The following is a 57,097-nucleotide window of genomic DNA, read 5'->3' on the forward strand; positions in this document are numbered from 1 at the left end:
CGGACGACGACCGGCGGCGTTGCGGTTTCGTCCGGATACGACACCGGTATCCGGACGAAACCGCGCCTTGCCGGATCGCCGCCCGGACTCCGCCTCGGCTCGGCCGCCCTTATGAAACAGGCCCTAGTTGACGTCGGCGAGCCAGCGCAGCAGCGACCGAACGCCCCAGCCGGTGGCGCCGCGGCTGACCTCGGCCTGGTCGCCGTCGGCCCAGGACGGGGCCGACATGTCCAGGTGCAGCCAGCGGTCGCGGAGCTCGCCGGTGAACTCGCGCAGGTAGAGCGCGGCCAGCACCGAGCCGGCACCCTGTGCCGGTGCGCTGTACAGGTCGGCGATCTCGCTGCCGAGGTACTCGACGTAGTCGGTGTGCAGCGGCATCCGCCACGCCGATTCGCCGGCCGCCTCGGCCGCCGCCAGCACGCCGGCAGCCAGCTCGTCGTTCTCGCTGTACAGGGCGGCGGTGCGCTTGCCCAGCGCCACCGAGTTAGCGCCGGTGAGCGTGGCCAGGTCGAGCAGCAGGTCCGGTTTGAGCTGCTGCACCGCGTACGCCAGCGCGTCGGCGAGGACCAGTCGACCCTCGGCGTCGGAGTTGGTCGTCTCGCTGGTCGTGCCGCCGTAGTGCCGGATGACGTCCCCCGGGCGGAACGCCGAGCCGCTGACCATGTTCTCGGCGAGCGGGGCCAACGTGGTGACCCGGACCGGCAGTCGCAGCGCGGCGGCACCCAGGGTGGCGGCGACGACAGCGGCCGCGCCGGCCATGTCCTTGCGCATCAGCTTCATCGACGCGACCGGCTTGATCGAGATGCCGCCGGTGTCGAAGGTGATGCCCTTGCCGATCAGCACCACGTGCGTACGCGCGTTGGCGGGGTGCCAGTCCAGTTCGACGAGCCGGGGTCCGCTGGCGGAGCCACCGCCGACGGCGAGGATCCCGCCGAAGCCCTCGGTGGTCAGCTCGGCCGGGCCACGGACCCGCAACCGCAGATCCGGAAGATCGGCCGCGGCGGAGGCCACCTGGTCGGTGAACCACTGCGGGGTCTTCACCGAGGAGGGGGTGTTGGTCAGGTCCCGGGCGAGATGGGTCATCGCGGCGGTGGTCCGGGCCGTGGCGACGCTGTCCTCGTACCGGGTCGGATCGCTGAGCAGCAGGTCGACGCCGGTGAGCGCCGGCCGGTCGCCGGCCTCGGTGAGCCGGAACCGGTACGCGGCGAGCAGCAGACCCTCGGCCAGTCCGCGCACGGCGGCCTGGGTCACCTCGGCCGGCAGCGCGATGGTGATATGCGTCTCAGCCGAGGCAGCGCGGGCCACTGTCGCGCCGGCCGTCCGCCAGGCCGCCTCGTCCCCACCACCGATGCCGAGCAGCACCAGCCGGCCGGGGGTACGCCCGGGGCGCAGCTGAGTGTGGATCTCGCCGGCTCGGCCCGTCAGTCGGGCCGCTGGCGCCAGCGCGGCGGCCTCCTCGGCAGCGCCGTCCGGGGGTGCCACGGCGGTCGACAGAGGCGCGGCCGAGGTGTCACCGCCCGCCGTCGAGTCGGCGGGTCGGACAGGCAGGACGAGAGCGTCGAGCCGGTCCGGCTCGGCGATCAGACGGATGGCGAGCACGCGGAACCGAACCTCCAGGAAAATGTCGCGGACCGGAAGCGAACCCACCTGCCCGCAGCGTTGAAGACCCTGAGCCACCGGCGATTCCGGTGGCTCAGGGTCCGAAGAACGGTCCGGGCGGCTCACGCCGCCCGGAGCACTCCTTACTCAGCCGGCCGCTGCCTTCAGTGCGTCACCGAGCGCGTTGGCCTCGTCGGGAGTCATCTCGACGACGAGCCGGCCACCGCCCTCCAGCGGGACCCGCATGACGATGCCCCGCCCCTCCTTGGTGACTTCCAGCGGACCGTCGCCCGTCCGCGGCTTCATCGCCGCCATGTTGTCTCCCCTCAGACCTACACCAGGGTCGGTGGGTTGCCCCACAGCCACTTCGTCACGACCACCCGCAACGGTCACGGGGGTGTCGACAAACGATTTTCCCTGATGAACACCGCCGGACCCAAACCGGAGCAGCATTGATGTAACAGCATCTAGCTTATCTTGAGAAGGCCTGTCACAATGTGCGGTCATGCAGGCACGGTCGGCACTCTTCGACCTGTACGGCGACCACCTCCGTCCCAGGGGTGGCCGGGCACCGGTTGCTGCCCTGGTCAAGCTGCTGGCGCCGCTGGGAATCGCGCCGCCGGCAGTTCGCACCGCCGTGTCCCGGATGGTGCGCCAGGGTTGGCTCGAGCCACTCCGGTTGGTCTCCGGTCCGGGATATTCGATCACACCGAAAGCCGCCCGGCGACTCGACGAGGCAGCCGCCCGGATCTACCGGACCGGCCGGGTCACCTGGGACGGCCGGTTCGATCTGCTGGTGTTGGAGGCCCCGGGCTCCCGACGTGACCGCCAGCGGCTCGCCGCCAACCTGAGCTTCCTCGGCTACGGGACGCTCGACGAGCAGACCTGGGTCGCCACCCGCCCCGGCGAGGATGTCGACCTGCTCCTCGCCGAGACGGGCATCCGGTTCGAGCGGTTCACCGCCTCGCACTTCTCCGGCACCCCCGGTGCGATGGGCGTGGTCCGACGAGCGTGGAACCTGACCGAGATCGGCCACGCGTACGAACGGTTCGTCGCGGACCAGCGCCCGCTGCTCGCCCAGATCACCGTGCGCAGCACCGACGAGGAGGCGTACGCGGCGCGGTTCCGCCTCGTGCACGCGTGGCGTACGTTCCTCTTCCAGGATCCGCAGCTGCCCCCGGCGCTGCTGCCCGAGCGGTGGCCTGGCACCGCCGCGGCCAGTTTCTTCGACCGGCACGCGGCCCGCCTGCGGCCGGCCGCCGACCGGTACGTCGAGCAGTGCCTCGACGCCGGCAACCGCATCGTCCGACAGAAGGGTCGTTAGACACGTGACCGAGCCGCTGCTGGTCGACCGGACCGACTCCGTCGTCACCCTCACGCTGAACCGGCCGAACGCGATGAACGCGCTCGACGTGGCGCTCAAGGAGGCGCTGCGGGACACGCTGGCGCAGTTGGAGACCGACAGGTCCTGCCGGGCGGTCGTCCTGGCCGGGGCGGGCGGGTCGTTCAGCGCCGGCCAGGACCTGCGCGAGCACGTGTCGACGCTGGAGAACAGCTCCGCCGACCCGCTGGGCACCGTTCGGGCGCACTACAACCCGATCGCCGCCCGGCTCGCCAACCTGCCCAAGCCGGTGATCGCCGCGGTCCGTGGGATGGCCGCCGGAGCGGGCGCGTCGCTGGCGTTCCTGGCCGACATCCGCATCGGTGGTCCGACCACCAGTTTCCTGATGGCCTTCGCCAAGGTCGGTCTGGCCGCCGACACCGGCGCGTCCTGGACGTTGCCCCGGCTGGTCGGGCACGCCAAGGCGGTGGAGCTGCTGATGCTGGCCGAACCGGTCCGCGCCGAGGAGGCCTGCCGGTTGGGTCTGCTCAACCGGTTGACCGACGACGACGAGCAGGTGCTGCCCGTCGCCCAGGAACTGGCCGCCCGCCTCGCCGCCGGCCCGACCGTCGCGTACGGGGCGATCAAGCGGCAACTCTCCATCGCCGATGCCGGCACTCTCGCCGACGCCCTCGCCGCCGAGGCGCAGGCCCAGTCGATCTGCGGTGCCACGGCCGACCACCGAGCGGCCACGCTCGCGTTCGTCGCCAAGCAGAAGCCGGTCTTCGAGGGACGCTGACCCGCCCCGCTAGTCGTCCTCCTCCGGGTCCTGGTTGGCCTGCTCGCCCAGCACGAACGCCTGCATGGCCAGCTCGTCACCGGCCGGCGAGACGAAGGCGGGCAGCTCACGCGGCCCCAGCTCCTGCACGTAGGACCAGAACAGTCGGACCGCCTCGGCGGGCGTGTCGGCCTCGATCGGCAGGTCGAGGCTGACCAGCCAGGTGCGCCGCGCCGGGGGCGGGCCGAGCTGGTCGGTCAGCGCCCGGAAGGCCGCCGGCTCCAGTGCGGTGACCGGCCCATCGAGGGTCAGCAGGTCGGCCGGCACCGGCTCGTCGAAGGCCCGTCGGGTGTACGCGACGACGAGCGTCCCCGGCTCGCTCGGCGACTGCGGGTCGTCCGGGTCCTCGCGGTGGCGCTGACCCGGCGCGGTGACCCGACCGAGGGCCACCAGCCGGGGCGGCGCGTCGACAAGCACCGCCACCTGGTCTCCCGGCCCCGGCCGGACGGCGTCGGTCAGCCCGGTCAACTCCAGCGTGTCGTGGTGCACGAGCCGCTCGGCGTCGTACCGCTCGGCGGGCAGCAGCACGGCCCAGGTGCCCACCCCGTCGGCGTTGCCGGCCGCACCGGCCCGATACGCGGTCTCGGTCGTCATGTCTGCCATCTCATCACGCCGTCGGTGCGACGGTGACGTGACAGCCGACGATGTGATCGTCGACCATTCCGGTGGCCTGCATCAGTGCGTACGCGGTGGTGGGGCCGACGAACCGGAAGCCGCGCTTCTTGAGCGCCTTGGCCATCGCCGTCGACTCCGGGGTGATCGGTGCGAGCTCGGCGAACGAGGCCGGGCGGGCCGGGCGGGGCTCCGGCGCGAAGGACCAGAGCAGCGCGGACAAGCCCTCGGGCAGCTCCAGGGCGGCGCGGGCGTTGGCGATCGCCGCCTCGATCTTGGCTCGGTTGCGGACGATGCCGGCGTCGGCGAGCAGCCGGGTCACGTCGGCGTCGCCGTAGCCGGCGACGCTCGGGAGGTGGAACTCGTCGAAGGCCAGCCGGAACGCCGGACGCTTGCGCAGGATGGTCAGCCAGGACAACCCGGACTGGAACGCCTCCAGCGTCATCCGCTCGTAGAGCGCGTCGTCGCCGTGCAGCGGTCGCCCCCACTCGGTGTCGTGGTAGACGGCGTAGTCGGGGGTGCTCGACCCCCAGGCACAGCGGGCCAGCCCATCAGCGCCGATCACCAGGTCAGTCACCTCGTACACGCTAGGGCATCGGTCCGACACCCCATTGCCACCGGCCGTCCGGCTGCCTATCGTGCTTGTTACCGACCGGTAGGTCGAGGTCACCCGACGGTGCGCCCCCGACCGGTGACGGCGAGCGGAGGCCACGGTGAAGGAATTCCCGGACATCATCGCCTGGTCGATCCCGGCCTTCGTGCTGCTCATCGTGCTGGAACGGGTCTCCTACCTGCTGCACCGCGACGACGACGAGGTCGGCTACGGCGGCGCCGACACCGCCACCAGCCTGACGATGGGGCTGGGCAGCCTCGTCGCCGACCTGCTCTGGAAGGTGCCGATCGCCGCCGCGTACGCGCTGCTCTACGCCCTCACCCCGCTGCGGGTCGCCGAACTCTGGTGGACCTGGCCGCTGGTTCTGCTCGCGCAGGACTTCTGCTACTACTGGTCGCACCGCAGCCACCACGTGATCCGCATCCTCTGGGCCTCCCACGTGGTGCACCACTCGTCGCAGCGGTTCAACCTCTCCACCGCACTGCGCCAGCCGTGGACCGGCCTCACCAGCTGGGTGTTCTACCTGCCGCTGATCGTGGTCGGCGTCCACCCGGCCGTGGTCGCGTTCTGCGGCTCGGTCAACCTGCTCTACCAGTTCTGGATCCACACCGAACGGATCGACAAGATGCCGCGCTGGTACGAGGCGGTGTTCAACACCCCGTCGCACCACCGGGTGCACCACGCGTCACAGGGCAGCTACCTGGACCGCAACTTCGGCGGCATCCTCATCGTCTGGGACCGGCTCTTCGGGTCGTTCGCCCCGGAACGGGAGCGCTGCGTGTACGGCCTGACCAAGAACGTCGGCAGCTACAACCCGGTCCGGGTGGCCTTCCACGAGTACGCCTCGATCGCCCGCGACCTGCGCGCCGCGGCGAGCTGGCGGCAGCGCGCCGGGTATCTCTTCCGGGCACCGGGCTGGCAACCGGCACCGGGCCGCACAGTCAGGGCAGCCGGCCCTGCTCGACCAGACGGGCAAACCTCTTCAGTGCCTGGGTGAGGCCGAGCTTGGAGCCGGGCCAGAGCACCGGCCAGGCCAGTCGACCGGCCCGCCCGCCCGGCAGGTGGAACCACTCGTGCCAGACGACCTGGGTGCGGTCCCGGCCCAGCTGGGTGCAGCGCAGCACCCCCGGGCCACGCAGCAGCTGGCCGTGGTGCACCACGCCGATCTCGTACGGCTCGTCGACCCGGATCACCCGCATCTCGTCGCGCAACGTCGCCCGGCCGAGCGCGGTCACCGCCTCGATCCGGCTGCCCTCACGCCCGTCGCCCTCGACCACCCGGACCCGGGTGAACGGGATCCAGTCCGACTGCCGTTCCCAGGCGAGCAACGCGGCGAAGACCCGCTCCGCCGGGGCGTCCACGATCACCGTGGCGGTCACCTCGCCGGCACCCGGCTGGGCCGCCTCCCGAAGATCGTCAGCGCCCGCCGGGTCGGTCACGCCGACTCCGACCGAACCACCGCGTCGCGCTGCTCGGTGCCGTCGGCGGACGCGGCGGCGGTCTGCCCACGATCGGCCGACTCGTCGACGGCGGGCGCCACCCCGTCGGAGTCCGTCGCGGACGAGGTGGCGGCGGGCACCGGGCCGGGGGCCGTCGAGCCGACCGGGGCCGAGCCGGCCTCGGCGGTCAGCGGCGCGTCCTTACCCGGCTCGGCGGTCTCACCGGGCTCGGCAGCCTCGGTCGGCTCTGCCGCGTCGGCGGTCGCCACCTTGCTGGTGGACTGTTCGCGGGCCTGGCGCAGCGCGTCCGCGTCGTCGGTGCGTCCCTCACGCAACGCGATGACCTCCGACTCCAGTACGCCGATCAGCTCGGACTTGTAACCGATGTCGTAGGCGGCACGGCGCATCGCCTGATCGACCTGGTCCATCCGGTACCCGCGCAGCCCGGTGTCGAAACGGACCGCCCCCACGTCGGATTCGCGTAACGGGCGAGTGCCGGGCAGCGCCACGGCCTGCGAATCCGGCTCGGCCGGCACCAGGCCGGGATCACGGCCGCTGACCAGCACCGTCACGCCGAAAATCACCGCCGCGACGGTCAACGCCACGACCAGGAGGAGCAGAAGCTGACCCATGTACTGATCGTGGCATGGCAGCCGGCCCGGAGCGACCCCGCCACCCGCCTCGATCACGATCGACGCCGCCGCCCGCCCGGAATCGCGCACGGGCGACCGACTAGCGTCGGGACCGGCCGACGCGGCGGCGACGGCGCGAACTTCCAGGAGGCGGGCATGGCCGGGGCGCTTCGGCTCGGTGGGCACACGTTCGCCCCCGGCGAGCTGGTGGTGATGGCGATCATCAACCGCACGCCGGACTCGTTCTTCGATCGAGGGGCCACCTACGCCGCCGACAGCGCGCTCCGCGCCGTGGAGCGGGCGGTGGACGAGGGCGCGGCCATCATCGACATCGGCGGGGTCAAGGCCGGCCCCGGCGCGGAGGTGGGCGTCGCCGAGGAGATCCGGCGCACGGTGGACACCATCGCCGCCGTCCGGGCCGCGTTTCCGCAGGTGGTCATCTCCATCGACACCTGGCGTGCCGAGGTGGCGACGGAGGCCGTGGCGGCCGGCGCCGACCTGCTCAACGACACCTGGTCGGGCGCCGACCCGGCCCTGGTGCGGGTGGCCGCGCAGACCGGCGCCGGCCTGGTCTGTTCGCACGCCGGCGGCCTGACGCCGCGGACCAGGCCGCACCGGGCCGCCTTCACCGACGTGGTCGCCGACGTGGTCGCGACGGTGACCGGGCTCGCCGAGCGCGCGGTGGCGGCAGGGGTACGCCCCGACGGCATTCTCATCGACCCGGCGCACGACTTCGGCAAGAACACCCGGCACTCGTTGGAGATCACCCGTCGGCTGGACGAGCTGACCGGGACCGACTGGCCGGTGCTGGTGGCGCTCTCCAACAAGGACTTCATCGGCGAGACGTTGGGGCTGCCGGTGGCCGAACGGCTGGAGGGGACGCTCGCCGCGACGGCGGTCTCGGCCTGGCTGGGCGCCCGGGTCTTCCGGGCCCACCAGGTCGGCCCGACCCGCCGGGTGCTGGACATGGTGGCCTCGATCCGGGGCGACCGGCCGCCCACCGCGACCCGCCGAGGGCTCGCCTGACCGGTTGTCGCCGTAACCGACCTCGTTCGGGCGGACGGGCCGACACGATCGCCGGAGGCCGGTGCGCTCAGGTCCAGCGCAGGATGTTCCTACGCCAGGCGTAGAGGATGCCGAGCGCGAGCACCGCCACGAACACCGCCATCTCGACCACCGTCACCAGACCGAAGCCCGGCCGGTCGAAGACCACCGCCCAGGGGAAGAGGAACACCGCCTCGACCGCGAACAGCACGTACAGGTAGGCGTACACGTAGTAGCGGATCTGCATCTGCGCCCAGTCGGCGCCGACCGGATCGAGCCCGCACTCGTAGCTGGCCCGCTTGCCCGGCGGGTCGGCCGGACGCGTCGGGCGTAACACCCGGTTGGCGGAGAACGCCGTAACGAAGAAGAGGACGCTGGCGAGCAACAGCAGCCCGAGCGTCGCGTACGAGCCCAGGTATCCGGTCACAGTCGGCAGCCTACCGCCCGCCCCGGACGCGCTGTCCCCAACACGTTACGGATTTGTTTCCGGATGGGACTAGTGCACTGTGGCAACTGTTACCGAATATTGGACACCCCACCCACGGCACCGGAGGACAGATGGCCCGCGTGAAGGCACCGCCCGGCAAGCGGGCGGAGGGGCGGCGCCGCACGCCAGTGCTGGCGCTCGCGCTCGGCCTGTTCGCGGCGCTCGCCCTGGGACCTGCCGGCGCCAGTGCGGCCACACCGGACACGGAACCGGTCCTCAGCTCGGCCGGCCCGGTCAACGAGCCGGGAGACGGGCCCCCGACCACGCCGGCGCAGGAGCCCACCCCGACCGAGGATCCGGGCGGTGAACCGGGGCCGACCGAGCCGGCCCCGGAGACCACCGCGCCACCACCGGAGACGACGCCACCAGCACCGGTGACCACCCCACCGGAGGTCCCGCCGGTGCCGACCACCGTCGCACCCGCGCCGGGCGGCACCACCCGACCGCCCAGCCCGGCTCCCCCGGTGCCACCGACACCTGTGGCCCCGCCAACGCCGCCGGCTCCCGCGACACCCCCGGCTCCGCCGGTCCACCCGTCCGCGCCGGGTTCGGCGGCACCACCGCGGAGCCCGCTGGGCGTGCAGGTCACCACCGGTGACGTCACCCTCGGCGAGGCGTACTGGAACGCGGCGCGCACGGCGGCCACCCTGCAGGTCACCGTGCGGAACACGGGTACCACCACGCAACGGATCCGGCTCTCGTACACGCTGCCCGTCGGGCTGAGCGACGCCGGCACCAAGGGCTGCGTCGCCGCCGGTGGTGGCGCGTACCGCTGCGGGGCCTGGACGGCGGAGGCGGGCGTCCGGTTCAGCACGGTGCTGCGCCTGCGGGTCGCCGGCACGGCGTGGAAGCAGATGCCGCTCAGCGGCTCCGTCCGGGTCATCGCGGACGCACCGGGAGTCGCCGGCGAGGCGACCGACGACCAGGGCTTCGCGGTGCTCTTCCCACCCGGTCCGCCGGTGCCCGGGATCGCGCTCGCCGCCGACGAGGTGGCCTTCGACATCAGCGGCAGCCCCGGCACCCTCACGCTCCGGCTGGGCAACACCGGCACGGTGGACGCCGCCGGCCGGGTCGAGGTCGTCCTGCCGGCCGGGGTGACGGTGCCGACCCCGCCGTCCGGTTGTGTGGCGGTCGACCCGTCGCGTACCCGCTGTGACGCCGGGATGGTGCTGGCCGGCACGACCGCCGAGGTGCGGCTGCCGGTGGAGGCGACACCGCAGGCCCAGCGGGAGGCTCCGCTGTCCGGTGCCGTGATCGGTCAACTCGATCCCCGCAGCGGCCCGACCCGTCGGGTGCAGATGAGCTTCCGGATCACCGCGGCGGCCGCCCTGGCCACGCCGGTGGTCTCCCCTCCCGCACCGACCGGCTCGCAGGGCGTCCTGCCGGCCGGCGCCGCGAGCGGAGACGGCGGGTTGACCTCGGTGCAGCGCACCGCTGTCATCCTGATCGTGGTCTCCACGCTGTTGGTGGTGCTGGCCCTCACGCTGGCCATGACCTCGCTGCGCCGCCGGTTCGGCGGCCCGCCGCCCGAGCCCGCCACCAACCCCGCCGACTGATCGACGGACGACCCCGGCCCCGCCCGGCCGGGGTCATCGACGTGTCCGGGGGTGATCTGAATTACGGCGGGCGGGGCGTAATACCGCAAAGGCGGGCATTTTTCACCACCGTCTGGTCCCAGTCGGCGGACCTCCGGCGATAGTTAGGGCTCCCTTAGACGTAGGCTCTCAGGTGAGGAACGACAGCGGCCGGACCAGCCTGGGGCGGTGCGGTGAAGCGTTGCGTCAAGGAGGTTCCGTGGCCGGGCAAGCCCCGCAGTCGCGAACGAAGGTGGCACAGTGACCAAGCAGATCCGTCAACTCGACCGGGTCGTCATCCGGTTCGCCGGGGACTCCGGCGACGGCATGCAGCTGACCGGCGACCGGTTCACCTCGGAGACGGCGCAGCTCGGCAACGACATCTCCACGCTGCCAAACTTCCCCGCCGAGATCCGGGCTCCCGCCGGGACCCTGCCGGGTGTGTCGAGCTTCCAGGTGCACTTCGCCGACTACGACATCCTCACGCCGGGTGACGCGCCCAACGTGCTGGTGGCGATGAACCCGGCGGCGCTCAAGGCCAACCTGGCCGACCTGCCGCGCGGCGCGGACATCATCGTCAACACCGACGAGTTCACCAAGCGCAACCTCGCCAAGGTCGGCTACCAGACCAGCCCGCTGGACGACGACTCGCTGGCCGGCTACGTCGTGCACCCGGTGGCGCTGACCTCGATGACTGTCGGCGCGCTCGCCGCCCACCAGGTGTCCAAGAAGGACGCCGAGCGGTCGAAGAACATGTTCGCGCTCGGCCTGCTCTCGTGGATGTACTCCCGGCCCTTCGAGTCGACCCTGCGCTTCCTGGAGCGCAAGTTCGCGGCCCGTCCGGAGCTGGTCGCCGCGAACGTCGCCGCCTTCAAGGCCGGCTGGAACTTCGGCGAGACCACCGAGGACTTCGCGGTCCGCTACGAGGTCAAGCCGGCGAAGATGCAGCCGGGCACGTACCGCAACATCACCGGCAACGCGGCCCTCTCGCTGGGGCTGGTCGCCGCCGGGGTCCGCTCCGGGCTGCCGGTCTTCCTGGGCGCGTACCCGATCACGCCCGCGTCGGACATCCTGCACGAGCTGAGCAAGCACAAGCGCTTCGGTGTCCTCACCATGCAGGCCGAGGACGAGATCGCCGCGGTCGGCGCCGCACTGGGCGCCTCCTACGGCGGATCGCTCGGCGTGACCACCACCAGCGGCCCCGGTGTGGCGCTCAAGAGCGAGACGATCTCGCTCGCGGTGGCGCTGGAGCTGCCGCTGGTGATCGTCGACGTGCAGCGCGCCGGCCCGTCGACAGGCATGCCGACCAAGACCGAGCAGGCCGACCTCAACATGGCGCTCTACGGTCGGCATGGTGAGGCGCCGATCGCGGTGATCGCGCCCCGCTCACCGTCGGACTGCTTCTTCGCGGCGCTGGAAGCGGCCCGGATCGCGCTCACCTACCGCACCCCGGTGATCCTGCTGTCCGACAACTACGTCGCCAACGGCTCCGAGCCCTGGCTGCTGCCCGACGTGGAGTCGCTGCCCGACCTGCGGGTCGAGTTCGCCACCAAGCCCAACGGCGAGGACGGCACCACCTTCCTGCCCTACCTGCGTGACCCGGAGACCCTGGCCCGGCCGTGGGCGATCCCCGGCACGGCGGGCCTGGAGCACCGGATCGGCGGTCTGGAGAAGGCCGACAAGACCGGGGACATCTCCTACGACCCGGCCAACCACGACTTCATGGTGCGCACCCGGGCCGCCCGGATCGAGACGATCCCGGTGCCGGACATCGAGGTGGAGGACCCGGACGGCGACGCCCGGGTGCTGGTCCTCGGCTGGGGCTCGACGTACGGGCCGATCGGCGCGGCGTGCCGCGGCGTGCGCCAGCGCGGTCTCTCCATCGCCCAGGCGCACCTGCGGCACCTGGCACCGATGCCGGCCAACCTCGGCGAGGTGCTGCGCTCGTACGACAAGGTGGTCATCCCGGAGATGAACCTGGGCCAGCTCGCCCACGTCATCCGGGCCCGCTACCTGGTCGACGCGATCAGCTACAACCAGGTCCGCGGCCTTCCGTTCACGGCCGCCGAGCTGGAGACGACGCTGGAAGAGGTGCTGAAGAATGTCTGAGCCCGTCGCCGTCAAGCTCACCGCGAAGGACTTCAAGTCCGACCAGGAGGTGCGCTGGTGCCCCGGCTGCGGTGACTACGCGATCCTGGCGGCCATCCAGCAGTTCATGCCGGAGCTGAACATCCCCCGGGAACGCACCGTCTTCGTCTCCGGGATCGGCTGCTCGTCGCGCTTCCCGTACTACATGAACACGTACGGGATGCACTCGATCCACGGTCGGGCCCCGGCGATCGCGACCGGCCTGTCGGTGTCCCGGCCGGACCTGTCGGTCTGGGTGGTCACCGGCGACGGCGACGCGCTCTCCATCGGCGGCAACCACCTGATCCACGCGCTGCGGCGCAACGTCAACCTCAAGATCCTGCTGTTCAACAACCGGATCTACGGTCTGACCAAGGGTCAGTATTCTCCGACGTCCGAGGTCGGCAAGATCACCAAGTCCACGCCGGCCGGCTCGGCGGACGCCCCGTTCAACCCGCTCTCGCTCGCCCTCGGCGCGGAGGCCAGCTTCGTCGGCCGGACCATCGACTCCGACCGCAAGCACCTGCAGTCGGTGCTGCGGGCCGCCGCGGAACACGAGGGCTCGGCCTTCGTGGAGATCTACCAGAACTGCAACATCTTCAACGATGGGGCGTTCGACCAGCTGAAGGACCCGTCCACCCGGGACGACTACCTGATCCGCCTGGAGCACGGGCAGCCGATCACCTTCGGTGCCGACGGGCGGTTCTGCGTGGTGCACCCGCCGGGCGGCTTCGGCCTCGAGGTTCGGGACACCAGCTCGGTGCGCCCGGAGGAGATCGTCGTGCACGACGCGACGGTGACCGACCCGGCGTACGCCTTCGCGCTGTCCCGGCTGCCCGGCCTGGACCTGCGCAACACCCCGATCGGGGTGTTCCGCTCGGTGGACCGGCCGTCCTACGACAGCGTGGTGCAGGGTCAGCTGGCGGCCGCCAAGGCGACTGTCACCGAGACCCCCGAGCAGCAGCTCGCCGGTCTGCTGGGCAGCGGCGACACCTGGACGATCGTCTGATCGTGCGACAACGGGAAGGGCCCGCAACCGGTTGGTTGCGGGCCCTTCCGTTTCGTTACCGCTGGAACAACCGGATCAGAAGACCAGGTTGAAGGCGCCCCAGCCGGTGCCGACGACCTTGCCGCTCGAGTCGATCCACTGGCCGTAGCCGTTGGTCGTGTAGAGCCGCATGTCGCCCTTGCTGTTGACGCCCAGCATGTCCATCATGTTGTCGCCGCTCCAGTCGCCCGGAACCATGATGTTCTTGAAGCCCTGCCAACCGCTGCCGATCTTGGTGCCGAGCGGGTTGGTCCAGCCGCCCTTGCTGTCGGACTGGTACATCTTCAGGTCACCGGTCGAGGTGCGACCGATCAGCACCTCACGCCCGTCGCCCTTCCAGGCCCCGGGGGTGAGGAACAGGTTGAAGCCGTTCCAACCGTTGCCGATCTTGGTGCCGAGCGGGTTCTCCCAACCGCCCGCACCATTGCTGGTGTAGCGGATCAGGTCACCGTTGGACTTGCGCACCAGCAGGCTCGGCCGGTTGTTGCCCAGCCAGTTGTTCGTCACCATGAGCGCGGTGAAGCCCTGCCAACCGGTGCCGACCTTCTTGGCGCCTCCGACGAAGTTGCCCTTGCCATCGGTGTTGTAGAGGAACAGCTCACCGTTGGGCTTCATCGCCATGATGGAGGGCTTCTTGTCGCCGTTCCAGTTGTAGACCCGGAAGACGCGGCTGTAGATGTTCCAGCCCGTGCCGATCTGGCGAGCCATGTAGAAGCCGCCGTACCCGTTGTTGGAGAAGCCACTGCCGTAGTACAACCCCAGGTTGCCGGCGGAGTCGCGGGCGAGCAGGTCGGTGTGACCGTCGCCGGACCAGTCCGCGTTGACCAGCGCCGGACGGGTCAGGTCCGCCTTGATCGAGTTGTTGTAGTAGCTCAACCGCTCGTAGTAGCCGGGCGAGGAACCACACGGCTCGAAGCCCCAGTCGGTGATGCCGACCTGGACCCCGTTGACGAGCAGCGGACCGCCCGAGTCGCCAGCGCAGGTGTCGCTGCTGGGGGCGGCCTTGGTGCCCGAGCCGGCGCAGATCATCCGGTCGGCAAAGTAGAGCCCGTCGGCGTCGCAGTCCGCATCGGACCGCATCGCAACGGTCGCCTTGCGCAGCCGACTGTCCGGCTGCTGCTCACCCGACGTGGTGACGCCATAGCCCGCGATCTGGGCCGAGGTGCCGGCCGCGTACGGCTTCTGGTCGCCCTGGGCGCTCAGCGACACCGCGGTATACGCGCTGGGCAGGTTCTGCTTCAGCGTGAGGACCGAGACGTCGTCGACGATCGGCGCGTTGGGGTCGTTGTACTGCTGGGCGATGTTCCAGCCCGGGTGGGTCCAGGTTGAACTGACCTCGGCGACGTACCCGCTGCCACCGACGATCTGGCCATTGCTGTCGACCAGCCGGTCGTTGCCGGCGATGACCCGAGTGGTGCCGGGACCGTCGGCGGTGCAGTGCGCGGCGGTCAGCACCTTGTTACGGGCGATGATCGTGCCGGTGCACCAGTACCAGTAGAAGTCCGGGCCGTCCTGGAGGGTGGTGACGATACCCACGATGTACGGAAACTCGGAGGCACTGGCCAGGGTCCCCTGGAAGACCTTGGGAGAGGCACCCGTGCCGGACTGGAAGGCCCGGCCCTGGGCGCCCGGCTTGGGAAGCGTGAGCTTCCCCTTGTGCAGGTTCGGCAGCTTGCTCAACCGGTCCGGTCGCGAGCTGCTCGCCGCGTCGTAGACGCCGCCGGTGGGGGCGGCCTGAGCACTGGTCGTGGGTGCCACGGCCGCCACGCCCGTGAGGGCGAGGCCCGCCACGACACCGGCGTACCACCGCCGTCGGGCTCCTGCGGATGTTGCCACTTCAGCCACTGATTGCTTCCCGTCGTTCGATTAACGAGGCACTCGGAGCTGCCCGGGATGACCTGCGGGGGACGCGACGGGGTGAACGACGAAACACACATGGGCGAATCCGCCCGAACTGAAGATTTTCCCCGTCGTGCCTGCGCCAACGACGCTGCGCCGACACGTCCCGGCAGCGACACCCATTGACAGCTCTAAGCCGGGACACCGTAGCAAGGGTTCGGTCAGGAAGCTGCCCGGTAAGGGGTTTTCTCCATGATCCGAAACCGGACCGCGACGAAACCGATGGGGTCAGGGCAGCCACGACTCATCCGGACGGGTTGCGGCCCTCAGCCACCCGGTGCACAGAACTGGATGTCCTGGGCCGGAGGGTGGCCGTCCGGTGTGGACCGCCACCCTCCGCCGCGACGAGGCGACCGACAGTCAGCGGGTGGCACCGGCCGGCGGCCAGAGATTGTCGATCTCCTTCTCGGCCTGCGCGAGGCTCGCCTCGTGCAGCGGGATCAGCTCGGCCATCGCCGGCACCGACGGCGCCAGGGTCAGCTCGGCACTGATGAAGCGCGGCTGCAGGCCGGTCAGCGACAGGCCGTGCGGGAGCCACGGCTCCGCGTGGTCCCAGCCGTTGCGCGGGGCTCCCTCGCCGTATCCGCCACCTCGGCTGGCGAGCACCACGAACTCGCGGTCACCGAGCAGACCCTCCTGTGTCGTCGGGTCGTACGCCAGCCCAGGAACGATCAGGTGGTCGACCCAGGACTTGACGCTGCTGGGCGCGCCGTAGTTGTAGAGCGGCAGCCCGAGCAGCACCACGTCGGCCTGCTTCACCTCGTCGACCAACCGCTCGCTGAGCTCCCAGGACTCGCGCTGGGCCGGCGTGTGCTGATCCGGCGGCGTCATCCGGGCCAGCCCGCCGGCCGCGTCCAGGTGCGGGAGCGGGTCGGCGCCCAGATCCCGGTAGGCCACGGTGCCGCCCGGGTGGGCCGCACGCCATGCGTCGACCGCGCGGGCGGTGAGCCGCCGACTGACGGACCAGTCACCTCGGATGCTCGAATCAATATGCAACAGGTGCATTATTCCTCCTCCAGGAATCATCTGCGAAGCACCAACTATTTATAGCAAGCCGATGTTCCGTCAGCTCGGTAGACTGGGTCACATGTCCGCCCAGCCGCTCGACTCCTCGGAGCACCGCTCGGGCGCCCTCCTGGACCACCTGGCCCGGCGGATACGACTGCGGTCGGAGTCGGTGCTGGCGCCGCTGGGGCTACGCCCCCGGCACCTGGTCGCGCTCACCGTGCTGCGGGCCGGCGGCGGCACCGGTCAACAGGCGCTCGCCGCCACCCTCGAGATGGACAGCACCAACATCGTCGGGCTGCTGAACGACCTCGAAGCGAAGCAGCTGATCGAGCGCCGACGCTCCCCCGAGGACCGCCGCCGACACGTCGTCGAACTCACCGAAGATGGAGCAAAACGCCTCAGCGAGGCCGAATGCGCCCTGGCCGGCGCCGAGGACGAGGTGCTGGGCGCGCTGAATCCCGTCGAGCGGGAGACGCTCTACGAGTTGCTCAACCGGGCCGCCACCGGCACGGTCAACTGCGCCGAGGTGATCTGCGGCACCGACGACCCCCGCTGACGCTGCGCCCCTGCTGACGGTGCCGCACCTCAGCGGCGCGGCTGTCCAGCAGCGGTCACGCCGACGGCGGGGCGGTCACACCGGCCAACAGCGGTGCCACGATCAGGCGGTAGTGGCCGACTGCGGGCGGTCGTCGCGTACGTGCACCAGCATGTCGCCGGTCTCGATCACCGCTCCGGCCCGGTCGGCCAGGGTGACCACCTTGCCACGCCGCACCAGGGCGATCACCAGCGAGTCCAGCTCACGCGGTGAACGGCCCACCTCGTCCCGCTCGGCGGAACGCATCGCCAGCGCCATGCCCTGGCCGGGGGTGAGCAAGTCCTCCACCACGTCGATCAGCGGCGGCGCCGAGGTGGACAGGCCGAGCAGCCGGCCCGCCGTGGCCGAGGAGACGATCACGTGGTGCGCACCGCTCTGCTTGAGCAGCGGGGCGTTCTCCGCCTCCCGAGCCGCCGCGATGATCCGGACCTGCCCGGCGGTGAGCTGCCGTACCGTCAGCGCGACCAGCACCGACGCGTCGTCGCTGTCGGTCGCGATGATCACGGCCTTGGCGCTCTTGACGTGTGCCTCGTTCAGCACCGACGACCGGGTCGCCGAGCCCTCGATCGCCACCAGCCCGGCGGAGGTGGCCTGCCGCAGGGCGGCGGCGCTGCGCTCCACCACCACGATCCGCGAGCGGTCCAGACCGTTCTCCATCAGCGCGGAGACCGCGCTGCGCCCCTTGGTGCCGTAGCCGCAGATGATGACGTGGTCCTTCACGGCTCTCCTCCACCGCGACAGGCGACGGCCGGTCCGGTACTGCTCGGTCAGAACTTCCAGGGTGGTACCGACCAGGATGATAAGGAAGATCACTCGGGCCGGGGTGATGAAGAGGACGTTGACCAGCCGGGCCGACGGCGCAGCCGGGGTGATGTCCCCGTAGCCGGTGGTCGAGAGCGACACCACCGCGTAGTAGAAGCAGTCCAGGAGGGTGAGGCCGTCCTCATTGACATCGCGGTAGCCCTCCCGGCCGAGGTAGACCGCGGCGACCACGGCGAAGACCAGGCCCAGGGCGGCGGCGAGCCGGAGGCTCAGCGCGCTCAGCGGGCCCCGACGCTGCGCGGGAAAATGGATCACCGTCGAACCTGCTCCCCCGCCGTCGCCTGCACGCCCACAACATAGCGGGTACACCGGCGCCCGCACGTCGGGGTCGCAGCGGACAACCCGCGGCCCGCCCGCACCCGACTACCGGACGACAACGACGACCCGGTGCAGGCCGGCAGACGGAGGGGGCGCGACCCTCGTGACGACGAGCGGCGGACGGCGAACCAAGGCCGACGACGAATACACCGAGTACGTCCGGTCCCGGATGGCGCAGTGGCGACGCACCGCCTACCTGATGTGCGGGGACTGGGACCGGGGCGACGACATCCTGCAACGGGTGCTCACCGAGCTGTACCGAAACTGGCCCAAGGCCCGCCAGGCCGACCACCTGGACGCGCTGGTGCGCACCATGCTGCTGCGGCGGCTGATCGACGAACGGCGGTTGCGGTGGGCGCGGGTCCGCCTCGGCGGCGCGCTGCCCGACGCGTCCACCGCTTTTCCCGACCCGAGCGACCGGATCACGGTGGTGGGCGCGCTGCGCCAGGTACCGCCACGGCAACGCGCGGTGCTGGTGCTGCGGTACTTCCAGGACCTCAGCGTCGAGGAGACCGCCCAGGCCATGGGCTGCTCGACGGGGACGGTGAAGAGCCAGACCGCCAAGGGCCTGGCCACCCTGCGCACCCTGCTCACCCCCACCCTGACCGGCAACTGAGAGGAGCGACGATGCTCGACGACCGCCACATTGGCGACCTGATGCTGACCGAGATCGAATCGGCCGAGCGGCCCTCCGAGGTGCTGGACGTGCGGCGGGCGATGCGCACCGCACGGCGGCAACGCCGCCTCGCCCACGGAGCCGGCGCCGCGCTGCTGGCGGTGGCGCTGACCGTCGGCGGGCTCACCGTCCCCGACCTGCTGACCCCGGACCGGTCGCCGGCCCCCGCACCGGTGGGCACCGCGGCCGGCGAGGGCCGGACCGGGCTACCGGCCGCGCTCACCACGGTCGACCCCCAGCGGGTGTACGTCCGGTTCGGCTGGCTGCCGGACGGGCTGCGAAATCTCCAATACCAGGCCGGACTGCTGCTCTCCGGTCAGGGCGTGTACCTCAGCGCGTCCAACGCCCCCGGCAGTGGCCAGTGGAAGGGCGTCGCTGTCACCCTCTATCCGAAGGGGCTGCAACCTCCGGCCCCACAGCGGGACAGCGGCGAACCGGCACAGCCCGGCAAGACCACGCCCGGCCCGGAACTGAACGGCGGCACCAGCACCTTCGCCTCCTACAGCGGGGCCGAGCAGCCGGAGGCGATCCTGCGCTGGCGGTACGCCCCGGACGGCTGGGCACAGCTCAAGGTGGTGGGCGTGGGAGCCGACGTCCGGAGCACCGCGGCCCAGGTGGCCAGGGCGCTGCGGTTCGGCGACGAGCCGACCCCGATGCCGGCCTCGGTGGCGGGTGTACCCGAATCGCTACAGGTGATCACGGTCGACGTGCAGGAGTCGCTGGACGAGCCGAACGACTGGTACGCGTCGACCACCTGGGCACCACGGTCGAGCACCGGCGATCCTGGCCAGCAGCGGGCTCGCACGATGACGGTGAGCGTCTCCCGCTACCGCAACATCACCGATCCCACCGACAACAGGTACGTCGCACCGAACACCACCGTCGCCGGACACCCGGCACGGTTCGGCGGACAGAACGGCAACGAGTCGCTGACCGTCTACGACGTGAACGGGGCGAACGTGACGATCGACGACAGTGCCCTGCTGCCCACCGGCGGCACCAGGGCACTGTTCCCGACGGTCACGCTGGTGCCCGAGCCGGCCAGCTGGCGCACCCACCTGGGTCGGTGACGTGTCGGGCCCGCGCCGTGCGGCGGCGCGGGCCCGCACGGGCAACCGTCGGGTCCGGCAGCGGGCATGATGGGGGTGTTCCCGGACGACGACCGCGAGAGTGAGGCCCGCATGTCGTTACTGCGACGAGTGATCGGTGGGGTGTTGCGCCGCCACCGCCAGCGTCAGGGCCGCACACTGCGCGAGGTGGCCGCGTCGGCCGACGTCTCAGTGCCCTACCTCTCAGAGGTGGAGCGGGGCCGCAAAGAGGCCTCGTCGGAGGTGCTGGCGGCGATCTGCCGAGCGCTCGGCATCAGCCTCGCCGACCTGCTCGGCGAGGCCCGCGACGACATGCGCCGAGTCGAGCCCCGCCTCCCGGCCGCGCCGCGCGCCGCGCTCACCCACCTGGAACGGGTCGATGCGACCCGGCGGGAGATCGGCAACGCCACCCTGCTGGTGGGTCCCCGTGTCAGTGGGTTCGTCCTGCACCGCGAGCCGATGGCGAGCGATCCGACCCTCAGCGTTCCCGAAAAAGCGTCCGCTGGTGGCCTTCGCCCCGGTCCGCGTACCCCCGCCCTGGCCGACGACGCGCGGACCCGGCTGGGCCTGCGGCAGCTGACCGCCGCGTAGGCCGCGCGGGTTCTGCCGTCGGCGGATCTGCCGCCGGCAGAATGACTGGGTCAGCCACCGCCGTCGTGCGCACGCTGAAGGGGCCGGTCCACCGGGCGGTCACCACCGCCCGCCGGCACCGTGGGAGGCGACGGCACATGATGAGGTACGGCGTACAGATGCTGGATGGTGGGCAACCGACCTTTGGTGATCACGTGTTCGAGCGGCTGCTGCGGGAGCGGATCGTCTTCCTCGGCACCGAGGTGACGGAGGAGTCGGCCAACCAGATTTGCGCGCAGATCCTGCTGCTCGCCGCCGAGGACGCCGACCGGGACATCTACCTCTACATCAACTCGCCGGGCGGTTCGGTGAGCGCGGGAATGGCGGTCTACGACACGATGCGCTACGTCCGCAACGACGTGGCGACGCTGGCGCTCGGGTTCGCCGGGTCGATGGGGCAGTTCCTGCTCTGTGCGGGCGCGGCCGGCAAGCGGTACGCGCTGCCGCACTCGCGGATCATGATGCACCAGCCGTCCGGCGGGATGGGCGGAACCGCCTCGGACATCACCATCCAGGCGGAGAACATGCTGCACGTGAAGCGGACGATGCAGGAGCTGATCGCCCAGCACAGTGGACGCACGCTCGACGAGATCCAGCGCGACTGGGACCGGGACCGTTGGTTCACCGCCCAGCAGGCCCGGGTGTACGGCCTCATCGACCACGTGATCACCCGAGCCGAACAACTGCCGACGCTCTGATCGACAGGACCTGTCCCGGCAGGATTCGACCTGGGCCCGCGCCTGGCCACCCGGCCAGGCGAAGCCCCGGAACCAGTTCGAGCCCGCCCACCTCAGCCGGTACGATCGCGATCTTGTTCGTACTGCAGGGAGCCCGTGAGATCCTCGTGCGGCCGCCCCGGCAACTCCCATGCTGAGAGTAGGTGTCGTCAATGGCATGCCGTATCGGTGAGATCGTGCTCAAGTGCCGCGACCTCGAGGTGCTGGCGCGGTTCTGGTCCGAGGTCCTGGACTTCGTCGAACTCGATCGCGAAGAGGGCGTCTACATCGAGATAGGCCCGCGCGAAGGGTTCGGCGGCCCGCAGCCGACGATCTTCCTCATCCGCAACGACGATCCGAAGAGCGGGCACGCCCGGCTGCACATCGACGTCAACCCCACCGACCGCGACCAGGCCGCCGAGCTTGAGCGCCTCCTGGCCGCCGGGGCCGTACCCGTCGACATCGGTCAGCCGGCCGATGCGTCGTGGCACGTGCTCGCCGATCCGGAGGGCAACGAGTTCTGCCTGCTCCGTAGCCGCCTCGACCCACTCTGACGGTGCTCGCCCACGCTGCGCGAGCCGGACTGCGACCTATCGACGCCCGCACACCTGTTCCCAGCGAACAGCATGCGAACGAGCAGGTCGAGTGACGTTTCGGCTGACCTTCGAGGTGCCCCCGGCAGGATTCGAACCTGCGACACACGGTTTAGGAAACCGATGCTCTATCCCCTGAGCTACGGGGGCGCGAGGGCCAAGTCTAGCGACCTGGGGGGTCACCTGGGGTGGCAGGGAGTGGCAGACGTTCACCCACCTCCCCTGGGCCCCTGTTTGCCCAGCCCAGCACCACATCCTGAGCACGCGAACCCTGGCCTCGCCACCGGGGGCGGTCGGCTGCGGTGCCCACCTGTGACGGGTGCCGACGATGACCGCCCCCCGCCCCGTGTCCGCTCACCCCGCTGGGTGCGGGTTCGACGCGGCCAGTGCGGATGTCGGCGGCCAGCACCACCTACGTGTTGAAATGGATCTACTCAATACCGAGTAGAGTCCATGGTTCGAACTACAGGATGAGGCCGAGGGATTTGATGAGCCCGAGCAGCACGACTCCTCGGATCGCAAGGGAAGACGACCTCGCGGGCTTCACGGCCGGCCAGTTCCTGGCCGTGACGAAAGCCCTCACGATGATTCTGGCTCTCCCGCCGTCAGCCGCCGACCACGTCGATGCGCTCGTGATCGCCACTGGCCAGGGCGAGGAATGGCGCTTCACCCACGCGATCCGCAGCTGGGAGACGAACCTCGATCTCCGCTACCTCCTGGTGGCCAACGGCAACCCGACCGAGAAGACCTACGTCGACATCACACTCGGTTACCTGCGCAGCCTCGGCCTCCGTCGCGTCGGTGGAGTTCACGTCCAGGCCGAGCCGGCTCCCAACACCGCCCTCCAGGCCGCGTGGATCGTCGACCAGGTCAAGGCCCACGGCATCACGAGCCTGGCGCTCGCCGTCTCTCCCTACCACCTGCCCCGCGCCTACCTCACGCTCCTCAAAGCGTTCACCGAGTCAGGCGTTCGCCTTCCCATCATTCCGGTGCCGGTGGCGGTGCCCCCGGACCGGCTGGTCCCGGAAACCGGCGCCACCGCCTACGACCTCGTGCCCGGGGAGGTGAAGCGCATGCTGACGTACGCGGACCAGGGGTGGATCGCGACGCTTGAGGAGCTGCAGCAGTATCTGCAGTGGCTGTGGAGTCATCACGAGCCGCTTCTCCGTGGGGGCTCGCGACGGTCTGTCGAGGATGGCGTGTCGGCCTGACATCCACCGGGGCGCCCGGTGCAGCAGGCCGCCAGCCTACGAGCGTGGGGGTCGGGCGGCGCGGCGACGCTCGGTGAGCCGTCGCGCCTTCACCGCGTTGCCGCAGTCGGCCATCCGGCACCAGCGGCGGGAACCGTTGCGGCTCTGATCGAGGAACAGCCAGCCACAGCCACCTTCGAGCACCTGGCAGCGGCGCACCCGGGTCAGGTCGGCCGTCAGCATGACGTCGAAGGCGGCCTCGGCGATCCGGTCGGGCACCAACATGGCCGGCACCGTGCCGTACGCCAGCCGCACCCGTGACGGTTCGAGCACGAATCGCGCTCGGGCGGCCGCGCCGGACCAGCGCTGGTGCAGGGCGACGAGTGCGGCACCGGCCGCGATGGGGTCACCCGGCGTACCACCGTCCGGGTCGATGATCGCCGCAAGCAGCACGAGGTGCAGCCCTTCGCGGATGTCTCGCACGGCGGCCAATCCGGCATGCGCCGCCGCGGGCTCGTCGCGCCACGCCTGAGCAACCTGGTCAGCCTCCGCGTCGCTGATCAGGCCCACCCGACCCGACCAGCGCAGCAAGGCGGAGCTGTCGGACAGGAAGTCGTGCGGCGACTCGCCCCCTCGCTCGAGTGTGTTGACCAGATCGAGCACAGGGTGCCCGCCGACCAACGGCAGCTGACACACGTCGAGTGGCATGCCGACAAGGCTACCACCTAAACCCTCGAAGGAGGTTATGCTGCGGCTCGGCCCGGGGCCGGTGACGGCGGCGAGACCCCCGCCGTCATCCGGTCGGACCGCAGCGGGCGGCGCAGGCGATCGGCACATGACCAGTGCGGTGAGCGAACGCCTACGCCACTGCCCCGATCACGCGGCATGGGCGCCGGCGGTGTCGAGCCGCTCGACGTGTGCCGCGTCGAGCTTGACGTCGATCGCCGACATGGCAGCCGCGTACTGGTCGAGGGTGCGCGGCCCGATCAGCGGCACGATGCTCGGCGACATCTGGTGCATCAGCCACGCGAGCACCAACTGGTTGGGCTTGACCCCCAGCTCGGCGGCGAGCGCGGTGAGAGCCGTGAGCCGCGCCTCGGCATCCGGACCCTGGTACGGATCCATGATGTCGTGGTTCCGCCGCTTCGCCGGATCGTCGTAGACCCCCTTGAGGATCGGCGAGTACGCGACCAACGTCAGGTCGTCGTGCGTCCGCAGGTAGTCGAGCTGCTCGTCGTCGACGATGGACTTGTGGTCGAGCCCGGCGCGGCGACGGAGGTAGCTGTGTTGTTGCTGCACCGCTACCGGCGCGGGCCAACCATGGCGGTCACAGAGCTGCCGGATGCGTTCCAGCCGCCAGGTGCGCACGTTGCTCCAGCCGACGTACCGGGCCTTGCCGGCGCGGACGATCTCCGCCAGGGCGGCCAGCGTCTCCTCCAGCGGCGTCGACCGGTCGTCGACGTGCACGTAGAACAGGTCGACGTGGTCGGTGCCGAGCCGCCGCAGGCTGTCGTCGATGCCCCGGCGTACGGTGTCGGCGCCGGCACCCTCGAAACGGGCCTGGACCTCTTCCCACGTCTTGCCACGCGCCTCTTCCGGATCGGCCAACCGCGCACCGCACTTGGTGGCGAGAAAGACCTTGTCGCGTCGACCGCCGCGGGCGAGCCAGCGGCCTATCAACTCCTCACTCTCGCCACCGGTGTTGCCCGGTGACGGCCACCACGCATAGCAGTTGGCGGTGTCGACGAAATTGCCCCCGGCATCGAGATAGCGGTCCAGCATCTCCACCGACGACGCCTCGTCGGTGAGCGTTCCCATCAGCATGCACCCGAGAGCAATCTGACTGACCTGCTCACCCGTACGCCCCAATTCCACAGTCCTCATGGCGGGAAAGCTATATGTTCGGGCGTCCTCCACGTCAACCCGTTGCGCTACTCGAAAAGCGCGCCGGTCATACGCCTCCGCGGAACGGAAAAAGGGCGAGCTGCACCGCTGTCGGAGCCTGAGATTGGCCGATGCTCGCATACTGACGCATCGTGGTAGCCACCGGCGGCTACCACGATGACTCGGGTCAACGGCGTCCGCGCCAATGGCGCGGTGGGACATGCCGACGGCGACGGGTTCCTGGTTCAGCAACTCGACGCCGTCAGGCACGTCCGTGACGCGGCACCGTCAGTTCTGCAGTGCGGGGCGGCCAGGCGCGACGTACTGCCACCCGGCCTGCTGCCACTCCTCGGCGTTGAGCAGGTGCCGCCCGTCCACGATGTTGCGGCTCTTGACCTCCTTGCCCAGCACCCGTGGGTCGAGGGTGGCGAACTCCTGCCAGTCGGTCAACAGGGCCACCGCGTCGGCGCCGCGGGCCGCGTCCAGCGGGCTGGTGGTGTAGGTCAGGTGGGGGAAGGCACGCCGCGCGTTCCCCATCGCCCGCGGGTCGTAGACAGCGGCGACACCGCCCTCACGGCTGATCAACTCAGCCACGTACAGCGCGGGCGAGTCGCGGATGTCGTCGGTGTTGGGCTTGAAGGCTGCGCCGAGCACCGCCACCCGCCGTCCGCTGAACCCGCCGCCGCACTGCTTGCGGAGCAACTCCACCACCCGGTCGCGGCACCGCAGGTTCACCGCGTCGACCTCGGCCAGGAAGGCCAGGGCGTGGCCGACGCCGAGGTCGTGGGCGCGGGCCCGGAAGGCCCGGATGTCCTTCGAGATGCAGCCGCCGCCGAAGCCGAGGCCGGCCTTGAGGAACTGCTCGCCGATACGCGGGTCGCGTCCGAGCGCTTCGGCGACGACTGTGACGTCGGCGCCGCTCGCGTCGCAGAACTCGGCGATCGCGTTGATGAAGGAGATCTTCGTGGCCATGAAGGAGTTGGCGGCGGTCTTGATGACTTCGGCGGTGGGCAGATCGGCCACCACCACCGGGACGCCCGCCTCGATCAGCGGCGCGTAGACCTCGCGGAGCACCGCCTCGGCGGACGTGTCGGCCACGCCGAGCACGAGGCGGTCCGGGCGCAGGGTGTCGGCCACCGCCGTACCCTCGCGCAGGAACTCCGGGTTCCAGGCGACCGCCACCTTCTCGCGGTCGGGCGCCAGAACGCGGAGCATCTCGGCCAGGTGAGCCGCGGTGCCGACCGGCACTGTGGACTTGCCGACGACCAGGCACCCGTCCGCCAGCGACGGTGCCAGACCCTCGATGGCCGCGTGCAGGTGGCTGAGGTCGGCTGCGCTGGTGTCACTGCGCTGCGGCGTGCCCACGCAGATGAAGTGCACGTCGGCGCTCGCGGCGTCCTCGTACGCGGTGCTGAACCGCAGACGCCCCTCGGCGAGATTGCGGGTGATCAGCTCGTCCAGCCCAGGCTCGAAGAACGGCACTCGGCCGTCCGCCAGCGCGGCGATCTTTTCCGGGTCGATGTCAATCCCGATGACCTGGTGCCCCAACTCGGCCATACCGGCGGCGTGTGTGACACCGAGATACCCGCAGCCCAGCACGGAGATCGTAAGCACTGTGCCTCCTAATTCCAGTCCGCTGATGGTTTACTGGCGGCCGCTGCCGTCCGCCGTAGGCCTTCCTTGAGGGCGACCTGTGGCCGCCAGCCCAGTTCCCGCTCGGCTCGAGTGATGTCGGGGCAGCGCTGCCGAGGGTCGTCCTCGTCGGCCTCGATGAACTTCAGCGGTGACCGGCTGCCCGTCACCTCGAGGATCATCTGAGCCAGGTCACGGATGGTGACCTCGTGGACGTTGCCGATGTTCACCGGTTGCCCGTAGTCGCTCTCCGCGATCGCCAACAGGCCTCGCGCGGTGTCCTCGGCGTAGCAGGGCGAACGCGTCTGGTTGCCGTCGCCGTGGATCGTCAGGGGGACGCCGTCGAGGGCCTGGGCGATGAAGCCGGAGATCACCCGACCGTCCGGGCGCATCCGCGGGCCGTAGCTGTTGAAGATGCGCGCGATACCCACGCTCACGTCGTGCTTCTTGCCGTAGGCAGTGGTGAATGCCTCGGCGAACCGCTTCGCCTCGTCGTAGACGGATCGCGCGCCGATCGGGTTGACGTTGCCCCAGTACTCTTCGTCCTGCGGATGCTTCAGCGGGTCGCCGTACACCTCCGAGGTGGAGGCCAGCACGAAGCGGGCTCCGCATCGGTGGGCGATGCGCAGCGCGTTGTGGGTGCCGTAGCTACCGACGAGCATGGTCTCGATCGGCAGCCGATAGAATTCGGGAATCGACGCCGGCGACGCCAGGTGCATCACCAGGTCGACCGATCCCGGCGTGTCGAATTCCTCGGAGACATCCGCCTCCACGAGCGTGAAACCCGGTCGGCTCATCAGGTGCTCGATATAGCTACGGTGCCCGGTGGAGAAATTGTCGACGCCAATCACCTCCACGCCGGCGGAGAGGAGCTGCTCGCAGACGTACGAGCCGAGAAATCCTCCACCGCCGGTCACCAAGGCTCGTCGGAATCTGCTGGATTGCGACACGGGAACCTCCAATCCCTGTCGAAAGTGGGTTGGACCTCGGCTACGCGGAGCCTTATCGCACCGCCGCGTCAATGCTGCGACGGCTGAGCCCACTCTCCGGTGGGATGAACGTACTGTCGGCCGGGTACTCTGCACGCGGCTCGACCAGCACTCAACGGGCCCGCACGCCTACCGTTGCGACGGACTGGCGCTACCTCAGACAGCGGGCGGAAGAACAGCTTGTTCGCGCACGTCGTGCCGGCCGGCCGCCTCGTCGCGAATCTGCCCGAGTAGCTCGTCGGCCTCCAGGCGACCCAGCAGTGCGTGGAACTGGTCGAAGATCCCGAGCGCCTGGGAGGCCCACTCCAGTGCGGAGGAGTAGTCCCGTCGAGCCCGGTGCACCCGCGCGAGCGCCAGGCAGAATCGCGCGGTGGCGAGCCGGTCGCCGTTTCGGCGGGCGATCGCGTACCCGTGGTTCAGTGTCACCGCCGCCTGGTGATGCTGGTGTTGCCGCAGTTTCACGAGACCGAGCCCGTGCAGCACGTGCGCCTCGCCTGCCCGGTCGTGGCCGCCGCGTACCAGCTTCAGGGCCTTGGTCAGCTCTTCCTCGGCCCGGGTCAGGTCGCCGTCCTCGAAGTGCAGTTCACCCAGCCGATGCAGCACCATCGCCTGGACACGGGTGCTGTTGACCTCGGTCACCTTCCGCAGCGCCTCAGCCAGCAGCTCGGCGGCGGAGCCGCGCTCGCTCCATTCCAGCTTGATGCGCGCCATGCCGCTGAGGATGTGCGCGGTGCCCGCCGCGTCCCCGAGCGGATGCAACGCGGCAAGTGCCTCGCTGTAGCGCGCCCACGCTTGATCGAGGTCACCGTGCACCCGGTCGAGGAAGGCCAGGTGCCGCAGGGCGAGGGCGCGGCCGCGCGCCTCGCCGATCTCGTCAAACACCTCAAGCGCCTGGGTCAGCCGGGCGCGCGCGTCGTCGAAGCGCTGCTCGACGATGTCCACCGCGCCCAGCGAGTACAGCATCGCGGCAGTGCCGAGTCGGTCGTCAGCCTGCCGCGCGGTGAGCAGGGCGATTTCGTGCGTCGCTCGCCAGTCGTCGAGGTAGCTGCCGGTCTCGAAGAGCGCCACCATGGTGATCGCCAGGTCCCAGCAGTAGTCGGGAGCACCGGCCTGGGATGCCTGACCCACCGCGGCCACCGCGGCGGCTCGTTCGTTCTCGAACCACATCAGCGGATCGCGCAGGAGGTCGTGGACGAGGTGTCGTGGCAGACTCCAACGCTCCGCCCTGCTGTGAATCACGGTGTAGTCGCCGCCGTACAGGATGCGGTGCGCCTCGTCGGCGAGGAACAGCCACGCACCGAGGAGACGCCGAGCGGCCTCCAGCCGGACCGGCGCGGTCTCCTCGGCCGCGAGCCGCTCACGGGCGTAGACCCGAACCAGGTCGTGCAGCCGGTAGCGGGTATCGACGCCGAATCCACCCACGACCTCCAGCAGCTGCGCGTCCACCAGCGCGTCGAGCGTGTCGGACGCGGTGGCCACGTCGATGTCGAGCAGCGGCGCCGCGGTCCAGCTCGGGAAGTCGTGGGTCTCGAGCAGGCCGAGCCGCCGCAACAGCCGTTGCGCCTGCTCGTCGAGGCCCTCGTAGCTGATCGCGATGTTGGTTCGCACATCCAGGCCGCCGTGCGCCAGCTCGTCCAGACGCCGGCCCTCGTCCTCAAGTCGCTCGGTCAGCTGCGCCATCCGCCAGTGCGGACGGGCGATCAGCCTCGCGGCCGCGATCCGCAGCGCCAGCGGCAACCGACCGCACAGCTCGACCAGGCGTAGGGCCTCGCGCGGTTCGGCGGAGGCCCGTTCGGAGCCAACCATCCGGGTCAGCAGTTCGACGGCGTCGCGCTGTTCGAGTGCGCTCACCTCGACGAGCCGGGAGCCGGGGATGCCGGCCAGGCGGCGCCGACTGGTCACGATCACACCGCAGCTGGGGCTGCCCGGCAGGAGCGGGTAGACCTGTCGCTCGTCGACGACGTCGTCCAGGACGATCAGCACCCGGGACGCGGCGATCTGGCTCCGAAAGGTCGCCGCGCGCGCCTCAAGCCCTTCGGGTATCGAGGACCCGGGCATGCCGAGCGCGCGGAGAAAACCGTCGAGGATCTGGGAAACACCGCCGCTGTGTGACCGCTCCGGACCCAACCGGGTGAACAGCAGCCCGTCCGAGAATTCGCCGGCCAACTCGTGGGCCAGGTGCACGGCGAGGGTCGTCTTTCCCGCACCCCCGCGGCCGGTGATGGTCAGGACCGGCACGGAGTCGTGGTCGGAATGACCGCTGCCATAGCGCAAGAAGTCGCCCAACTCGGTCACGAGCTCGCCGTACCCGGTGAAGTCAGGTATGTCGGCCGGAGCCATTCGGGGCACCGGGGGCGCCGGCTCGATCGGATTCGGCCATTCCTGCTCCACTGCCGGGCCGGGCTCGAGGTCTCCGTTGAGGATGGCCCGCTCCAACAGCCGGAGCGGCTCACTCGGCTCCAACCCGAGGTCGTCGATCGAGGCCTGCCGCGCCGACCGGTATGCCGCCAGCGCCTCCGCCTGCCGGCCGGCCCGGTAGAGCGCGGTGATCAGCTGTTGCCACAGCCGTTCCCGCAGCGGGTGCTCGGTGACGAGCGCCATCAGTTCGTCAATGGTCTCGCGATGCCGGCCGAGGTGCAGCTCCAGTTCGAGGCAGTCCTCGACGACGGCGAGCCGTCGCTCGGCGATCCGGGTTGCCGCCGCCTCGACCAGCCGGCTGTCCACGCCGCTGAGCGGAGCCCCGCGGTACAGCGCCAGGGCCTGCCGAAAACCCGACGCGGCATCTTCCAGCCGTTGCTCCCGCAGCGCCGTGCGGGCTTCGCTCAGAAGGTCGTTGAAGATGTGCAGGTCCAGCTCACCCTCGGCGATTCTGATCTGGTAGCCGGCCGGGTTGGTGACGATCCGATCGTCGAGACCGGTGCCTCGGAGCGCACGTCGTACCGCCGATATACAGATCTGAATCTGACTTTTGGCTGTCGATGGCGGCGATTCCTCCCATACCGCCTCGATAAGCCGGCCGAGCGGGACCACATTATTGGCCTCCAGTAGCAGCATGGCGAGCACTGTCTGCTGCCGGGAGGCGGTGATGCTTGCGTTCACAACGTGCAAAGGTCCAAGTATGCGGAAAACCTGCAAATTTCCTCCCCGTCGACAAGCTTCCTCCCCGTCGACAACGACACATCGCCAGCCCAACGGCACCCCCCGGAGCCGGCCGGATGATCGTTTGACGCCCCGCATAGGAGAACGTTTTACATGGTAGCGAAGCATGCAGGCGGGCACCAGGCGAGATTCGGGATCGCCGATGTTTCAGAGCGTCTATGAGATGACGTGTTGGCCAGGCGCAGGTGAACGTACGACACCGTGATTCGACGGGTCATGCGGGCCGTACCAGCCCGACGGGCGTGAAGTCAACGTGCACCCGATGGCGCGCGCAGTTCCGAGCGAGCAGACGACGGCGGGCGCGTCACGCCGGGGCTCGCTCGGCGATCGTGAGTGGGGCGGCGAAGTCCCGCGAGGCCGAGGGCTCGCGGCCGCCAAGCTTTTCTCGGGGTCGCCCCCGCCGCTCTCCCTCGCAACCGGGACGGCGGGTCAGCGCGCGGAAAACGCCCGGTCGACGCTGATCCAGCACCGTCGGGCCCAGGGGCAACCATGCGGCGCAGACACCGCGCCATCCCGCCGGCGGCGCCAGACCACGCACACCATCCACTGATGACCCGCTCAGCCCGCTCCCGCCGGCGCGTTATGCACGTTCTCCGTAGACGGCGAAACCCGCAGCGTTGAGGTATACGGCCATCCGCAGGTCGAGCTCGATCTCGCGTACCTGGATGGACACCGAGAAGTCGCGGTATTCCGCGACAGTCCCGAGGCCGGCGAAGTAACTGGAGGGATCGAACGTGAGCTGATGGGCGCCGCGCTTCACCTGAAGCTCCTCCAGCGCCGGCAGCCGGCCGTCATTTGCCGTGAACCCGGACATCAATGGTGCCCAGCCTCGATCATCGCGGCTGTGCAGCCGCACCAGCACGCCCGGGACAGGTCGGCCCGACGCGCCATCAATAATGCGAACACCAATCATTTGACATCCAAGTCCCTCCATTTATGGCAGCGGCTCGCGTGAGCTTACAGCTGACCGCTTTCATCCCGCTATCAAGTCGGCAAGCGCTTTCGCCATCTTGCGCTAAGCGCATCGAGGACGGATCGACAGCCATCAGATATCAGGTCGACAGCGGACGCTGGTGGACTCGGTCCGTAGCCGAGATCGAAGGGGGAGCGAGATTATGAGCCGTGATACCAACTGGGGCTGACGACTTGGGCCGGGCGCCCACAACGAGAGGTGGTCCCTCGAGTCGGAAACCGATTCGAGGGACCACCTTCATGCTGCGCGGGACACGCCTAGAGGTCAGAGACCGCCCTCCGGACAGCCCTCGACAGCACCCGTTCGATCAGCGGGTCGAGGATCCGGTCATATATCGGCACCCCGACGTCGTACGTCAGCTCGAAGAGCACCTCACAGCCCTCGGCCGCGGGGATTGTCCGCCACACGCCGGACAGGCTGCGGAAATCGCCATCGGTCTGGGTGAACGAGATACGGCGCTCGCTCGGTGCCGGCTCGGACCGCTGCCGCCAGTGAATCGCCCCATCGCGGAACGGCACCGTCCACTCATCGTCGAACTGCCTGATCCGATCGAACGCGGCATCCGCCGACACCGCGCTTCCGGCTGTCACCCGAATCGTCCTCATGAGCCGCTCCTCAGTGAGACCGCCTGCAGATGCGTCGTCCGGATCATCATGTAGCTGGCTTCGCCGAAGACGCCGCCGGTGAGGCCGGTGCCGCCGTGCGAGGGCAGGTACGGGAAGAAGCCGGAGTGCGATTCGTCGTTCACCTTGATGACGCCGCCGTTGGTCACGCCACCCACGAAGCGCTCCACCACCGCTTCGTCAGCCGACCAGAACGAGTTGCGCAGGCCGTACGCGTTGGTGTTGACGAAGTCGAGCACATCCTCGAGCAGCGCGTCGTCACTGCGGCCCGGCTCGGGAACCACCACCGGTAGCAGCGGGAAGAACGTCTCGGCGCGGACCACCGACAGCTCGCGGCTGCGCGCCAGGCCGTCGACGCGCACCACAGTCGGTTCCAGGAAGTAGCCGGTGTCGGACGGCGACCCGTCCACCTCCAGCTGGCGTCCGCCGCACACCAGCTGGGCTCCACCGGCCAGTGCCTCCTCGAGCACCGCGAAGAAGCTCCGCTGGGCCAGAACCGGGGTGAGCTCCACGCCCTCGTCGTCGGGGTAGCCGGGTCGGATCTGCCCGGCGGCGACCCGGAGCCGGTCAAGCAGCTCGTCGGCGATCGCCGGATGCGCCACGACCTGGTTGGGCACGTTGCAGATCTGCCCCGAGGCGTTGAACGCCTCGGTCAGCGCGCGGACCGCCACATCGAGATCAGCATCCCGCCAGACCACTGCGCAGTCGTTGCCGGCCAGCTCCAGGATGGGCTTCTTGCCGGCGGCGATGCAGTCGTTCTGGAAGGCCAGCCCCTTCTCGCTGCCGCCGAAGTAGATGATGTCGTTGACGTGCGGGCTGGCCAGCCAGTCGTCGAGCATCGGCGGTCCGCACACGACGTTGACGGTGCCCGGTGGCGCACCCACCTCGTCGAGGGCCGGGGCGATGATCTCCCGGATCGCGTACATCACGCCCAGCGGCAGACTGCGCGGCGCCCGGATCACCACGGTGTTGCCGGAGAGCAGGGCGGCAGCGCCGTAGATGGCGTTCGAGTGCGGCGCGTTCTGCGGCGGCGCCACGCAGACGACCCCGTCCGGACGGCGGCGCACCACGATCCGCCTGCCGTCGTGTGAGAACTCGCGGTGCAGCAGCTCGGCGCACCACGAGAGGGTCTGCTCGCTGAAGATGTGCAGCAACCCGTCGATCTCGGCGTACGACGGGGTGCGCGGCCGCCCCTCGGCGACCATCAGCTCCACGAACTCCTCGCGGGTCGCGACGAGCCGCCGGCGGATCGCCTCGCCCAGACGCAGCCGGGTACGCAGCGGCGTCCTGCCCCACTCCGGCTGGGCGGCGGCCGCCGCGGCCAACGCCTGCTGGACGGTCTGCGGGTCGGCCAACGCGCATCGTCCGACAACGCGCGGGTCGTCCTCGGCACCGGACTCACCGGCCTCCAGCCGCCGCTTCAGGCTCAACGCACCGAAGGTGTCCTCCAGCGCCGCGCGCGCCGAGATGCCGTAGACGTGCCGGTCCGACTCGACGTCCTTGCCGGCCACATAGGACGGGAAGGTTCTCATGGCGCGTACTCCCGCCCGAGCAGTTCCCGTGCGACCACCAGCTTGGTGGCGTTGGCGGTGCCGTCGGCGAGCTGCGTGCCGATCAGGTCCCGGAGCCGCTGGGCGATCGGCTGCTCCTCGCTGTAACCGAAGTGACCGAGCGTCAGCAACGCCTGGTGCGTCGCCTCGACGGCCACCTTCGGCGCCCACCACTTGGCCATGTTCGCCGCCAGACGGTGCTCCAGCCCGGCGTCGTTGCGCCACAGCGCCTCGTACGCGACGAGCCGGGCCGCGTGCAGATAGGTGGCGCACTCCGCGAGCGGGAAGGCGATGCCCTGGAACTGGCCGAGCGGCTTCTCGAACGCCCGCCGGTGCTGAGCGTGCGAGATGGCGTCGTCCAGCGCGGCCTGTGCCACGCTCACCGCCATGAGCGCGATGAGCGCCCGCGAGTAGTCGAAGCCGCGCATGCCCTGGGCGAAGCCGAGTCCGGTTTCGCCGACCACGTCCGACACCTGGACCGGCAGGCCGTCGAAGACCAGAGTTGATCGGCCGCCGGACCGGCTGCCCAGGTCACGCAGGGTTGACCGCACGACGTGCTGGTCGTCCAACCGGGCGTAGAAGGCGGTGACCCCACGGGCACGTGGCGCGTCGCTGGTACGGGCAAAGATCATCCCGTGGGTGGCGTACGCCCCCAGCATGATCGAGGTCTTCTCGCCGACGAGCCGCCAGTCGTGCGGACCGTTCGGCTCGGCTCGCAGCTTGACGGCGGCCGCGTCGGTCCCGTGGCTGGGCTCGGTCATGCAGAACGCCACCACGGCGTCCCCGCGAGCGATCGCCGGCAGCCAGCGCGCGCGTTGCTCCGGGGTCCCGTTGGCGGTGATGATGCCGGCCACCAGGGCGGCGTTCAGCACCGGGTAGCACGCGGTGAGGTCGCCGCGGGCCAGCTCCTCCAGGGCGACGCCGGTGCTGACCGCGTCCAACCCCAGCCCGCCGTACTCGACCGGGACGCGCAGGGCGAACAGGCCCTCGGCGGCCAACTCGGGCAGCAGATCGGGGCGGAACTGTCCCTGCCGGTCGCTGTCCTGATAGAACGGCGTTATTCGCTTCTCGGTGAAGGTGCGCACCCGTTCGGCCAGCGCGCGCTGATCAGCAGTAAGAGAGAAATCCATCACGTCGCCTTCAATCGTTCCCGCAGAACGAACTTCTGGACCTTTCCCGACGGCGTCTTCGGCAGTTCGTCAACCGCACTGATCCGCTCCGGCCAATACGGCTTGGCCATGCCCAGCTCGGTGAGATGGGCACGCAATTCGTCGAGGGAGGGCGCCTCGCCGTCCGGCACGATGACCGCGCACGCCCGTTCCCCGAGCCGTGGGTCCGGATAACCGACGACGGCCGCCTCCCGGATCGCCGGGTGGCGCAGCAGCGCTGCCTCCACCTCGACCACTGGCACCTTCTCGGCTCCCCGGACGATGACGTCCTTCAGGCGGCCGACCATGCGGATGCCGCCGTGTCCGTCGTCGCGCGCCAGGTCGCCGGTGTCGAACCACCCGTCGGGTGTCAGCGACTGGCGGTACAGGTTCGGACGGCGGTAGTAGCCCAGGCACTGGTTGTCGCCCCGTACCTGGAGCCGCCCGACCTCACCCTTCTCGACAGGTCTGCCGGTCTTCTCGTCGACGATGCGGATCTCCATGCCGGGCACCGGTGTGCCGTCGCTCTCCGCGGCCCGCATCGGTGGGTCCTCCGGGCGGGTGACAGTGACGCAGCCGTTCTCCGTCATGCCCCAGACGGCGTAGACGCGGCAGCCGAGGACCTCCCGCGCCTCCTCCACGAGGACCGGTGGCACCGGCGCGCTGCCGGTGCCGAACGCCTTGAGGGCGCCGACGTCCCGCCCACTGCGTCGCTGCTCGTGGATCAGGTCGCTGAGGAACGTCGGCGCGCCGTAGAAGAACGTCACCCGCTCCGCCTCGAAGATCCGCAGCATCAGCGCCGGATCCCAGGTGTCCAGTTGCACCGCGCTCGCGCCCAGCAGCAGCGGCATGACGAAGTTCCAGGTGTATCCACCCTGCAGGGTGGTGGGCGAGCCCATCGCCGTCACCTCGTCGCTGGTCAGCCCCAGCACCTCGATCTGCCGTTGGTTGATCGCGTAGAGCGTCCGGTGACTGTGCATGACGCCCTTCGGCTCACCGGTGGTGCCGGAGGTGAACATGACCTGGGCCAGGTCGTCGGGGCCGGCTTCGCGGCCGTCCAGCTCACCGGGCGGCACGTCGTCTTCCCAGGCCCGGTTGAGCAGGTCGGCGTCGAAGTCGAGGGCACCCGGAGTGCTCGGCTCACCGATGAGGACGCGATGGCGGAGGGAGGGCACCGCCGCCGCCACCTCCGCGCTCATCTCGTCGTACGAGAAGCCACGGTAGGAGGCCGCCCCCACGTACACCGGACTCTCGGTGAGCCGGGTCATGAATTCCAGCTCACGCCGACGCATGATCGGCGCCACCGGACCGGCGACGGCGCCGATCCGCGCGCAGGCGAGGGCGAGGGCGACGAGCTGCCACGAGTTGGGCAGTTGCAGCGTCACCACCTCGCCGCGGCGGACGCCGAGCTTCGCCAGCCCGGCCGCCAACCGCTCGACCGTCGCACCCAACTGTGCGTAGGTCAGCCGTTCGGTCGCCCGGCCGTCGGCGTGCCAGCAGATCACCGCCGACCGCTGCGGATGCCGGGCCACGGCCTCCCGGAGATGGTCGAGCATGGTCCTGTCGTCGTGCGGTCCGGCGGGTTGGAGTCGCCGGACCGCCGTACTTGTCTCTGTGGTCACGCCGTCCTCCGAACGTTAGACGCTGGCCGGGGCGAACTGGTCGAGCTGACCGATCGGCCGGGTCGGCTGCCAACTGCCCGGCACGAGGTGCGCGTTGATCAACTTGCCGTCACCGCGAAGCTCGGAGTAGGACGGGTGCCGCATGTGCAGCAGCGGCTCGTCGAAGGCGTCGTACGCCGCGTCGAAACCGAAGCGGTAGTTGAACTCGATGTCCTCGCCGCCCCAGCCCTGGAAGCGCTCGTCCATGCCGCCGGTCCGGTAGTACAGCTCGGCACGGGCGAAGAAGCACAGCCCCGGGCCACGGCGCAGCGTGAAGGCGCGCAGCCGCCGCGGGTCGGGCGCCGCCGCGCCGCCGTGCAGCCGCTCGCGGATCGCCCGCCAGGTGGCGGGGTAGTCCATCGCCACCATGTCCCGGTACGGCAGGTGCCCCATCGTGCCGGGTTCGCGCATGCGGTCGACGTTGCGCGCCAGGAAGTCACGGTCGGCCAGCACGTCGGCGTCCATGTGGCAGATGATCTCGGTGTCTCCGGGCGTGTTCGCGACGCCGACGTTCATCGCCCAGGACTTGTTGAACACCCCACTCTTGGGGGCGAAGATGTAGTTGTCGGCGAAGCGGCTGATCACGTCACGCCAGCGGGACTGCTCGTCACTCTCCACGACCGTCACCTGATACTGCTCGCGCGGCAACGACTGGTCACGCAGCGACCGCAGGCACGCCAGGAGGTTGCGCAGCCGCTCGCCGCCGCCCTCCAGCCGGCTGTGGAACGGGATCACCACGAGGACCTCCGGCGCGGCGCCGTCGGGCAGCCGCGGCCCCGGGTCGAACGCGGCCATCTCCTCCACCGTCACCGGGACGGCGTCGCTGGTGTAGTCCTCGTTCAGCACGTGGCCCAGACGCGAGTTGCACTCCGCACGCCAGCCCAGGTGCATGATGTTGTCGATGGCGGAGTCGCGGCCGTGCCGCTCCGCCAGCGCCGCGTGCAGCGCCCAGTACCGTCGGTGGTCCGTCGGGTCGGCCAGCAGGCTCTCACCCAGCGTGCGGATCGCGTCGGCCCCACACGTCCGGACCGCGTCGACGACCTTGTCCCGCCAGGGCCGGGAGATCTCCCAGTAGTAGAGGCCCGAGGCGGGTGCGTCGGGGTCGGCCGCGACGACGAGGTTGTCAGCGACGGCCTTCGCCAGTACGGCAGGATCGGTCGGCTTCAGATACGACATTATCGCCCCAATTCACGAGAGCTGATTCTGGTCGGGCTTGCCGGCAGTGGCGACGATACTGGGAAACCTCTGCGGGAAAGGCTTGCTCATCGCTACCGGGTTATCGCGACGAAGTACTCAACCGGTCCGGCTGCTCGATACACAGGGGCCGCATTCGGTACTCAGGAGCGCGCTGGCCTCGCGGTTCGTCGATAGGCCGCCCGGGTGATGGTTTGACGAAAGCCGATCGATAGCGACCAATAAGACAGTGGGGTGGTGGATTCCACCGAGGTAACGATCAGGGACCGCCTCCGAGATGTTTTCGCTGGCCGGCACTCAGAGCTGCGGCGCATCTGCGCAGCGACCGACCGGCGCGGATCCGCCGGCATCGCGTTGATCGGCCCGGAAGGCGTGGGCAAGAGCCGGCTGCAGACCGAGGCCGCCCACCGGGCGGACCCGGCGCGACACCACGTCATCCGGGCCGTCACCACCGTGGCGACCGCCAACGTCCCGTTCGGCGCGCTCGCCGAACACCTACCGTCCGGGCTGCTCCGCTCACCGTTCACGGGCGACGCGCTCCGGGTCGCGGCCGAGGCACTGCTCAAGCCGGCCGGCAAGCGCCGTCTGACGCTTCTCGTGGACGACGCTCCCCTGCTGGACGAGGCATCCGCCGCGCTGGCGGTGCAGCTCGCCCGGCGCGGCGAACTCTTCCTCCTCGCCGCGGTGCGTCCCGACCGGCGGCTGCCGCGCCCGATCGCGGACCTGTGGACCGACGGGCTGGCCGAGTGGATCGAGGTTGGCCCGCTCAGCCGCGACGACGTCCACCAGATCCTCGGTGAGGCGCTGTCCGGCCAGGTGGAAGGTGCTCTGGTTCAGCGGTTCTGGGAGGCCACCGCGGGCAACGCGTTGCTGGTACGCGAGCTGCTGACCGCTCAGTTGGAGGCGAACCGGCTGGTGACCGAGAACGGCATGTGGATGCTCCGTGGCCCGTTCGCCATCCCGTCCTGGCTCACCGGGCTGATCGACGAGCGGCTCGCGGCGGTGTCGCCGGAATGCCGTTCCGCCATGGAGCTGCTCGCCGTCACCGAGCCGATCGGCCCGAACGTGCTCGGCGAGCTGGTCTCCGCTGACGTGCTCGAAGCAGCGGAAGCGCACGGTCTCATCACTATCGAGCGAAGCGGTGGCCAGGACCTCGCCCGCCTGACGTACCCGATCTATGGAGATGTCCTGCGTGCCGTCACGCCGCGTCTGCGCGCGCGACGGTGGCTCGGTCAGTGCGCCAGCCTGATGGAGGCGAGCAGCCACGATCCGGTCGACCTCGCGCGGACCGTACGGTGGCAGCTGGCCTGTGGCCAGCGGCCGTCCCCGGAGAACACTGCGGTCGCCGCCAGGGCCGCACGGTCGGCACTGGATTTCGAGCTCGCCGGGCAGCTGGCCCAGCGCGAGCTGGCCGCCGGTCGGGGGACGGCGGTGATCGAACCGCTCGGCTACGGCCTGCTGTTCGCCGGCCGCCCGGCGGAAGCCGAGTCCGCGCTGTCCGGTCTCGGTCGGCTGGACTGCGACTTCGACCGGGCCCGGGTCGCCATGGTGCGCGCGTTCAACCTCTACTTCGGACTCGACCGGCAGGGGCCCGCCGAGGCGCTGCTGGCGGCGGCGGTCGACGAGGTCGTCGACCCGGTCGCCCGTCGGCGGCTGGTCGCCCGGCAGGCGCTGCTGCGTGCTCTCTCGGACGCCCCGAAGGATGCCCTGGAGTTCGCCGCCGGGGCGCCGGACGAGCCGGAAGCCCAGGTGGCCGCCGGCCTGGCCATGGTCTTCTCCGGCCGCCCACACGAGGGACTCGACCTGCTGGCCGGCGAGTGGCCGGACGAGGCACCGTGGCTCTCCGTTCTCGCCGACCTGGGCACCGTCCACGGCATGCTGTGGACCGCGCAGTTCGCCGATGCGGAGGAGCGGGCCCGCATCAGCTACGAACGGGCGCTCGCCAACCGGTGGCAGTTCGCGACCCTGGTGTCGTGCCTGCTGCGCGGCCTGGTCGCCCGGATGCGGGGGCAGCTGCGGGACCAGGCGTCCTGGTGCCGTGAGGGCATCTCGATCGCCCGTGAGCAGAGGTCGAACAACATGCTGGCGGTGTTGCTGGGGCTGCTCGCGCACAGCTACGCGCTGACCGGCGAACCCGACGCCGCGGCCAGCACGTTGGCCGAGGCCGACCGCTTGGACGGGGTGTCCCTGCGGCTGCTGAGCCCCTGGACGGAACTCAACCGTGCCTGGGTCATCGGTGCCCGGCACGGCGACGCCGCCGCGCACGCGCAGTGGACCGCGCGACTGGCCCGGGACCGGGGTTCGGCAGGTTTCGAGACGCTGGCCCTGCACGACGCGGCGCGCCTGGGCGCTCCGCGACCAGCCGCCGACCGGCTGCGGACGCTCGCGGGCCAGTCCGGGCGACTCCTCGGGAAGTCCTACGCCCTGCACGCCCGGGCGATGGCGGAGGGCGACGCGGCGGCGCTCGCGAAGGCCTCCGCCGACTTCGCCGAAATGGGTAGCCCGCTGCTGGCCGCGGAGGCCGCCGCCGAGGAGTCCGAGCGGCACCGGTCCGATGGCCGTCTGGCCATGGCGTCCACCGCCGCCGCCCGCGCCCTCATGTTCATGCGCCACTGCGACGAGATCCCCCGCTCGCCCGCGTTGTCAGCGCTGGCGCCGCCACGCCTCACGCCCCGCGAGGGTGAGATCGCCGAGCTCGCCGCCGGAGGGCTGTCCAGCCGCGAGATCGCCCGAACCCTCGTGCTGTCGGTGCGGACGGTGGAGAACCACCTGCACCGGGTCTACCGCAAGCTCGGCATCACCAACCGGGGGGAGCTCGGCGCGCTGAGCGTGCTGCTCACCCGGCCGCAGACCTGAGACTGAGCCGCCGCTCAGGTGACCGGAGCCGGCCGCGGGCTCGGACGATGTGTCGGGCGTCAGTTGATGACGCCGGCGCCCACCGTGTGATTCGTCTCCTCGTCGATGAGGATGAAGGAGCCGGTGAGCCGATTGCGGGAGTACGGGTCACACAACAGGGGCTGGGTCACCCGCAGCTGGAGCCGGCTGATCTCGTTGCACCGCAACTCGGTGGGATCGGGATCGCGCCGCAGTGTGTTGACGTCGAGCCGGTACTGCAGATCCCGGATGACCGCGCGCACGGTCCGGGTGGTGTGCTTGAGCAGCAGCCGAGCCGGCGGCCGGAGCGCCCGTTCGTTCATCCAGACCACCATGGCGTCGATGTCCTGGACCACGGCCGGCGCGTTGTGCGGCCGGCAGATCATGTCCCCACGGGACACGTCCAGGTCGTCGGCGAGCCGCAGCACCACCGACATCGGCGGCGTGGCCTCATCGACCGGCCCGTCCGGACCGTCGATGGCGGCGACCCGGGTGGTCAGCCCGGAGGGCAGGTGCATGACCTCGTCACCGGGGCGCAGCACCCCGCCGGCGACCTGACCGGCGTAACCGCGGTAGTCGGGGCAGGCACTGGACTGCGGGCGGATCACGTACTGCACCGGGAAGCGGACGTCGACCAGGTTGCGGTCCGAGGCGATGTGCACGTTCTCCAGGTGATGCAGCAGCGAGGTGCCTTCGTACCAGGGCATCTCGGTCGAGCGACTCACCACGTTGTCCCCGTGCAGCGCGCTGATCGGCACGAAGGTGACGTCCCGCGTGGCCATCCTCGTGGTGAACGCCGAGAACTCCGCCCGAATACTGTCGAAAACGCCCTGGTCATACCCGACCAGATCCATCTTGTTGACGCAGACCACCAGGTGCGGCACGCCCAGCAGGCCGAGCAGGAACGTGTGCCGCCGGCTCTGCTCGACCATGCCCTTCGTGGCGTCCACCAGGACGATGGCCAGGTCCGCCGTGGAGGCGCCGGTCACCATGTTCCGGGTGTACTGGGCGTGGCCGGGGGTGTCGGCGAGGATGAACTTGCGCTTGGGCGTGGCGAAGTAGCCGTACGCCACGTCGATGGTGATGCCCTGCTCACGTTCCGCCCGCAGGCCGTCCATCAGCAGTGCGAGGTTGGTGTACTCGTCGCCACGCCGACGGCTGACGTCCTCGACCGCGGCGAGCCGGTCGGTGAAGGTGGACTTGGAGTCGTAGAGCAGCCGTCCGATGAGTGTGCTCTTGCCGTCGTCCACCGAGCCGGCGGTGGCGAACCGGAGGATGTCCATGATCAGAAGTACCCTTCCCGCTTGCGGTCCTCCATGGCGGCCTCGCTGGTCCGGTCGTCCGCCCGGGTCGCGCCGCGTTCGGTGATCCTGGTGGTCGCCACCTCCTGGATGATGTCGGCGACCGTCCGCGCGCCGGAGAGGACCGCCCCCGTGCAGGTCATGTCACCGACCGTCCGGTACCGCACGGTCTCCTCGGACACCACCTCAGTGGGGTCCGGCGCTTGGTACGGGTTCTCCGCCAGCAGCATGCCGTCCCGCTCGAACACCCGCCGCCGGTGCGCGAAATAGATCGGCGGCACGTCGAGCTCGTCGCGGGCGATGTAGCGCCAGACGTCGAGTTCCGTCCAGTTGGACAGCGGGAAGACCCGGATGTGCTCGCCCGGCCGGATGCGGGTGTTGAACAGGTTCCACAGCTCCGGGCGCTGGTTTCTCGGGTCCCACTGGCCGATCTCGTCGCGGAAGGAGAAGATGCGCTCCTTGGCCCGGGCCTTCTCCTCGTCGCGTCGGGCTCCGCCGAACGCCACGTCAAAGCGGTGCTCGGCGATGATGTCCAGCAGCGTGGTGGTCTGCAACCGGTTGCGGCTGGCCCGGCGTCCGGTCGGCTCGACCACCCGCCCGGAGTCGATCGAGTCCTGCACCGAGGCCACGATCAGCCGCACGCCCAGCTCGGCGACGCGCTTGTCGCGGTAGTCGAGGACCTCCGGGAAGTTGTGCCCGGTGTCGACGTGGACCAACGCGAACGGCATCGGCGCCGGCCGGAACGCCTTCTCCGCCAGGCGGAGCATGACGATCGAGTCCTTGCCGCCGGAGAAGAGCAGCGCCGGCCGCTCGAACTCGGAGGCCACCTCGCGGATGATGTGGATCGACTCTGCTTCCAGCATTTCCAGACTCATGTGACACCTCGCGTGTTTCCGCCGTCGACCAGCAGCACCGTGCCGGTCACGAAGCCCGCCTGCTCGCTGGCGAGGAAGGCGGCGAGCGCACCGAAGTCCGCCGGCTGCCCGACCCGGCCGAGCGGCACCTCGGCGATGATCTCCTTGAGCGCGGCCTCGCCGTCGATGGCGGACCGCGCCGCCACGAACCCGTCGAAGGCCGGCGTCTGATGTACGCCGGGGGCCAGCACGTTCACCGTGATGCCGCTGGCGCCGACCGCGTGGACCACACCCTTGGCGAAGCCGAGCACGCCCAACCGGGCGGTCGCGGACATCGCGGTGCCGGGCAGCGGTTGACGTACGGCCTCCGAGGTGATCAGCAGGATCCGTCCCCAACCGGCCCGGCGCAGGTGCGGCAGGGCCGCCAACGTGATCGAGATGTGGGGCAGCAACGACCCCTCGACGCCCTGCCGATAGTCGTCCACTGTGAACGTGTCGGCCTGGCCGTGCGGCACGCCGGGCGAGTTGGTGACCACGACGTGCAGCGCGCCGAACTCCTCGGCCGTCTGGTTCACCCAGCGCGTCACGTCCGCGTCGTCACGGACGTCCACCTCGACGGAGAGCACCCGCCCAGGACCGGCCTCGTCGACCAGCTTGTGCGCCGCGGCCAGTCGCTGCGGGTCGCGGGCCGCGATGGACACGTTCGCGCCCTCGGCCGCCAACGCGCGAGCGACCGCCAGCCCGAGGCCGCTGCTGGCGGCGGCCACCAACGCCGTCCGCCCGGACAGTCCGAGATCCATCACGCCACCTTTCGCGCCAGCGTCGGATACCCGTAGCGGCGTAGCAGGGGCAGGGCGAGCGCCGTGGTCGTGGCGGTGGGCAGCGCCGGCAGCTCCGTACGCCAACGGTCGTCCGGCCGGATCAACACGGTGCCCTGACCGAGCCGATCCGGGTTGCCGGTGACCGTGTGGTTGGTGCCGAGGGTCACCTTGCCCTCCTCGGTCACCGGTGGCTCGTCGTCGAGCCCCGCGAAACGCAGCACATCGGCCAGCACCTCACGGGGCTGCCGGGTCAGGTCCTCGTGTCGGATTCGGAGATAGCGGCCCGCCGCGGCCCGGCCGACGTACTCGGAGGCCACGTTGAAGCCCACCCAGTTCGCCGTGCTCTGGGCCGGGCTCATCGGCTCGATGTACCGCTTGCCGCGCTGGTACGAGTAGGTGGTGGCCCGCGGGTCACGGACGATGTGCAGCACCCGTACGTCCACATCGGAGCGTCGCAGCAGGGCGGCCGCCTCGGCCGGGTACTTGGAGCTGTCCACCACCGCCCGCTCCGCGCCCCGCCGCGCCAGCTCCCGGTAGACGGCGACGGTGCGGTCCAGGACCTGGGTGACGTGCGGGGGCGTGCTGGCCAGGCGGGCGCGGGTGTGCCGGGTCCGCAGGCCGGCCTGCTGCGACGACATCATCTGGCGGGCGAGCTTGGTGGGCTCGGCGTCGCCGAACGTGGCGATCACCGACGACCACAGCGTGCACTGCCGGATCTGCTCGCCGCACCCGCACAGCGAGTTCGTGCCGCTGTCCAGCAGGCCGTTCTTCCACAGGTAGTGCAGTTCGCCGGCGTGCAGCACGCCGGGCAGCTCGTTGAGGACGTTGCCGAGGATGGTGCTGCCGCTGCGCAGCCAGCCGGTGATGTAGATGACCTTCATCGCTGACCGTCCGTCAACAGGAGGAAGTGCTGGGGCAGGTGCACGGCCAGGCCCACGGAGGTGCGGGCCTCCACGACGTCGCCGTGCAGCGTCAGCGACGACCGGCTGGGGTCGAGCAGCGTCACGGCGGCCCGGAAATCCCCGAGCAGCGCCTGACCGCGCGGCATCATCCGGGTACGCGAGACCTTGATTCCGGCCTCGGCGAGTCGGCCGAGCAGCCCGTCGCGGACCAGGTCCCAGTAGTGGGCGGGGTGCACGACGATGCCGTCGCAGGAACCACCGGTCTCCTCGACCGCCCCCGCCGCGGCGGTCAACGCCGCACCGAGGTCGCCGCCAATGGTCGACCTGCGCATCTCGGGCAGCTTGAGCAGCCCCGCGATCCGACCGTCGGCGGTGCCGTGCAGCAGGGCCTGGTTCTCCACCACGCCCATCCGGACCAGCACCCGGTAGTCGATGAACGCGGCGAGCAACGCGGGCTCGTGCCGCAGGTCGGCGGGCAGGGGCACGGACACGCTCAGCTCGGTCAGCTCGGCGTACTCGACGGTGGGCTCGAAGGTGGCCTCCGGGGTGCTGGCGTACGCCGTGCCCGCGTTCGCGTACTCGCTCTTCGGAGCCTCGCGTACGTAGGCGAGCGTCTGATCGGAGACCGAGGCCACCTTCAACAGGTGCCGCACGGTGTAGCGCGGGCGGCTCTTGAACAGCGGGAACGAGGCGGTCAGGTGTGCCCGGATCGGCACCACCACGTCGTCGCCGTTCTGCACCCGGGCAACCGACATGGCGAATTCCTCACCCGGGCTGCGTCGGGCGAGCGTGGGGTCCGCAAGCGTCTGTCGGGTCACTTCCAGCGCGCTGGCGCTGGGTTGCATCGTGGTGGTCATCATTTCCCCTTCAGGACAGCGCTGAGAACCGCTGATGTCGTGAGCCCCAACGCGGCGAGTGTCTCGTCGTGGTTGCCGCCCTCGGCCGGCCAGTCGGCGCCGGCGTTCACACTCAGCACCTCGCGGTCGGGCAGCAGCAGCGCGAGGGTGGAGGCCACGCTGCCGGCAGCGCGGTGCTCCTCGACGACGACCAGCCGTCGCGCGTCGGCCAGCTGCGGCAGGGCGAGCGTCAGGCTTTCCTCGTCCACCCAGCACAGGTGCGCGTGGCCGAGGTCCGGCTGCTGCTCGGTGGCGGCCTGGCACAGTGCCGTCGGCTTCTCCCCGATGGATACGACGCAGGTGTCACCACCCATCGGGTTCAACCAGGTGACAGCGCCCCGGCCGGCCGGGGCGAACGACGCGTCGAACACCTCGTTGCGGCCCAGCCGCACGTAGCACGGCCAGTCGCCGTCGGCGGCGGCCCGGATCGCCTCGCGGGTCTCGGCCTCACCGGCGGGTACGGCGATCCGCACACCCGGCAGGCTCTGCATCACCGCGAGGTCCTCCAGGCAGTGGTGGGTCGGCCCGAACCACGCGCCGGACACCCCGCCGTACGGGCTGACCAGGACCACGGGGGCCCCGAGGTACCCGAGGCCGAGCTTGACACTCTCCCCCGCGCGGAACGCCGCGAACGTGGCGAACGTGCTGACGAACGGCCGCAGCCCGGCGGAGGCGAGGCCCACCGCGATGTCCACCGCGGACGCCTCGGCGATACCGAGGTTCAGGAACCGGTCGGGAAACCGGTCCTGGAAACAGTGCTTGGGGCCGCCGAGATCCGCCTCCAGGCACACAATGCGCGGGTCGTCCGCGGCCAGCTCGGTCAGCTCGAGCCGGTACGCCTCCCGCGCGGACACCGTGGCCGTCATCACCGGATCGCCGCCTTCCACTGCCGCGCCCGCGCGGGACTGATCTTCACGTAGTGCGAGCCGGCCTTGCCCTCGGTGGCCGGCACGCCCTTGCCCTTCACCGTGGTGGCCAGCACCGCGAGCGGCCGGTCGGTCGGCGCCATCGTCCGCACCAACTTCTCGATGTCGTGCCCGTCCACCTCGGCCACCTCGAACCCGAACGCGGCCAGCCGGGCCGGCAGGTCGGTCAGCGGCGAGATGTCGGAGACGTAACCGTCGTTCTGGCCACCGTTGAGGTCCACCACCACGGTGAGCCCGCCGACCCGCTTGGCCTGGGCCACCTGTAGCGCCTCCCAGACCAGGCCCTCCTGCAACTCGCCGTCACCGACCACCGCGATGGCCCCGCCCGGCCGGTTCAGCAACCGTCGGGAGAGGGCCCAGCCGACCGCGTACGCGAGCCCGTGGCCGAGACTGCCGGTGGGGAACCGGACGCCGGGCACCTTCGGGCCGGGATGTCCGGTGTAGGGCGACCCGGCGCGGCCGTACCGGGGCGCCGGGTTCTCCTCGATGACGCCGACCTCGTGCAGCACCGCGTAGAGGGCGGCCGCCGCGTGGCCCTTGCTGAGGACGACCTCCGTGCCCGGCTCGGACCGGGCGACGGCATACGCGGCGACCAGGATGTCCACCACCGAGAGGCTGCCGCCGAGGTGACACCCGACCCCGCTGGCCGCCATGTCGACCACCAGCCGGCGAGCCCGGCTGGCCTGTTCCCGAAGCAGATCGATCTCGTCCATCACCGCACACACCAATCCCGTACGGCGGCGGACAACACCGTCCGCGCCCGCCGGTACTCGTCGGCTGACAGCCGCTCGTCGGGCGTGTGGTCCAGGTGAGCATCTCCCGGCCCGTACGCCACCATCGGAACGCCGCGCCACCTGGTGGCGAGCGTGTTCATGTCGCTGCTCCCCTTCTTCGCGAGCAGCCGTGGAGCGTCACCGGTCGCCGCGCGCAGCGCTCGGGTGAACGCCCGTACCAGCGGATCGGTCCGGGGTGTGCTCACCGGCGGCGTGGCGAGCAGCAGCTCACCGTCCTCGAAGACGGACAGCATGCTGTCCAGTTCGGTTCCCGGCGGGACCCGGACATCCAGCACCGCCGAGGCGGTCTGCGTGCCACCGGAGCCGCCCGAGGCCAGATCGAGCACCGCGAACAACGCTTCCGGACTGCACTTGCCGACCTCGGCCTCGACCTCGCCGATGAGGTCGACGAGGGAACTGGCGGCGGTCCGCCGTTCCTTGCCCGCCGTGTGACCGGTGGTCCGGGCGACATCCATCCGCACCTTGCAGACGCCGTGGTAGCCGATGGTCACCGCACCGGCGCCGCTGGGCTCGCCGATGATGACCGCGTCCGCCGGGTAGTGGTCACGCGCGTAGAGCGAACCGGACGCCGTCCGCTCCTCCTCCACGGTGCCGACCACCCGCACCGTGACACCCTCGGGTGGTTCGAACTCCACGAGCGTCTGCAGGAACACGGCCAGGCTGGCCTTGGCGTCCACGCAGCCCCGGCCGGTCAGCGCGGCACCGTCCCAGGCCACCGGCCAGCGGTAGGGGACGGTGTCCAGGTGGCCGAGCATCAGCAGCCGGCGTGGCCCGCTGCCGCGCGTGGCGACCAGGTTGCCGGCTGGGTCGATGACCGCGTGCACGCCCTTCTCGGTCAGCCACTTCAGCAGGTACAGCGCCAGTTCCCGTTCGCCGCCGGAGACCGAGGAGATCTCCACCATGCGGGTCAGCAGGTCCAGGTCCGGCTCCGGTGCGGCGGCCCGCCAGAACCGGGTACCGCCGTGGGTGTTTGCGGTGTGCGGGCCGGTGATGGCGACGTCAGCGGTCCCCTTCAGGGCCAGCTCCGCCGCCCGGACCTTCTGCCGCATCCGTCCGCTCGCGTACGTCATTCCCTCACCACTGCACAGGTGCGGCAGGGTGCTGGTGCGGTCGGACGGGTCGGCGAGCAGGCCCGGGGTGCCGGTCACCAGGCGCAGGTGATCGGCGTCGAGCGCGTTCGCCACCTCGGCGGCGAGCACGTCGGCATCGACGTTGATCGGCGCGCCGCCGTCGCTCGCGGTCACCGGCGGTGACACGCAGACCACGTCGAAGGTGTCCAGCAGGGACAGCAGCCGCGCCACGTCCACCGCGGAGACCGCGCCGGCGCGGTGGTCGCGGACCAGCCGCTGCCGGTCGCCCTCGACCACCCGCAGGGGCCGGTTCGGGGTGCCCGTGACCAGCCCCTCCGGCGTGGCCGTCGCGGCGAACACCGTCAACTCACGCTGGCCCAGGTTCTCCCGGATCCGGGGCAGGGTCAGCTGTTCGTACGCGGCGACGATGTGCGGCATCTCGTCGGGCGGGCAGTACCGCACCTCGTCGCCGGAGGCCAGTCGCAGCATCCGCATCGGGCGCTCGATACCGGCGTAGTAGTCAGCGATGTCGGCCGCGCCGCCAGCGACCAGCAACAGTCGGGCACCGCCCGCGCTCAGCGCGGCCAGGTCGTCGTAGACGGAGGCGTGCCGCAGGCTCGAACTGCCCACCTTGACCACGTACAGCGGCCGGTAGGGGAAGATCCCCGCCAACGCCTCGTTATTCATCACGGCCATCCGCCGGCCTCCGGGAGTCCTAGCCGTTCGTCCATTCCGTGGATTCGGTTCATCGCCTGCACCGCCTGGCCGGCGCCGCCCTTGATGAGGTTGTCCAGGGCGGACACCACCACCCAGCGGTCACCGGACACCACCGCCGCGACCTCGGCGACGTTGGCGCCCACGACCGTCTTGAGCATCGGCATCCCCATCGGGGACCGCCCGGCCGCCACCCGCACGAAGGGCGCGTCGGCGTACGCCCGGGCGAACGCCCGGCGCACGTCGCTCTCCCCCGCACCGGGCTTCAGCCGCCCGTACGCCGAGACCATGACGCCGCGCGCGACCGGCAGGCTGAAGGTGGAGAACTGCAGGTCCGGAGCCCGACCGGTCAGGTCGGTGAGGGCCTGGCGCACCTCGGGGGAGTGCCGGTGACCGTGCAGCTTGTGCACCCGGACGTTCCCGTCGCGTACGGCCGGATGCTCGACACTGCCGGTGCCGCTGCCGCTCGACCCCGACTTGGCGTCCACCACCACGTCCTCCGCCGCCAGGTCCGCCTTGAACAGCGGGTAGAGCGCGTAGATGGTGGCCGCCGCCATGCAGCCCGGCAGGTTGAGCACCGGCTCTGTCGGGGTGGGCGCGAACTCTGGGATGTAGTAGGGGATGGGCTGGCGCCAGCCGCCAGCCGACGCGGGATAGTGGCGCTCGACCTGGTCCGTCTGGCGCAGCCGGTAGTCGCCAGCCAGGTTGATCACGACCTTGGCGCGGTTGGCCACGTCGTCGAGCACTGACGGCAGTACGCCGTTGGGCAGGCAGGCGAACGCGACGTCCACGTCCGGCATCTCGTCGAGCTTGCGCATGTGGTGCCCGCCGATCGACGTGTTGCGCAACCCCGGCACGACCTGCCCGACGCGCTGACCGGCGTGCCGGGCCGAGGACACGAACGTCGGCACCACCCGGGGGTGGGCGGCCAGCAGCCGGATCAGCTCGGCTCCGATGAACCCGCTGCCGCCGAGGACGGCGGCGCTGATGTGCTCGCTCACGCCGCCACCCCCGCCCGTGCGAACACCGCGTCCCGCACGTACGCGGCGACGTGGCCGGCGATGTCGACGCCGTGGATCTTCGAGGACTGGGCGAAGTCCGGGTTGGTGTTGACCTCCAGCACGTACATCTCGCCGGTCTCCCTGGACTCGGCCAGGTCGACGCCGTAGAACCCGGGGCCGAAGCACGCCACGACCCGGGCGCACAGTTCGCGGGCGCGGTCCGAGATCGGGATGGGCTCCACGGCGCCGCCCTGGTGGGTGTTGGTGCGCAGACCGGCGCCCACCTGGCGGTACGCCACGATCGGACGGTCCCCCACCACGTGCACCCGCTCGTTGAAGCCGGGCTTGGGCACGTACTGCTGCACCACGACGGGGAACTCCTTGCCGGCCGGGTCCAACGCCTCCCGGCCGCCGGCCCAGGCGTCGAACTGCGCCTCGTCGGTGATGCGGACGATCCCGCGTCCCCACGAGCCGCTGATCGGCTTGACGACAGCGTCCCCGCCGAGCTCGTCGACGTAGCCACGAACCTGCTCGACGGTGAACGCGACGTGCGTCGTCGGGTGCGGGACGTCGTGGTTGGCGAAGGCGATCGCCTGGAGATCCTTGGCGAGACACAGCCGCACCGCGTGCGGCGTGTTCAGCGTCTCGATGTCGGCGTGCTCGAACCGGGCCGCCATCGAGGCCAGTTCCCGGTGGGACACGTTGCGCAGCAGCACCATCCGGGGCCGCGGCGCGGCGTTGTTGAGTATGGCGGCGGTATGGCGGGGCAGCGCCGACTGCGCGGTCAGCCCGGTCGCCCGGAGCGCCCCCAGGAGCAGCCGCTCCTCCGGGCGCACCATGGTCACGGAGACCAGCACATCGGCCGTCTCACTCACCCCAGTCCTCCTCGATCTCCGGTGCGCGGTCGAGCCGGATCGCGGGCGTGACCTCGACTACCTCGTGTTCCTGGCCGCAGCCGCGGCACGACAGGATGTCGCCCAGCTCCGCCTCGGTCGACACGACGACCTCGGTGTCGCACTCCAGGCAGACCGGTGCGGTGGTCAGATTGGACATGGGATCCCTCCGGAAGACTAGGCTCGCTCGAAATCGATGATCATCATGTCGCGGGTCGCGACTGTCGCACCCTCGGGTCCGATCGGGGTTACTTCGTGTTCCATTGCGCGATCGTCGAGCAGAATGGTTTCCATAGGATTCACCATCGCGTGCTCGAACAACGGCTCGCTCTCACCCTTGCGGAAGACACGGCTGATGCCACCGGCGCAATTCTGCCGGCCGACCAGATGGATGGCCACATAGTCGTGGCCGTCGCTGTGCCGCCCCTCCGGGGCGGGCGCCGAAGTGCCTTCACTGCCGGCCGTCACACGGATCATGTGGACGGTTATCAACCAGTCGCTGTCAATTCCGCTGGCACGGCTGACAAAGCCCAGGTCGTGTGTGATGACGGCTTGGAAGTTTGCGTTCTCGTACGCCTCCGGCGTGATCGGCGCGAACTGCCTGGCCTGCCCACCGTAGACCCGGTTCACGTCCGTCGCCTGGTAGAACGGCTGGGCGGGCAGCGTTTCCAGGGCACCTCCGGCGCGTCCCAGCAGCCGCCCCAACCGGCGGTATCGGCGTGTCCGGTGGCTCGGTTGGACGTACGGGTCGATTGGAAGGTCCTCCCATAATTTCGCGAATTCATACCACCCGTCACTGACGGAAACGGGTAGTTGCTCGTGGGCCCACCCGTTCTTCACGATGTCCTGCGCGCGGAGCAGGGCGAAATTGTTGATAGGCATTGCGTGCCTCCCTTCTTATCCAGGAATGAACGTACTCGCGGGGCGGTACTCTGCACCCGACTGAGCTCCACTCAAGACCTCGGTAAATGGCACCCAGAACCCGTTTGAGCCGCCACCCACGCCGTTGTGCGTCGAGCTGCCGCTGGCGGAGTCGCGAGCCGGCGGGCGGCACAACGACCGTTGTGCTGGCCGACCTCGCCCGCACTGTTCACTGACGCCCGCCCGCGAGGCCCCGGTCGCCGCACCCTGCGCTCGGACCCGGTCGGACCTGCAAAGCTTCCTGTCAATCGCCTAGCGGTAGTAGCTCGGCCGGCTTGCCCGCATCGCCCGCGCCACTCCGACACGCGGCTGACGTGCGCAAACATCTCTAGTGTGGACATGGCGAGGGATGGCGGTCCGGATATGCTACCTTCAAAACCCGGTTAGCCGGTATCACGCAAGCGGACCTGCGGTTGAGTAGCGCCGTCGAGACGAACGAGTGTCTGTTGTGTACCGCTTGCGTGGCGACTTCTTGCTACACCTTGTCCAGGAATTGGGAGGTAGCCATGGTGCACCAACGACGCGCGGTCTATGCCCTCACCGCGTTGTCCGCCGCCACTTTCTGTTACGTCACCACCGAAGTGCTTCCGATCGGTCTGCTCACGCTGATCGCGCCGGACCTGGGACGCTCCAGGTCGGAGACCGGTCTGCTGGTGACCGGGTACGCGGTGGTGGTCATGATCGTGGCGCTTCCGCTGACCCGGGTCACTCGACGAGTACCCCGACGGCCGCTGCTCGCCGGCGCCCTCGGCGTGTTCGCCGCGGCGACGGCGGTGTCAGCCCTCGCCACCTCGTACGAGGTGCTGCTCGCCGCCCGGCTGGTGTCCGCCATCACCAACGGTGTCTTCTGGGCGGTGGTGTTCCCCGTGGCGATCTCGATGTTCCCCGAGAACATCCGAGGCCGCATCGTGGCGCGACTGTCGATAGGCAACGCTCTCGGCCCGGTCCTCGGCGTACCGCTGGGCACCTGGTTGGGCGGACAGGCCGGCTGGCGGGCCGCCTTCGTCGCGATGGCCGCCCTCGGCTTCGTCACCTGCATCGCGGTCGCCCTGCTCCTGCCGAGCGTCGCACCGCAACAGAGCGCGAGCGACGTGGGGCCGATGCCGGACCGGCAGCGTTTCGTGGTGCTCCTCGTCGCCACCATCCTCGCGGTCACCGGGGCCATGGGCGCGTTCACCTACATGACCGTGTTCCTCCTCGACGTGAGCGGGTTCGCCGCGGCATCTCTCGGCCTGCTGCTCTTCGTCCAGGGCTCGTTCGGCGTCGCCGGCACGTGGGCGGTCGGTCGGGTCCTGGACCGGTTCCCACTCGGTGTCGTGCTGGGGCTGCTCGGGCTCATCACCGCGGCGATGCTCGGCCTCTACGGGGTTGGTTCGAGCAAGATATTGACGATCCCTCTGCTCGCCGTGGCGGGCATGTCGTTCAGTTCGCTGATCGCGGGAATCCAGCACCGAATCATGCAGGTGGCCCCGTCGACCACCGACATGGCGTCCGCCAGCCTCAGCGTCGCGTTCAACTTCGGCCTCGCGGCCGGCTCGTTCATCGGCGCGGGCCTGCTGGCGACGGCCGGGGTCCGCGTCATCCCGTTGTTCGGTGGCCTGCTGACGGCCGCCGCGTTCGCGCTGCTCGCCTTCCACGAAATGTCCCGCAAGAAGAGGAGAGGCCATGAAACTGTCCGTCGTAATCCCGACCTACAACCGGTCGGACATTCTGCAGCTCACCCTTGAGTCCCTGGTCCGCCAGGACCTGGATCACGACGACTACGAGGTGCTGGTGGTCGACGACGGATCGTCGGACGACACCGCGGACGTCGTGAAGAAGTACATGGACCAGATGAACCTGCGCTACTTCTTCCAGGAGGACGAGGGTTACCGGGCCGCCGGGGCCCGCAACCTCGGCATCAGCCACGCCGAGGGCGAGATCACCGTCTTCATGGACGCGGGTGTGATGGCGCACTCCAGCCTCCTGCGCGTGCACCTCGCCACCCACGAGGCCTACAGCGAACCGATCGCCCTGTGCGGGTACGTCTTCGGCTACAGCCTGAACAACGAGAACGCCGACGAGGTCCTGGCCGACCTCGACGTCAACGATGTGGACGGCACGATCGAGCAGTGGCGTGAGAAGGGCCTGCACCCCGACATCAGGGAGGACTTCTTCATCCGGGAGGGCGACGACTTCTCCGACGCGCCGGCACCCTGGCTCATGTACTGGACGTTCAACTCCTCGGTGCGCACGGAACAGCTACGGCGGGTCGGCATGTTCGACGACGCGTTCCGCGCCTGGGGCGGCGAGGACGTCGACCTCGGCTACCGACTGCACCGCGACGGGGCCCGCATGTTCCTCAACCGCGACGCGGTGTCGCTGCACTGGCCGCACGCGCGGGACGGCGAAGGCGCCGACGCGGTCGCCAACTACCAGTACATGGCCCGCAAGTACGACACCCCCATCACGCGACTGCTGGACATCGTCCCGACCATCAACTTCTTCGTCATCAACGACGTCATCCGGGGCAGGAAGCTGACCCACTGACCTGATCGCAGCTGGTATGCGGCCCGCACGGGCCACCTACCTTCGCGGCGCCCTCTGCGCGCCGGCCACCGTCAATGCGACACCGGCCGGCGCGCTGCGCTGTTCGGCGACTTCCGCGGCCCGGATCCGATGGCACTTCTGCCGCCTCTCGGGGAAATCTCCTCAGTAGTAAATCCCCGTTCTGATGAGCAGTTCCACAGAATCTATTGAGTAATCGGGAGAACGCTAGTGCGGTACCGCCGCCGGAGTACGTTGCTGCTACGAATATAAAGGAACTGCGGAAGGGCGGGATCGCGTTCAGCCTATCGGGAGAGCGGACACGAATTGTGCGCTCTCCCGTCACTGGTTCCAACGAGTCGAGCAGCAAGCGCGTACGAGATGGTCCGAGGTCCACCAGGGGCTGGCACCCGGCAATCGACCAGGAAGGTCGACCCTTTGGCCGCCGGACTCTCAATAGGCAGGTCCGGCGCACCGAAAGGAGCTCGGGCGCAGCCGGAACGCGGCCCGGTCGCGGGCACGCGGACCGGCGGACGGTAGAAGTCTGGTCGAAATGAGGCGGTCATGGGACAAGAGTCGGTTACCTCCATGATATTGGACGATGCCCGGTCGCATCGGTCGTTCGAGCAGGACTACTCACCAACCTCTATAGCCGAGGAACCAACAGGTGAGAGTTCTCGCGTGTCGTACGATCTGGCAGTTGTTGGTCTTGGCTATGTGGGTCTGCCTCTGCTGAAAGAGGCGGCCGCTGCCGGACTGCGCGTCATCGGAGTGGATATCGACGCCAATCGCGTCGATATGCTGAACAGCGGGAAATCCTACATCGACGACATCTCCAAGGACGATCTCGGCGAGATGCTCGACGCCGGCTTCCGGGCGACGACGGACCCGGCGTCGTTCGCCGAGAGCGCGGTCATCATCGTCTGCGTGCCGACGCCACTCAGCGACGATCACGGGCCGGACCTGTCGGCGGTGCGCAGCGCGGCACACATGGTCGCCGCCTGCCTGACGCCGGGCACCCTGGTCGTGCTCGAGTCCACCACGTACCCCGGCACGACCGAGGAGGTCGTCCGGCCGATCCTGGAGAAGTCAGGCCTCACGGCGGGACGCGACTTCAGCCTGGCGTACTCACCCGAGCGCATCGATCCGGGCAACGGGCAGTTCGGACTGCGGAACACGCCAAAGGTCGTCGGCGGCCTCACCGAGAGCTGCCGTGACCAGGCGGCCACCTTCTACGGCAAGCTCGTGTCCCGGGTGGTGCCCACCTCCGGCCTGCGCGAAGCCGAGATGGCGAAGCTGCTGGAGAACACCTATCGCAACGTGAACATCGCCCTGGTCAACGAGATGGCGATCTTCTGCGAGGAACTGGGCATCGACCTGTGGGAGACCATCGAGGCCGCTGCCACCAAGCCTTTCGGCTTCCACAAGTTCCTTCCCGGGCCGGGAGTCGGCGGCCACTGCATCCCGGTCGACCCCTCCTACCTGTCGCACACCGTCCGCAAGCTCGGCTACACCTTCCGGCTGGCCGAGACGGCTGACGAGATCAACGGGCGGATGCCGAAGTACGTCGCCAGCCGCCTGCAGCGGGCGCTCAACCGGGAGCGGAAGTCGGTCAACGGCGCGCGCGTGATGCTGCTGGGTGTGACGTACAAGCCGGACATCGCCGACGACCGCGAGACCCCGGCCCTGCCACTGGCCCGTGAGCTGCTCAGCCTCGGCGCCGAGTTGTGTTTCGCCGATCCCTACGTACGGAACTGGACCGTCGACGGCGTGAGCATCACTCCGGTCGAGGCACCCCTGTACGCGGTCCACGACTGCGACGCCGTCGTGCTGCTGCAGCCGCACTCGGCGTTCGACCTCGCGGCCATTGCCCGGCGCTCCCGGCTGGTGCTCGACACGAGCGGCCGCATGGGGCGCTACGACAACGTCGAACGACTCTGAGCCGCGCTCCAGAAGACCTTCGGATGACTCACGGAAACGGACACCCACGATGACGTTCAGCTGGTCGCAGCAGCGCATTCTCATCCTTTCGCCGCACCCCGACGACGAGGTTCTCGGCTGTGGCGGATTAATCCACAAGGCGAAGTCCGCAGGCGCCGAGGTCTTCGTCCAGTTCCTCACGGTCGGCAACACCACCGACCAGTCCTCGTCGGTCTCTACCAGCCCGGAGGACCGCAACGACGAGATCAAGCGGGTCGCCGACCACCAACAGTGGGACGGCTGGCACATGGCCTTTCCGGGCGACGAGTACCACCTCCGGCTCGACCAGCTTCCCCGACTCGAACTCGCCAACATGGTGGAGCAGGAGAGCCCGCTCGCCATCGCCAGGCTGCGGCCCACGATGTTGATCGCTCCGCACCGTTCGAGCTACAACCAGGACCACCAGGCCGTGGCTGAGGCGGCCCACACCGCGACGCGGCCGTCCAACAACCGGCTACGCCATCACCCCGACTTCGTGCTGGCCTACGAGGAGGCGGCGGATCAGTGGCGAACCGATTCGGTTCCCATGCCCAACCTCCTGGTCGAGCTCACCGAGGAAGACCTCGGCAGCAAGCTCGAAGCGATGCGGCAGTACGCCACCCAGATTCACGAGCATCCACATACACGGTCCGAAGAAACCCTCCGCAGCCTCGCGGTCCTGCGCGGCATGCAGGCCGGCGTACCGCTGGCCGAGGCGTACCACATCATGCGGTGCCTGGCCTGACCGTCCGCGCCCGACACCCGCACCCCACCTGCTGCCGAAAGGAAGCGAGCAATGCGAATTCTTGTCACCGGGGGCGCCGGATTCATCGGCTCCCACCTCTGTGAATTCCTGGTTGAGCAAGAACACGACGTCACAGTGCTCGACGAGCTGTCCACTGGTTCGGTGGCAAACCTCGCCAGTTGCCTGGACGCCGGCACCGTACGCCTGGTCGAGGGGTC

General features: G+C 69.9%; 53 protein-coding genes and 1 tRNA gene (1 of these 54 cut by a window edge). 20 read left to right on the top strand and 34 right to left on the bottom strand.

Annotated elements, in window-relative coordinates; translation table 11 throughout:
• Positions 1-123 precede the first annotated feature (123 nt).
• On the bottom strand, positions 124-1,599 hold the full coding sequence (locus KBX26_RS24255; protein ID WP_210866531.1) for a M17 family metallopeptidase: 1,476 nt from the start codon (positions 1,597-1,599) through the stop codon (positions 124-126).
• A 147-nt stretch (positions 1,600-1,746) separates the two neighbouring features.
• Entirely contained in the window at positions 1,747-1,914 is a 168-nt protein-coding gene (locus tag KBX26_RS24260) for a DUF3117 domain-containing protein (RefSeq protein WP_007455245.1), read from the bottom strand.
• 190 nt (positions 1,915-2,104) lie between these two features.
• Between KBX26_RS24260 and KBX26_RS24265 the strand changes: the two genes are divergently transcribed.
• On the top strand, positions 2,105-2,923 hold the full coding sequence (locus tag KBX26_RS24265) for a PaaX family transcriptional regulator C-terminal domain-containing protein (protein ID WP_030329243.1): 819 nt from the start codon (positions 2,105-2,107) through the stop codon (positions 2,921-2,923).
• A gap of 4 nt (positions 2,924-2,927) precedes the next feature.
• Positions 2,928-3,719 carry an enoyl-CoA hydratase-related protein gene (locus tag KBX26_RS24270; RefSeq protein WP_210866503.1) on the top strand — a complete coding sequence of 264 codons (792 nt, stop codon included), beginning with the start codon at positions 2,928-2,930 and terminating at the stop codon, positions 3,717-3,719.
• A 9-nt stretch (positions 3,720-3,728) separates the two neighbouring features.
• Here KBX26_RS24270 and KBX26_RS24275 read toward each other — a convergent pair whose 3' ends face one another.
• Both KBX26_RS24275 and KBX26_RS24280 read right to left on the bottom strand, forming a co-directional pair.
• Positions 3,729-4,352: a hypothetical protein gene (locus KBX26_RS24275; protein ID WP_030329246.1), complete on the bottom strand. Its 624-nt coding sequence runs from the start codon at positions 4,350-4,352 to the stop codon at positions 3,729-3,731.
• A gap of 13 nt (positions 4,353-4,365) precedes the next feature.
• On the bottom strand, positions 4,366-4,947 hold the full coding sequence (locus KBX26_RS24280) for a DNA-3-methyladenine glycosylase I (RefSeq protein WP_030329248.1): 582 nt from the start codon (positions 4,945-4,947) through the stop codon (positions 4,366-4,368).
• 136 nt (positions 4,948-5,083) lie between these two features.
• On the opposite strand from KBX26_RS24280, the gene KBX26_RS24285 reads away from it, so the two are divergent.
• Positions 5,084-5,980 carry a sterol desaturase family protein gene (locus tag KBX26_RS24285; RefSeq protein ID WP_036410865.1) on the top strand — a complete coding sequence of 299 codons (897 nt, stop codon included), beginning with the start codon at positions 5,084-5,086 and terminating at the stop codon, positions 5,978-5,980.
• Here the strand turns inward: KBX26_RS24285 and KBX26_RS24290 are convergent.
• Together KBX26_RS24290 and KBX26_RS24295 are read right to left on the bottom strand one after the other, a co-directional pair.
• Positions 5,925-6,422 (bottom strand): SRPBCC family protein, encoded by a 498-nt coding sequence (locus KBX26_RS24290; RefSeq protein ID WP_210866504.1) that lies wholly within the window; start codon positions 6,420-6,422, stop codon positions 5,925-5,927. The genes KBX26_RS24285 and KBX26_RS24290 overlap by 56 nt on opposite strands.
• A complete protein-coding gene (locus tag KBX26_RS24295) occupies positions 6,419-7,054 on the bottom strand; it encodes a DivIVA domain-containing protein (RefSeq protein ID WP_210866505.1) in 636 nt (211 codons plus the stop codon). The genes KBX26_RS24290 and KBX26_RS24295 overlap by 4 nt, the downstream gene beginning before the upstream one ends.
• A gap of 156 nt (positions 7,055-7,210) precedes the next feature.
• Here KBX26_RS24295 and folP point away from each other — a divergent pair, with 156 nt between their 5' ends.
• A complete protein-coding gene (folP, locus tag KBX26_RS24300; protein ID WP_210866506.1) occupies positions 7,211-8,080 on the top strand; it encodes a dihydropteroate synthase in 870 nt (289 codons plus the stop codon).
• A gap of 67 nt (positions 8,081-8,147) precedes the next feature.
• On the opposite strand, the gene ndhC is transcribed toward folP, so the two are convergent.
• Positions 8,148-8,525 carry an NADH-quinone oxidoreductase subunit A gene (gene ndhC / locus KBX26_RS24305; RefSeq protein WP_030329256.1) on the bottom strand — a complete coding sequence of 126 codons (378 nt, stop codon included), beginning with the start codon at positions 8,523-8,525 and terminating at the stop codon, positions 8,148-8,150.
• Between the two features lie 131 nt (positions 8,526-8,656).
• Between ndhC and KBX26_RS24310 the strand changes: the two genes are divergently transcribed.
• From KBX26_RS24310 to KBX26_RS24320, 3 genes are all read left to right on the top strand, one after another.
• A complete protein-coding gene (locus KBX26_RS24310) occupies positions 8,657-10,141 on the top strand; it encodes a hypothetical protein (RefSeq protein ID WP_210866507.1) in 1,485 nt (494 codons plus the stop codon).
• 279 nt (positions 10,142-10,420) lie between these two features.
• On the top strand, positions 10,421-12,268 hold the full coding sequence (locus tag KBX26_RS24315; protein WP_030329258.1) for a 2-oxoacid:acceptor oxidoreductase subunit alpha: 1,848 nt from the start codon (positions 10,421-10,423) through the stop codon (positions 12,266-12,268).
• Positions 12,261-13,295, top strand: a complete 1,035-nt coding sequence (locus KBX26_RS24320) for a 2-oxoacid:ferredoxin oxidoreductase subunit beta (protein ID WP_030329260.1) — start codon at positions 12,261-12,263, stop codon at positions 13,293-13,295. Before KBX26_RS24315 ends, KBX26_RS24320 begins: the two co-directional genes overlap by 8 nt.
• Before the next feature lie 75 nt (positions 13,296-13,370).
• On the opposite strand, the gene KBX26_RS24325 is transcribed toward KBX26_RS24320, so the two are convergent.
• A complete protein-coding gene (locus KBX26_RS24325) occupies positions 13,371-15,125 on the bottom strand; it encodes a trypsin-like serine protease (RefSeq protein WP_210866508.1) in 1,755 nt (584 codons plus the stop codon).
• Between the two features lie 468 nt (positions 15,126-15,593).
• Complete coding sequence (locus KBX26_RS24330; protein ID WP_247681027.1) at positions 15,594-16,238, bottom strand: FMN-dependent NADH-azoreductase; 645 nt, start codon at positions 16,236-16,238, stop codon at positions 15,594-15,596.
• 82 nt (positions 16,239-16,320) lie between these two features.
• On the opposite strand from KBX26_RS24330, the gene KBX26_RS24335 reads away from it, so the two are divergent.
• Positions 16,321-16,797, top strand: a complete 477-nt coding sequence (locus tag KBX26_RS24335; protein ID WP_156057341.1) for a MarR family winged helix-turn-helix transcriptional regulator — start codon at positions 16,321-16,323, stop codon at positions 16,795-16,797.
• 102 nt (positions 16,798-16,899) lie between these two features.
• On the opposite strand, the gene KBX26_RS24340 is transcribed toward KBX26_RS24335, so the two are convergent.
• The gene (locus tag KBX26_RS24340; protein WP_210866509.1) at positions 16,900-17,913 is read right to left on the bottom strand and encodes a TrkA family potassium uptake protein; all 1,014 of its coding nucleotides are present in this window, start codon (positions 17,911-17,913) and stop codon (positions 16,900-16,902) included.
• A 166-nt stretch (positions 17,914-18,079) separates the two neighbouring features.
• Here KBX26_RS24340 and KBX26_RS24345 point away from each other — a divergent pair, with 166 nt between their 5' ends.
• From KBX26_RS24345 to KBX26_RS24365, 5 genes are all read left to right on the top strand, one after another.
• A complete protein-coding gene (locus tag KBX26_RS24345; RefSeq protein ID WP_307857894.1) occupies positions 18,080-18,592 on the top strand; it encodes a SigE family RNA polymerase sigma factor in 513 nt (170 codons plus the stop codon).
• A gap of 11 nt (positions 18,593-18,603) precedes the next feature.
• Entirely contained in the window at positions 18,604-19,722 is a 1,119-nt protein-coding gene (locus tag KBX26_RS24350) for a hypothetical protein (RefSeq protein WP_210866510.1), read from the top strand.
• Positions 19,723-19,833: 111 nt separating this feature from the next.
• Entirely contained in the window at positions 19,834-20,331 is a 498-nt protein-coding gene (locus KBX26_RS33265) for a helix-turn-helix domain-containing protein (protein WP_374224327.1), read from the top strand.
• Between the two features lie 137 nt (positions 20,332-20,468).
• On the top strand, positions 20,469-21,068 hold the full coding sequence (locus KBX26_RS24360) for a ClpP family protease (RefSeq protein WP_210866533.1): 600 nt from the start codon (positions 20,469-20,471) through the stop codon (positions 21,066-21,068).
• Between the two features lie 191 nt (positions 21,069-21,259).
• Positions 21,260-21,640, top strand: coding sequence for a VOC family protein (locus KBX26_RS24365; protein ID WP_210866511.1), 381 nt, complete (start codon positions 21,260-21,262; stop codon positions 21,638-21,640).
• 116 nt (positions 21,641-21,756) lie between these two features.
• On the opposite strand, the gene KBX26_RS24370 is transcribed toward KBX26_RS24365, so the two are convergent.
• A tRNA-Arg gene (locus KBX26_RS24370) sits at positions 21,757-21,829 on the bottom strand.
• Positions 21,830-22,167: 338 nt separating this feature from the next.
• On the opposite strand from KBX26_RS24370, the gene KBX26_RS24375 reads away from it, so the two are divergent.
• The gene (locus tag KBX26_RS24375) at positions 22,168-22,890 is read left to right on the top strand and encodes a hypothetical protein (protein WP_210866512.1); all 723 of its coding nucleotides are present in this window, start codon (positions 22,168-22,170) and stop codon (positions 22,888-22,890) included.
• Between the two features lie 36 nt (positions 22,891-22,926).
• On the opposite strand, the gene KBX26_RS24380 is transcribed toward KBX26_RS24375, so the two are convergent.
• The 11 genes from KBX26_RS24380 to KBX26_RS24430 form a co-directional block, all read right to left on the bottom strand.
• On the bottom strand, positions 22,927-23,577 hold the full coding sequence (locus KBX26_RS24380; RefSeq protein ID WP_210866513.1) for a CGNR zinc finger domain-containing protein: 651 nt from the start codon (positions 23,575-23,577) through the stop codon (positions 22,927-22,929).
• Positions 23,578-23,745: 168 nt separating this feature from the next.
• Positions 23,746-24,753, bottom strand: coding sequence for an aldo/keto reductase (locus tag KBX26_RS24385; protein ID WP_210866514.1), 1,008 nt, complete (start codon positions 24,751-24,753; stop codon positions 23,746-23,748).
• 288 nt (positions 24,754-25,041) lie between these two features.
• Positions 25,042-26,367, bottom strand: coding sequence for a UDP-glucose/GDP-mannose dehydrogenase family protein (locus tag KBX26_RS24390; RefSeq protein ID WP_209444497.1), 1,326 nt, complete (start codon positions 26,365-26,367; stop codon positions 25,042-25,044).
• Between the two features lie 8 nt (positions 26,368-26,375).
• Entirely contained in the window at positions 26,376-27,335 is a 960-nt protein-coding gene (locus KBX26_RS24395; RefSeq protein WP_030329290.1) for a GDP-mannose 4,6-dehydratase, read from the bottom strand.
• A 195-nt stretch (positions 27,336-27,530) separates the two neighbouring features.
• Complete coding sequence (locus tag KBX26_RS24400) at positions 27,531-30,641, bottom strand: BTAD domain-containing putative transcriptional regulator (protein ID WP_081883716.1); 3,111 nt, start codon at positions 30,639-30,641, stop codon at positions 27,531-27,533.
• Between the two features lie 472 nt (positions 30,642-31,113).
• A complete protein-coding gene (locus KBX26_RS24405; protein ID WP_167337272.1) occupies positions 31,114-31,446 on the bottom strand; it encodes a hydroxyisourate hydrolase in 333 nt (110 codons plus the stop codon).
• Between the two features lie 317 nt (positions 31,447-31,763).
• A complete protein-coding gene (locus KBX26_RS24410; RefSeq protein WP_210866516.1) occupies positions 31,764-32,111 on the bottom strand; it encodes a type II toxin-antitoxin system RatA family toxin in 348 nt (115 codons plus the stop codon).
• Positions 32,108-33,661: an aldehyde dehydrogenase gene (locus tag KBX26_RS24415; protein WP_030329299.1), complete on the bottom strand. Its 1,554-nt coding sequence runs from the start codon at positions 33,659-33,661 to the stop codon at positions 32,108-32,110. Before KBX26_RS24415 ends, KBX26_RS24410 begins: the two co-directional genes overlap by 4 nt.
• Positions 33,658-34,809: an acyl-CoA dehydrogenase family protein gene (locus KBX26_RS24420; protein WP_030329301.1), complete on the bottom strand. Its 1,152-nt coding sequence runs from the start codon at positions 34,807-34,809 to the stop codon at positions 33,658-33,660. The genes KBX26_RS24415 and KBX26_RS24420 overlap by 4 nt, the downstream gene beginning before the upstream one ends.
• Positions 34,809-36,449 (bottom strand): AMP-binding protein, encoded by a 1,641-nt coding sequence (locus tag KBX26_RS24425; RefSeq protein ID WP_210866517.1) that lies wholly within the window; start codon positions 36,447-36,449, stop codon positions 34,809-34,811. The genes KBX26_RS24420 and KBX26_RS24425 overlap by 1 nt, the downstream gene beginning before the upstream one ends.
• Before the next feature lie 15 nt (positions 36,450-36,464).
• Positions 36,465-37,664: a glycosyltransferase gene (locus KBX26_RS24430; protein ID WP_030329305.1), complete on the bottom strand. Its 1,200-nt coding sequence runs from the start codon at positions 37,662-37,664 to the stop codon at positions 36,465-36,467.
• A 255-nt stretch (positions 37,665-37,919) separates the two neighbouring features.
• On the opposite strand from KBX26_RS24430, the gene KBX26_RS33075 reads away from it, so the two are divergent.
• Positions 37,920-40,538, top strand: a complete 2,619-nt coding sequence (locus KBX26_RS33075; protein WP_156057343.1) for a LuxR family transcriptional regulator — start codon at positions 37,920-37,922, stop codon at positions 40,536-40,538.
• Positions 40,539-40,597: 59 nt separating this feature from the next.
• On the opposite strand, the gene KBX26_RS24440 is transcribed toward KBX26_RS33075, so the two are convergent.
• From KBX26_RS24440 to KBX26_RS24495, 12 genes are read right to left on the bottom strand one after another with little or no spacing between them, the layout of a single operon-like run.
• Entirely contained in the window at positions 40,598-41,839 is a 1,242-nt protein-coding gene (locus KBX26_RS24440) for a sulfate adenylyltransferase subunit 1 (protein WP_030329308.1), read from the bottom strand.
• Between the two features lie 2 nt (positions 41,840-41,841).
• Complete coding sequence (gene cysD / locus KBX26_RS24445) at positions 41,842-42,732, bottom strand: sulfate adenylyltransferase subunit CysD (protein ID WP_030329310.1); 891 nt, start codon at positions 42,730-42,732, stop codon at positions 41,842-41,844.
• The gene (locus tag KBX26_RS24450; RefSeq protein WP_030329313.1) at positions 42,729-43,511 is read right to left on the bottom strand and encodes an SDR family oxidoreductase; all 783 of its coding nucleotides are present in this window, start codon (positions 43,509-43,511) and stop codon (positions 42,729-42,731) included. The genes cysD and KBX26_RS24450 overlap by 4 nt, the downstream gene beginning before the upstream one ends.
• Positions 43,511-44,413, bottom strand: coding sequence for a sulfotransferase (locus tag KBX26_RS24455; RefSeq protein WP_036410870.1), 903 nt, complete (start codon positions 44,411-44,413; stop codon positions 43,511-43,513). Before KBX26_RS24455 ends, KBX26_RS24450 begins: the two co-directional genes overlap by 1 nt.
• Complete coding sequence (locus KBX26_RS24460) at positions 44,410-45,291, bottom strand: family 3 encapsulin nanocompartment shell protein (protein WP_030329317.1); 882 nt, start codon at positions 45,289-45,291, stop codon at positions 44,410-44,412. The genes KBX26_RS24455 and KBX26_RS24460 overlap by 4 nt, the downstream gene beginning before the upstream one ends.
• Entirely contained in the window at positions 45,291-46,196 is a 906-nt protein-coding gene (locus tag KBX26_RS24465; protein WP_030329319.1) for a transketolase family protein, read from the bottom strand. The genes KBX26_RS24460 and KBX26_RS24465 overlap by 1 nt, the downstream gene beginning before the upstream one ends.
• Positions 46,196-46,969 carry a 1-deoxy-D-xylulose-5-phosphate synthase N-terminal domain-containing protein gene (locus KBX26_RS24470; protein WP_030329321.1) on the bottom strand — a complete coding sequence of 258 codons (774 nt, stop codon included), beginning with the start codon at positions 46,967-46,969 and terminating at the stop codon, positions 46,196-46,198. Before KBX26_RS24470 ends, KBX26_RS24465 begins: the two co-directional genes overlap by 1 nt.
• Entirely contained in the window at positions 46,969-48,816 is a 1,848-nt protein-coding gene (locus KBX26_RS24475; RefSeq protein ID WP_245233538.1) for a M20/M25/M40 family metallo-hydrolase, read from the bottom strand. The genes KBX26_RS24470 and KBX26_RS24475 overlap by 1 nt, the downstream gene beginning before the upstream one ends.
• The gene (gene argC, locus KBX26_RS24480) at positions 48,807-49,835 is read right to left on the bottom strand and encodes an N-acetyl-gamma-glutamyl-phosphate reductase (RefSeq protein WP_210866518.1); all 1,029 of its coding nucleotides are present in this window, start codon (positions 49,833-49,835) and stop codon (positions 48,807-48,809) included. Before argC ends, KBX26_RS24475 begins: the two co-directional genes overlap by 10 nt.
• Entirely contained in the window at positions 49,832-50,710 is an 879-nt protein-coding gene (locus KBX26_RS24485) for a RimK family alpha-L-glutamate ligase (RefSeq protein ID WP_307857895.1), read from the bottom strand. Before KBX26_RS24485 ends, argC begins: the two co-directional genes overlap by 4 nt.
• Positions 50,703-50,888: a hypothetical protein gene (locus tag KBX26_RS24490; RefSeq protein ID WP_030329330.1), complete on the bottom strand. Its 186-nt coding sequence runs from the start codon at positions 50,886-50,888 to the stop codon at positions 50,703-50,705. Before KBX26_RS24490 ends, KBX26_RS24485 begins: the two co-directional genes overlap by 8 nt.
• Before the next feature lie 17 nt (positions 50,889-50,905).
• Positions 50,906-51,610 (bottom strand): 2OG-Fe dioxygenase family protein, encoded by a 705-nt coding sequence (locus KBX26_RS24495; protein ID WP_030329333.1) that lies wholly within the window; start codon positions 51,608-51,610, stop codon positions 50,906-50,908.
• Between the two features lie 545 nt (positions 51,611-52,155).
• On the opposite strand from KBX26_RS24495, the gene KBX26_RS24500 reads away from it, so the two are divergent.
• The 5 genes from KBX26_RS24500 to KBX26_RS24520 all read left to right on the top strand — a co-directional run.
• The gene (locus tag KBX26_RS24500; protein WP_051708204.1) at positions 52,156-53,376 is read left to right on the top strand and encodes an MFS transporter; all 1,221 of its coding nucleotides are present in this window, start codon (positions 52,156-52,158) and stop codon (positions 53,374-53,376) included.
• The gene (locus KBX26_RS24505; protein WP_036410872.1) at positions 53,315-54,178 is read left to right on the top strand and encodes a glycosyltransferase; all 864 of its coding nucleotides are present in this window, start codon (positions 53,315-53,317) and stop codon (positions 54,176-54,178) included. Before KBX26_RS24500 ends, KBX26_RS24505 begins: the two co-directional genes overlap by 62 nt.
• A 678-nt stretch (positions 54,179-54,856) precedes the next feature.
• Positions 54,857-56,116 (top strand): nucleotide sugar dehydrogenase, encoded by a 1,260-nt coding sequence (locus KBX26_RS24510; RefSeq protein WP_036410874.1) that lies wholly within the window; start codon positions 54,857-54,859, stop codon positions 56,114-56,116.
• 49 nt (positions 56,117-56,165) lie between these two features.
• Positions 56,166-56,879, top strand: coding sequence for a PIG-L deacetylase family protein (locus tag KBX26_RS24515; protein ID WP_030329342.1), 714 nt, complete (start codon positions 56,166-56,168; stop codon positions 56,877-56,879).
• Positions 56,880-56,930: 51 nt separating this feature from the next.
• A protein-coding gene (locus KBX26_RS24520) for an NAD(P)-dependent oxidoreductase (RefSeq protein WP_030329343.1) crosses the window boundary here: on the top strand, positions 56,931-57,097 show its beginning. The gene runs 826 nt beyond the window's last position; 167 of the gene's 993 nt are visible here — the first part of the coding sequence; it begins with the start codon at positions 56,931-56,933; its stop codon lies off the right edge, out of view.

The organism is Micromonospora sp. C97 (genome assembly GCF_018070385.1).
Lineage (GTDB): Bacteria > Actinomycetota > Actinomycetes > Mycobacteriales > Micromonosporaceae > Micromonospora > Micromonospora parva.

Coding starts and splice junctions, on each gene's coding strand:
- KBX26_RS33265 (WP_374224327.1), top strand. CDS start 19,834: ATGTCGTTACTGCGACGAGTGATCGGTGGGGTGTTGCGCCGCCACCGC.
- KBX26_RS24360 (WP_210866533.1), top strand. CDS start 20,469: ATGATGAGGTACGGCGTACAGATGCTGGATGGTGGGCAACCGACCTTT.
- KBX26_RS24320 (WP_030329260.1), top strand. CDS start 12,261: ATGTCTGAGCCCGTCGCCGTCAAGCTCACCGCGAAGGACTTCAAGTCC.
- KBX26_RS24265 (WP_030329243.1), top strand. CDS start 2,105: ATGCAGGCACGGTCGGCACTCTTCGACCTGTACGGCGACCACCTCCGT.
- KBX26_RS24420 (WP_030329301.1), bottom strand. CDS start 34,809: ATGGATTTCTCTCTTACTGCTGATCAGCGCGCGCTGGCCGAACGGGTG.
- KBX26_RS24475 (WP_245233538.1), bottom strand. CDS start 48,816: ATGGCCGTGATGAATAACGAGGCGTTGGCGGGGATCTTCCCCTACCGG.
- KBX26_RS24500 (WP_051708204.1), top strand. CDS start 52,156: ATGGTGCACCAACGACGCGCGGTCTATGCCCTCACCGCGTTGTCCGCC.
- KBX26_RS24415 (WP_030329299.1), bottom strand. CDS start 33,661: ATGAGAACCTTCCCGTCCTATGTGGCCGGCAAGGACGTCGAGTCGGAC.
- KBX26_RS24350 (WP_210866510.1), top strand. CDS start 18,604: ATGCTCGACGACCGCCACATTGGCGACCTGATGCTGACCGAGATCGAA.
- KBX26_RS24375 (WP_210866512.1), top strand. CDS start 22,168: ATGAGCCCGAGCAGCACGACTCCTCGGATCGCAAGGGAAGACGACCTC.
- KBX26_RS24405 (WP_167337272.1), bottom strand. CDS start 31,446: ATGATTGGTGTTCGCATTATTGATGGCGCGTCGGGCCGACCTGTCCCG.
- KBX26_RS24440 (WP_030329308.1), bottom strand. CDS start 41,839: ATGGACATCCTCCGGTTCGCCACCGCCGGCTCGGTGGACGACGGCAAG.
- KBX26_RS24400 (WP_081883716.1), bottom strand. CDS start 30,641: ATGCTTCGCTACCATGTAAAACGTTCTCCTATGCGGGGCGTCAAACGA.
- folP (WP_210866506.1), top strand. CDS start 7,211: ATGGCCGGGGCGCTTCGGCTCGGTGGGCACACGTTCGCCCCCGGCGAG.
- KBX26_RS24505 (WP_036410872.1), top strand. CDS start 53,315: ATGAAACTGTCCGTCGTAATCCCGACCTACAACCGGTCGGACATTCTG.
- KBX26_RS24385 (WP_210866514.1), bottom strand. CDS start 24,753: ATGAGGACTGTGGAATTGGGGCGTACGGGTGAGCAGGTCAGTCAGATT.
- KBX26_RS24450 (WP_030329313.1), bottom strand. CDS start 43,511: ATGGATCTCGGACTGTCCGGGCGGACGGCGTTGGTGGCCGCCGCCAGC.
- KBX26_RS24410 (WP_210866516.1), bottom strand. CDS start 32,111: ATGAGGACGATTCGGGTGACAGCCGGAAGCGCGGTGTCGGCGGATGCC.
- KBX26_RS24330 (WP_247681027.1), bottom strand. CDS start 16,238: ATGCACCTGTTGCATATTGATTCGAGCATCCGAGGTGACTGGTCCGTC.
- KBX26_RS24430 (WP_030329305.1), bottom strand. CDS start 37,664: ATGTCGTATCTGAAGCCGACCGATCCTGCCGTACTGGCGAAGGCCGTC.
- KBX26_RS24455 (WP_036410870.1), bottom strand. CDS start 44,413: ATGAAGGTCATCTACATCACCGGCTGGCTGCGCAGCGGCAGCACCATC.
- KBX26_RS24495 (WP_030329333.1), bottom strand. CDS start 51,610: ATGCCTATCAACAATTTCGCCCTGCTCCGCGCGCAGGACATCGTGAAG.
- KBX26_RS24380 (WP_210866513.1), bottom strand. CDS start 23,577: ATGCCACTCGACGTGTGTCAGCTGCCGTTGGTCGGCGGGCACCCTGTG.
- KBX26_RS24365 (WP_210866511.1), top strand. CDS start 21,260: ATGGCATGCCGTATCGGTGAGATCGTGCTCAAGTGCCGCGACCTCGAG.
- KBX26_RS24470 (WP_030329321.1), bottom strand. CDS start 46,969: ATGGACGAGATCGATCTGCTTCGGGAACAGGCCAGCCGGGCTCGCCGG.
- KBX26_RS24465 (WP_030329319.1), bottom strand. CDS start 46,196: ATGACGGCCACGGTGTCCGCGCGGGAGGCGTACCGGCTCGAGCTGACC.
- KBX26_RS24275 (WP_030329246.1), bottom strand. CDS start 4,352: ATGACGACCGAGACCGCGTATCGGGCCGGTGCGGCCGGCAACGCCGAC.
- KBX26_RS24295 (WP_210866505.1), bottom strand. CDS start 7,054: ATGGGTCAGCTTCTGCTCCTCCTGGTCGTGGCGTTGACCGTCGCGGCG.
- cysD (WP_030329310.1), bottom strand. CDS start 42,732: ATGAGTCTGGAAATGCTGGAAGCAGAGTCGATCCACATCATCCGCGAG.
- KBX26_RS24515 (WP_030329342.1), top strand. CDS start 56,166: ATGACGTTCAGCTGGTCGCAGCAGCGCATTCTCATCCTTTCGCCGCAC.
- KBX26_RS24335 (WP_156057341.1), top strand. CDS start 16,321: ATGTCCGCCCAGCCGCTCGACTCCTCGGAGCACCGCTCGGGCGCCCTC.
- KBX26_RS24260 (WP_007455245.1), bottom strand. CDS start 1,914: ATGGCGGCGATGAAGCCGCGGACGGGCGACGGTCCGCTGGAAGTCACC.
- KBX26_RS24310 (WP_210866507.1), top strand. CDS start 8,657: ATGGCCCGCGTGAAGGCACCGCCCGGCAAGCGGGCGGAGGGGCGGCGC.
- KBX26_RS24460 (WP_030329317.1), bottom strand. CDS start 45,291: ATGACCACCACGATGCAACCCAGCGCCAGCGCGCTGGAAGTGACCCGA.
- KBX26_RS24490 (WP_030329330.1), bottom strand. CDS start 50,888: ATGTCCAATCTGACCACCGCACCGGTCTGCCTGGAGTGCGACACCGAG.